The organism is Spongiactinospora rosea (assembly GCF_003315795.1).
GTDB lineage: Bacteria > Actinomycetota > Actinomycetes > Streptosporangiales > Streptosporangiaceae > Spongiactinospora > Spongiactinospora rosea.
In genome coordinates this window covers 1-57,671 of sequence record NZ_QMEY01000012.1, presented here as the reverse complement: position 1 = coordinate 57,671, position 57,671 = coordinate 1, and the positions used below count along the sequence as shown (strand labels likewise).

Annotated in this window: 43 protein-coding genes (1 of these 43 running past the window's edge); 10 read left to right on the top strand and 33 right to left on the bottom strand. The window is 70.1% G+C overall.

From position 1 onward, the window contains the following. Together DP939_RS25215 and DP939_RS25210 are read left to right on the top strand one after the other, a co-directional pair. Nucleotides 1-1,365: the 3' portion of a tyrosine-type recombinase/integrase gene (locus DP939_RS25215; RefSeq protein ID WP_113983258.1), read on the top strand. 162 nt of this gene lie to the left of the window's left edge; only the last 1,365 of its 1,527 coding nucleotides appear in the window; its start codon lies off the left edge, out of view; it ends in the stop codon at nucleotides 1,363-1,365. Next, nucleotides 1,362-1,763, top strand: coding sequence for a hypothetical protein (locus tag DP939_RS25210; RefSeq protein WP_147268128.1), 402 nt, complete (start codon nucleotides 1,362-1,364; stop codon nucleotides 1,761-1,763). Before DP939_RS25215 ends, DP939_RS25210 begins: the two co-directional genes overlap by 4 nt. A gap of 239 nt (nucleotides 1,764-2,002) precedes the next feature. Here the strand turns inward: DP939_RS25210 and DP939_RS25205 are convergent, their stop codons facing one another. Then, nucleotides 2,003-5,227, bottom strand: a complete 3,225-nt coding sequence (locus tag DP939_RS25205; RefSeq protein ID WP_147268127.1) for a hypothetical protein — start codon at nucleotides 5,225-5,227, stop codon at nucleotides 2,003-2,005. Between the two features lie 432 nt (nucleotides 5,228-5,659). Here DP939_RS25205 and DP939_RS25200 point away from each other — a divergent pair, with 432 nt between their 5' ends. Further along, nucleotides 5,660-6,688: a LysR family transcriptional regulator gene (locus tag DP939_RS25200; protein ID WP_158578686.1), complete on the top strand. Its 1,029-nt coding sequence runs from the start codon at nucleotides 5,660-5,662 to the stop codon at nucleotides 6,686-6,688. Between the two features lie 14 nt (nucleotides 6,689-6,702). Next, nucleotides 6,703-7,833: an ICP22 family protein gene (locus tag DP939_RS25195; RefSeq protein ID WP_113983254.1), complete on the top strand. Its 1,131-nt coding sequence runs from the start codon at nucleotides 6,703-6,705 to the stop codon at nucleotides 7,831-7,833. A 187-nt stretch (nucleotides 7,834-8,020) separates the two neighbouring features. Here the strand turns inward: DP939_RS25195 and DP939_RS25190 are convergent, their stop codons facing one another. The 6 genes from DP939_RS25190 to DP939_RS46305 all read right to left on the bottom strand — a co-directional run bounded on the left by DP939_RS25190 (nucleotide 8,021) and on the right by DP939_RS46305 (nucleotide 18,523). Continuing rightward, on the bottom strand, nucleotides 8,021-8,542 hold the full coding sequence (locus DP939_RS25190; protein ID WP_113983253.1) for a helix-turn-helix domain-containing protein: 522 nt from the start codon (nucleotides 8,540-8,542) through the stop codon (nucleotides 8,021-8,023). An 84-nt stretch (nucleotides 8,543-8,626) separates the two neighbouring features. Next, nucleotides 8,627-9,880, bottom strand: coding sequence for a hypothetical protein (locus tag DP939_RS25185; RefSeq protein ID WP_147268126.1), 1,254 nt, complete (start codon nucleotides 9,878-9,880; stop codon nucleotides 8,627-8,629). Nucleotides 9,881-10,618: 738 nt separating this feature from the next. Continuing rightward, complete coding sequence (locus DP939_RS25180) at nucleotides 10,619-12,682, bottom strand: vWA domain-containing protein (protein WP_113983251.1); 2,064 nt, start codon at nucleotides 12,680-12,682, stop codon at nucleotides 10,619-10,621. 89 nt (nucleotides 12,683-12,771) lie between these two features. After that, a complete protein-coding gene (locus DP939_RS25175; protein WP_113983250.1) occupies nucleotides 12,772-13,962 on the bottom strand; it encodes an AAA family ATPase in 1,191 nt (396 codons plus the stop codon). An 857-nt stretch (nucleotides 13,963-14,819) separates the two neighbouring features. Further along, complete coding sequence (locus tag DP939_RS25170) at nucleotides 14,820-17,909, bottom strand: LysM peptidoglycan-binding domain-containing protein (RefSeq protein WP_113983249.1); 3,090 nt, start codon at nucleotides 17,907-17,909, stop codon at nucleotides 14,820-14,822. 188 nt (nucleotides 17,910-18,097) lie between these two features. Next, entirely contained in the window at nucleotides 18,098-18,523 is a 426-nt protein-coding gene (locus DP939_RS46305) for an ATP-binding protein (RefSeq protein WP_158578685.1), read from the bottom strand. Between the two features lie 345 nt (nucleotides 18,524-18,868). Here DP939_RS46305 and DP939_RS25160 point away from each other — a divergent pair, with 345 nt between their 5' ends. After that, nucleotides 18,869-19,792: a phosphotransferase family protein gene (locus tag DP939_RS25160; RefSeq protein ID WP_113983247.1), complete on the top strand. Its 924-nt coding sequence runs from the start codon at nucleotides 18,869-18,871 to the stop codon at nucleotides 19,790-19,792. Between the two features lie 235 nt (nucleotides 19,793-20,027). Here DP939_RS25160 and DP939_RS25155 read toward each other — a convergent pair whose 3' ends face one another. From DP939_RS25155 to DP939_RS25100, 12 genes are all read right to left on the bottom strand, one after another. Further along, nucleotides 20,028-20,522, bottom strand: coding sequence for an AAA family ATPase (locus DP939_RS25155; RefSeq protein WP_113983246.1), 495 nt, complete (start codon nucleotides 20,520-20,522; stop codon nucleotides 20,028-20,030). A 397-nt stretch (nucleotides 20,523-20,919) separates the two neighbouring features. Next, entirely contained in the window at nucleotides 20,920-23,412 is a 2,493-nt protein-coding gene (locus DP939_RS25150; protein WP_113983245.1) for a bacterial transcriptional activator domain-containing protein, read from the bottom strand. Beyond that, nucleotides 23,409-23,792 (bottom strand): pilus assembly protein TadG-related protein, encoded by a 384-nt coding sequence (locus DP939_RS25145; protein ID WP_113983244.1) that lies wholly within the window; start codon nucleotides 23,790-23,792, stop codon nucleotides 23,409-23,411. Before DP939_RS25145 ends, DP939_RS25150 begins: the two co-directional genes overlap by 4 nt. 206 nt (nucleotides 23,793-23,998) lie before the next feature. Further along, a complete protein-coding gene (locus DP939_RS25140; RefSeq protein ID WP_113983243.1) occupies nucleotides 23,999-24,493 on the bottom strand; it encodes a TadE/TadG family type IV pilus assembly protein in 495 nt (164 codons plus the stop codon). Continuing rightward, nucleotides 24,490-24,963: a pilus assembly protein gene (locus DP939_RS25135; protein WP_147268124.1), complete on the bottom strand. Its 474-nt coding sequence runs from the start codon at nucleotides 24,961-24,963 to the stop codon at nucleotides 24,490-24,492. Before DP939_RS25135 ends, DP939_RS25140 begins: the two co-directional genes overlap by 4 nt. 53 nt (nucleotides 24,964-25,016) lie before the next feature. Continuing rightward, nucleotides 25,017-25,211, bottom strand: a complete 195-nt coding sequence (locus DP939_RS25130; RefSeq protein ID WP_113983241.1) for a hypothetical protein — start codon at nucleotides 25,209-25,211, stop codon at nucleotides 25,017-25,019. Nucleotides 25,212-25,316: 105 nt separating this feature from the next. Beyond that, on the bottom strand, nucleotides 25,317-26,213 hold the full coding sequence (locus tag DP939_RS25125; RefSeq protein ID WP_113983240.1) for a type II secretion system F family protein: 897 nt from the start codon (nucleotides 26,211-26,213) through the stop codon (nucleotides 25,317-25,319). Nucleotides 26,214-26,320: 107 nt separating this feature from the next. Next, entirely contained in the window at nucleotides 26,321-27,247 is a 927-nt protein-coding gene (locus DP939_RS25120; RefSeq protein WP_147268123.1) for a type II secretion system F family protein, read from the bottom strand. A 2-nt stretch (nucleotides 27,248-27,249) separates the two neighbouring features. Continuing rightward, a complete protein-coding gene (locus tag DP939_RS25115; RefSeq protein ID WP_113983238.1) occupies nucleotides 27,250-28,680 on the bottom strand; it encodes a CpaF family protein in 1,431 nt (476 codons plus the stop codon). Further along, nucleotides 28,677-29,579 (bottom strand): hypothetical protein, encoded by a 903-nt coding sequence (locus DP939_RS25110; protein ID WP_113983237.1) that lies wholly within the window; start codon nucleotides 29,577-29,579, stop codon nucleotides 28,677-28,679. The genes DP939_RS25115 and DP939_RS25110 overlap by 4 nt, the downstream gene beginning before the upstream one ends. Nucleotides 29,580-29,669: 90 nt before the next feature. Beyond that, nucleotides 29,670-30,296, bottom strand: coding sequence for an SAF domain-containing protein (locus DP939_RS25105; protein WP_113983236.1), 627 nt, complete (start codon nucleotides 30,294-30,296; stop codon nucleotides 29,670-29,672). A gap of 129 nt (nucleotides 30,297-30,425) precedes the next feature. Beyond that, nucleotides 30,426-30,737, bottom strand: a complete 312-nt coding sequence (locus DP939_RS25100; protein ID WP_147268122.1) for a hypothetical protein — start codon at nucleotides 30,735-30,737, stop codon at nucleotides 30,426-30,428. Between the two features lie 1,698 nt (nucleotides 30,738-32,435). On the opposite strand from DP939_RS25100, the gene DP939_RS25095 reads away from it, so the two are divergent. Further along, nucleotides 32,436-32,957, top strand: a complete 522-nt coding sequence (locus DP939_RS25095) for a sensor domain-containing protein (protein WP_113983234.1) — start codon at nucleotides 32,436-32,438, stop codon at nucleotides 32,955-32,957. A gap of 259 nt (nucleotides 32,958-33,216) precedes the next feature. On the opposite strand, the gene DP939_RS25090 is transcribed toward DP939_RS25095, so the two are convergent. The 6 genes from DP939_RS25090 to fxlM all read right to left on the bottom strand — a co-directional run bounded on the left by DP939_RS25090 (nucleotide 33,217) and on the right by fxlM (nucleotide 41,235). Then, the gene (locus DP939_RS25090; RefSeq protein WP_113983233.1) at nucleotides 33,217-34,353 is read right to left on the bottom strand and encodes a hypothetical protein; all 1,137 of its coding nucleotides are present in this window, start codon (nucleotides 34,351-34,353) and stop codon (nucleotides 33,217-33,219) included. A 3-nt stretch (nucleotides 34,354-34,356) separates the two neighbouring features. After that, the gene (locus tag DP939_RS25085; RefSeq protein WP_113983232.1) at nucleotides 34,357-35,292 is read right to left on the bottom strand and encodes a thiopeptide-type bacteriocin biosynthesis protein; all 936 of its coding nucleotides are present in this window, start codon (nucleotides 35,290-35,292) and stop codon (nucleotides 34,357-34,359) included. A 15-nt stretch (nucleotides 35,293-35,307) separates the two neighbouring features. Next, nucleotides 35,308-36,555: a lanthionine synthetase C family protein gene (locus DP939_RS25080; protein ID WP_113983231.1), complete on the bottom strand. Its 1,248-nt coding sequence runs from the start codon at nucleotides 36,553-36,555 to the stop codon at nucleotides 35,308-35,310. Beyond that, the gene (locus DP939_RS25075; protein ID WP_199565402.1) at nucleotides 36,552-39,551 is read right to left on the bottom strand and encodes a lantibiotic dehydratase; all 3,000 of its coding nucleotides are present in this window, start codon (nucleotides 39,549-39,551) and stop codon (nucleotides 36,552-36,554) included. Before DP939_RS25075 ends, DP939_RS25080 begins: the two co-directional genes overlap by 4 nt. A gap of 185 nt (nucleotides 39,552-39,736) precedes the next feature. Continuing rightward, on the bottom strand, nucleotides 39,737-39,949 hold the full coding sequence (locus DP939_RS25070) for an FxLD family lanthipeptide (protein WP_113983229.1): 213 nt from the start codon (nucleotides 39,947-39,949) through the stop codon (nucleotides 39,737-39,739). A gap of 32 nt (nucleotides 39,950-39,981) precedes the next feature. After that, nucleotides 39,982-41,235 (bottom strand): methyltransferase, FxLD system, encoded by a 1,254-nt coding sequence (fxlM, locus tag DP939_RS25065; protein WP_113983228.1) that lies wholly within the window; start codon nucleotides 41,233-41,235, stop codon nucleotides 39,982-39,984. A gap of 166 nt (nucleotides 41,236-41,401) precedes the next feature. Here fxlM and DP939_RS25060 point away from each other — a divergent pair, with 166 nt between their 5' ends. Then, nucleotides 41,402-42,910 carry a helix-turn-helix domain-containing protein gene (locus tag DP939_RS25060; RefSeq protein WP_113983227.1) on the top strand — a complete coding sequence of 503 codons (1,509 nt, stop codon included), beginning with the start codon at nucleotides 41,402-41,404 and terminating at the stop codon, nucleotides 42,908-42,910. 201 nt (nucleotides 42,911-43,111) lie between these two features. Here the strand turns inward: DP939_RS25060 and DP939_RS25055 are convergent, their stop codons facing one another. Then, nucleotides 43,112-43,519: a DUF6461 domain-containing protein gene (locus tag DP939_RS25055; RefSeq protein WP_113983226.1), complete on the bottom strand. Its 408-nt coding sequence runs from the start codon at nucleotides 43,517-43,519 to the stop codon at nucleotides 43,112-43,114. Nucleotides 43,520-43,955: 436 nt separating this feature from the next. On the opposite strand from DP939_RS25055, the gene DP939_RS25050 reads away from it, so the two are divergent. Further along, the gene (locus DP939_RS25050; RefSeq protein ID WP_113983225.1) at nucleotides 43,956-44,456 is read left to right on the top strand and encodes a hypothetical protein; all 501 of its coding nucleotides are present in this window, start codon (nucleotides 43,956-43,958) and stop codon (nucleotides 44,454-44,456) included. Nucleotides 44,457-44,733: 277 nt separating this feature from the next. Here DP939_RS25050 and DP939_RS25045 read toward each other — a convergent pair whose 3' ends face one another. Then, complete coding sequence (locus tag DP939_RS25045; RefSeq protein WP_199565401.1) at nucleotides 44,734-44,919, bottom strand: helix-turn-helix domain-containing protein; 186 nt, start codon at nucleotides 44,917-44,919, stop codon at nucleotides 44,734-44,736. A 579-nt stretch (nucleotides 44,920-45,498) separates the two neighbouring features. Between DP939_RS25045 and DP939_RS25040 the strand changes: the two genes are divergently transcribed. After that, nucleotides 45,499-45,987: a zinc-binding dehydrogenase gene (locus DP939_RS25040; RefSeq protein ID WP_199565400.1), complete on the top strand. Its 489-nt coding sequence runs from the start codon at nucleotides 45,499-45,501 to the stop codon at nucleotides 45,985-45,987. A 192-nt stretch (nucleotides 45,988-46,179) separates the two neighbouring features. Here DP939_RS25040 and DP939_RS25035 read toward each other — a convergent pair whose 3' ends face one another. The 6 genes from DP939_RS25035 to DP939_RS25010 all read right to left on the bottom strand — a co-directional run bounded on the left by DP939_RS25035 (nucleotide 46,180) and on the right by DP939_RS25010 (nucleotide 55,899). Next, nucleotides 46,180-46,545 (bottom strand): hypothetical protein, encoded by a 366-nt coding sequence (locus DP939_RS25035; protein WP_113983223.1) that lies wholly within the window; start codon nucleotides 46,543-46,545, stop codon nucleotides 46,180-46,182. Nucleotides 46,546-46,724: 179 nt separating this feature from the next. Continuing rightward, nucleotides 46,725-47,408, bottom strand: coding sequence for a polymorphic toxin-type HINT domain-containing protein (locus DP939_RS25030; RefSeq protein WP_199565399.1), 684 nt, complete (start codon nucleotides 47,406-47,408; stop codon nucleotides 46,725-46,727). Next, nucleotides 47,405-49,663 carry an RHS repeat domain-containing protein gene (locus DP939_RS25025; RefSeq protein ID WP_113983222.1) on the bottom strand — a complete coding sequence of 753 codons (2,259 nt, stop codon included), beginning with the start codon at nucleotides 49,661-49,663 and terminating at the stop codon, nucleotides 47,405-47,407. Before DP939_RS25025 ends, DP939_RS25030 begins: the two co-directional genes overlap by 4 nt. Beyond that, nucleotides 49,621-54,516, bottom strand: coding sequence for a toxin TcdB middle/N-terminal domain-containing protein (locus DP939_RS25020; RefSeq protein WP_113983221.1), 4,896 nt, complete (start codon nucleotides 54,514-54,516; stop codon nucleotides 49,621-49,623). The genes DP939_RS25025 and DP939_RS25020 overlap by 43 nt, the downstream gene beginning before the upstream one ends. Continuing rightward, nucleotides 54,513-55,349 (bottom strand): SpvB/TcaC N-terminal domain-containing protein, encoded by an 837-nt coding sequence (locus DP939_RS25015; protein ID WP_158578683.1) that lies wholly within the window; start codon nucleotides 55,347-55,349, stop codon nucleotides 54,513-54,515. Before DP939_RS25015 ends, DP939_RS25020 begins: the two co-directional genes overlap by 4 nt. A gap of 1 nt (nucleotide 55,350) precedes the next feature. Continuing rightward, entirely contained in the window at nucleotides 55,351-55,899 is a 549-nt protein-coding gene (locus DP939_RS25010) for a hypothetical protein (RefSeq protein WP_147268121.1), read from the bottom strand. 1,208 nt (nucleotides 55,900-57,107) lie between these two features. Here DP939_RS25010 and DP939_RS25005 point away from each other — a divergent pair. After that, the coding region (locus tag DP939_RS25005; RefSeq protein ID WP_450097544.1) for a TerC family protein at nucleotides 57,108-57,671 on the top strand (564 nt) is incomplete at its 3' end.

Sequence of the window (57,671 nt, the reverse complement as noted above, 5' to 3'; positions counted from 1 at the left end):
AGGCGCAACCCGCTGCGCCGCGGCGGATTCGACTCCAAGACCGACGCCGAGGACGAGATGGGCAAGGCCCGGGAACTGCTGGCCATCCCCGCGCCCGACGACGATTCGGCCCGACAGGCCATGACCGACTTGATCACCGCCACCATCCGGGAGACCCGTGCACTGCCGGACGTCGAGACGGTGCGGCGCAAGGTCCGCACCGGCCAGGACCTGGCCCGGCGGATGTTGGTCGGCGAGTGGCTGGCCGAGTTCCTCAAACGCAAGAAAGGGCTCGCGCCGAACACCTGGCGCAGCTACGAAAGCCACATCCGGTTGTACTTCACCCCCTATCTGGGGCAGATCCCGCTGGATCGGCTGCGCCCGGGTCACATCGCGGACATGTTCGAGGCGATCGAAGAGACCAACGAGATCATCCGTGAGGCCCGCGCCAGCGGTGAACTGCGGGCGAAAGTGAAAGGGCAGCGAATCTCCGGTCCGTCCTCGCAGCGGCGATATCTGGCCACGCTGCGGCACGCGCTCAACATCGTCATGAAGCACGAACGGCTGATCGACTTCAACCCGGCCGCCGCTATCGAACTCCCGTCCGGTGACCGACCGAAACCGCTGGTCTGGACCGACGAGCGCGTCAAAGCCTGGACCACGGCGCACCAGGAACGGGTCGCAGCAGAGCGGGAACGGCGCGGCGGCAAGCGGATCGACGTCATCGGTGTGTATGTGGCGGTACCGCGCCCGTCGCCGGTGATGGTGTGGACCCCCGCTCAGACCAGCGCGTTTCTCGCCTATGCACACACCCACCACCGGCTCTTTGCGCTTTACCGGCTGATCGCGCTGCGCGGCCTGCGCCGCGGGGAGGCGTGCGGCCTGCGCTGGAGCGAACTCGACCGCACCACCGCAACGCTTGGGGTGAACTGGCAGATCACCCAGCTCGGCTGGGAAACCGCACAGGCGGCACCGAAGACTCAGGCCAGTGACCGGACCGTCGCCCTGGACGCCGAGACCATGGCCATGCTGCACGGCCACCTCCTCCGCCAGCGCAAGGAGCGCCTGGCCGCCGGGCCGGATTGGCAGGAGTCGGGGTTCATTTTCACCACTGAGGCCGGGGCACCGCTGCATCCGGCGTTCGTGACCAAGCAGTTCCACTGGCTGACCCATCAGGCCGGGTTGCCGCCGATCCGATTGCACGACCTGCGGCATGGGGCGGCCTCGCTGATGCTGGCCGCCGGGGTGGAGATGAAGGTGGTGGCCGAAACGCTCGGTCACACCTCCACGACATTCACCCGGGACACCTACACCGCCGTCTTCCCGCAGGTGGCGGCTGCCGCTGCCGAGTCCACGGCTGCGTTGCTGCCCAAGGCGAGCCGATGACGGGCAGGGACGGGGTCATTCGAGCGGTGCGCGGAGTGCTGCTGTCCGGGGCGAACATCATCGACGCCGGTTTCGGCCGGCTCACCATGGAATTCCTGCAAGCGGAGGCCGGCACGTGCTGCGCCGTCCACGGCCTGCCCACCGGCGAAGCGACGCCGATAGCGCGCGAGGCGGCGTTCCACCTGGCGTGCGCCTTGGGTACCCCGCCGCGTGACCCGGACGACCCGCTGACCGACGCCGCGATCGACATTCTGTCCGGCTACCCGTATGCCGCCCAGGTCTGGCTCATGCGCGCCGCGGTCCGGCGACTGCCACCTCTTCGTGACCATTGGCCCGCCTGCTTGCCGCCCAGGTACCACCGTTTCCGGCGCTATCGGCCCGGCGACGCCCGCCAATAGCCCATACAGCCCTCACCCGCATAGGCCGGGTCGAGAGCGCCGGACCTGTGCTGAGCGCCGTGACCGTCGCCTGTATCTGCGGTTGCGGCGCTCGCGTCACGTGCTTTCCCGCGTTCCGCCGCCGACAGGGTGTGCGCCACCTCTCAAAGGCTAGGAGCGTCGCGCTCTCCGTGGTTTGGTGCCGCTGGTTATCGCTGCGGGGCCGTACTCCACGGCACCCTGCCTTACCGCGCCCGAGATCACGGACGGGTTCCCGGTCGCTCCAGGTCCTCCCACCCCCAGGCGGGAGCAGCGCTTTTATCGGGTTCCCGCCCGAATCTGAACCGCTTCCGGTGATCGCCGATGTCGAGGAACTCGGCGAATAGCCCCGCGGCAGGAAGCCGCTCGGCCAGGGCGACCTGGTCTTCGGCCCCGGCCATCCGTACCTCGTCCAGTAGGCGGGCCACCGCACTTGGGTTGTCGGGGGTGGCGTGTGCGGCGGCGCGTTTGGCCAGCGTGGTGACTTGGTCTTCGGCTCGGGCCTCCCGCAACCCTTCCAGTAGGCGGGCCACCGCGCCTGGGTTGTCGAGGGGGGCGTGTGCGGCGGCGCGCCTGGCCAGGACGGTGACTTGGTCTTCGGCTCCGACCTCCCGCAGCTCTTCCAATAGGCGGGCCACCATGTACGGGTTGTCGAGGGCGACGTGCGCGGCGGGATTACGATCGAGCAGCGTGGTGACCTGGTCTTCGGCCCCGGACTCCCGCAGCCTACTGAGCAGGTGGGCCACCGGGAACGGGTTGTCGAGGGCGACATGCGTAGCGGCGCGTTTGGCCAGCGTGGTGAATTGGTCTTCGGCTCCGGCCTCCCGTAACCGGCCGAGCAGGTGGGCCACCGCGCCCGGGTCGTGGAGGGCGACATGCGTAGCGGCGCGTTTGGCCAGCGTGGTGAATTGGTCTTCGGCTCCGGCCTCCCGCAGCTCTTCCAGTAGGTGGGCCACCATGTACGGGTTGTCGAGGGTGGCGTGCGCGGCGGGATTACGATTGAGCAGCGTGGTGACCTGGTCTTCGGCTCCGGCCATCCGTACCCCGTCCAGGAGGCGAGCCACTGCGCCTGGGTTGTCGAGGGGGGCGTGTGCGGCGGCGCGTTTGGCCAGCGTGGTGAATTGGTCTTCGGCTCCGGCCTCCCGCAGCCTGCTGATCAGGTAGGCCACCCCGTCCGAGTCGTGGAGGGGGGCGTGTGCGGCGGCGCGTTTGGCCAGCGTGGTGACTTGGTCTTCGGCTCCGGCTTCCCGTAACCGGCCGAGCAGGTGGGCCACCGCGTCCGGGTCGTGGAGGGCGACATGCGTAGCGGCGCGTTTGGCCAGCGTGGTGACTTGGTCTTCGGCTCCGGCCTCCCGCAGCCTGCTGATCAGGTAGGCCATCATGTACGGGTCATTGAGGATGGCGTGCGCGGCGGGATTACGATCGAGCAGCGTGGTGACCTGGTCTTCGGCTCCGGCTTCCCGTAACCGGCCGAGCAGGTGGGCCACCGCGTCCGGGTTGTCGAGGGTGGCGTGCGCGGCGGGATTACGATCGAGCAGCGTGGTGACCTGGTCTTCGGCTCCGGCTTCCCGTAACCGGCCGAGCAGGTGGGCCACTGCGCCTGGGTTGTCGAGGGTGGCGTGTGCGGCGGCGCGTTTGGCCAGCGTGGTGACTTGGTCTTCGGCTCCGGCCTCCCGCAGCTCTTCCAGTAGGTGGGCCACCATGTACGGGTTGTCGAGGGTGGCGTGCGCGGCGGGATTACGATCGAGCAGTGTGGTGACCTGGTCTTCGGCTCCGGCTTCCCGTAACCGGCCGAGCAGGTGGGCCACCGCGTCCGGGTTGTCGAGGGCGACATGCGCGGCGGCCCAGGCAGCGGGGCGATAATCGCCGGGGTGCAGGGGGCGCAGGTGCTCGACGAGGGCGACCGCGGCAACAGAGTCGCCGTGGGCGGTGGCGTGTTTGAACAGCCGGGAGGCGGCGAGATAGAGGCCGCGTGCCCAGGCCGCGTCGCCGAGTGTTGTCAGGTCAGCGGGGTGGGCATGGGCGTCGGCTGCGTCCCAGAACTCGAGCGGGGGAATCTGGCCGACGCGATAGCGGCGGCCGTGCTGGTCGAGATAGTCGGCCAGCCGGTACAACGGCCCGCTCTTCGCCCGGGGTGCGCCGCCGCCCCCGAGGTCGGTGCGCAGGTCGCGGCTGGTGCGTGGTTTGACGCAGGTGAGGATGCCCGGAATGCCGTTGCACGGAGTGGCAACGTAGTCCAGGGCGCGTTGCAGCCACGCCTCGCCCTGGCCAGTCTGGTCCCATTCCGCGTCGGTTAGGTAACCGGGAGCGGCCTGGGCCAGCCACGCCAAGGGCAGGTGCGGCCCGGCGCCCAGGCGGCGGGCGTCCATCGCGGCGTCGATCACCGCGCGGGTCGGGGGCGGTGCGTGTGCGTAGCGGTCCAGCAGGACCGGCACCCCAGCCAGGTACTGGGTGATCCGGCCGTCTACGGCGTGGCCGGCGGCCTGGTTCAGGCGGGGATCGGTGGCGGCGCGTTCGGCCAGCTCGGTCAGATCATCACCGGTGAACGCCTCCGGTACCGCGATGTCATGGCCGTCCAGCAGCTCTCGGGCCTGGGCATGGAGGTCAGGCCCGGCGGCGGGGCGGGCGGTCAGAGCGTCCCACTCGCCGGGCCACAAGGTGGCCAGCACCAGCACCGGCCCCCTGCGCTCATCGCGCAGCAGTTCGCGCAGCCCGGCGGCGACCTGCTCGCCGACCGTGTCGGGCCGCAGGTAGAACTGGGCCTCGTTCAGCCAGACGACCGTATACGGCGCGATGCCGTGCAAGTCGGCGAGGGCGGCCTCGGGGCGGGTCGGATCGATCGGATGCCAGACCCGCCACGGCAACTCCCGACCCCGAAGCGGGGCCAGGGCCTCCCAGCAGGCGCGGGTCTTACCGGTCGATGACCCACCGACAAGTACCGCGATGCCGCTGGCCCCGGCGGCGGCCCGCGCTACTACCTCGCCCAGCGCCCGGTCATGTGCGCGCGGTACATACACCGGCAGCGGCGGCGCATCAGGGAGGGGGGAGTCGATGGCGTGGTGCACCTCCAGGCCGAAGTGGAACGGGTCGCGCACCTGCTCCAATGGCCAGCCCGGCTCTGGTCGTTCCGGTTCCGCTGATCCTTGAGCGGCCGGAGCGGGCCCAGCGCCGCTCGGCGGTGGAGCGCGGCGTAGCGTGATGATCGCCACCCATAGTGCGGCCAGGCCGGAGCCGCCGCCGAGCACGCCGAACAGCTGGTCCAGGCTGCTCAGCGTCGGATCATCGGGGCCGGGCGGGTAGATGAGGAACCACACCAGCCCGCCCAGCGCCACCTCCACGACCACGAGCCCGGCCAGCACGCGCAGCACGCGCAGCACCCGCCAGCGGGTACTCGCGCGGCGCAACGCGCGCCCGTTCTCCGGGCTGGGGGCGGATGACAACGGCACCTTCCCAGCCTGCTACGACACCGGCCGGTCCGCTGGTGACCATACCGGGCTGCAATGCACCCGTGACACCTGAAGCAGGCACCGCCCAGGACACGCGAGACCCTGGGTAAAAGAGAAGCAGACACCACCGCCCCGCCTTGGGCATCGAGGCGAGGGCATCGCCCGGCCTTCCTTGACGCCTGCCATCGCGCCCGGCGGACGGGCGGTGATCTCGATGGGCGGAGGGTCGAGGGCAGCCCCGAGAGCACAAGCCGCACCATCATCCCGACATCGGCTGTTCAGGGGGCCATTCCAGGGCCTGGCCGAGATCTCAAATCCCAACTGACGCCGCCCTAGCCAGTGGTCCGTGCAATGGTTCGTGCAATCTCCGCCCGGTGCACTCGGCGACGTGAACCTCGACCGGCTCGCCCCTTTGCGATGAGGAGGGCATCGATGAACGCCAGCGATCACGCCCCGGACCTAGCCTCCTTGCGTGGTTTCCTCGCCTTGGCCCAGGAGTTGCATTTCACTCGAACGGCCCAGCAGCTCGGCATCTCCCGGGTCCGTCTGTCCCAGCTCATCCGGCGTCTGGAAAGCCAGGTCGGGACGCCGCTGTTCCGCCGGACCAGCCGTAGCGTCACCTTGACCGCGGCCGGGCATCGCCTGTGCGGCCTCATCACCTCGCCATATGAGCAGCTTCTGGCGGGCATCGAAGAGGTACGCACCGCCCCCAGCCGTATCACAGGCCGGATCCGCCTCGGTCTGGCTGAACCCGCCCTCGGTGAAGTGAGCGGCCCAGTTCTGCAGGCGATCGCCCACGAACACCCCGGCTGCACCATCGAGATCCACACCGGCCCCCTCGACAACGCCGCCGAGACCTCCCGGTCGCTGCGCGACGGGCTGGTAGACGCCCTCCTGGCCCGGCTACCGGTCGATGATCCCGACCTGGTCACCGGACCGGTCCTGGCCGCCGAACCCTGGAGCCTGGCCGTGGCCCGCTCCCACCGGCTCGCCCACCAGCCCACGGTCAGTGCGGCGGATCTCACCAAGCTACAAGATCGCCCCCTGCTGCATCTGCCCACCACCCACCCGGCCTGCCGCGCCACGTTCAGTGGCCCGTTCCCCGCCCCGCCCGGCCCGGCTGTGCGGGCCGGGAAGGCCGACACGGCGCACCACCGCCCGGGACGTCCCGTGGCCGGATTGCGGGACCTGCGCGCCCACGTGGCCGCCGGGCACGGCATCGCCATCTGCGTCCCTTCCTTGCACCGTCACTTCTTCGGAGCCGATGTGGTCTTCCCCACGGTGGTGGACCTGCCCGCGACCCAGGTCGCGCTCATCTGGCACCGCTCCGGCCCGGATGAGCGGGTGCTGGCTTTGGCCGAAGCCGTCACCGAGCACCGGCTCAGGCGCCGGGAAGAGACCAAGAAGCCCGGGGAAGCGAGGCGGACAGCGGGGCAGACCACGCCGGCGGAGGCGCGGTGAAACGCGACTGGATTTTGATCGTCACCGTCAGTCTGGTCGCGGCCTCGACCATCATCGCGTCCTTCACCGCCCAAGCCGGTCTCGGCTTCCTCGCCGGCTGGACCGCTTCCATCCGCATCGCCGACGCCGACCTCCATCTCGCCTGGCTGCTCCCGCTCACCGTCGACGCCTACGGGGTGGGAGCCACCCGGATCGCCACCAACCAACGCGCCTACTCCGCCCCAGTGCGCCGCCAAGCGTTCCGCCACGCCCTGGCGGCGGTGAGCGCCTCGGTCCTGGCCAACGCGGTGTACCACCTCATCGAGGCCGGCGTGCTGAGCCTGGGGCGCTCGACGTGGATCCTGGTGGTAGCGGTCAGCATCGTCCCGCCGGTCGCGCTGGGTGGCCTGGCCCATCTGCTCAGCATCGCCACTCGCGACCAGCAGCAGTCTCCGGTCGGCGCCATCATCCAGGCCGGGCAGGTCACCGACCCGGCTGCCTCACCCGCCCCGGCCGAGCCGGTCAACGCACCGCCAGGCACCACGGCCTCGGCCGGCTGGTCCACGCGCCATCCGATGGCCGGGCAGGGGGCGGCGACCGCGCCCGCCACACCGCCTGCGAGGTTCGCCCAGGACGGAGACCGGCCGGCGCATCTTCCCGACCCATCTGGCGTGAAAGGCGGAGTACCTGATCCCCGCGCCGATGTTCCTCACCCGCCGACACACCGCCCGGCCGCCCTCGCGGTGCGGTGGCCCCCACAGGGGCCGTCCGCGCGGCCCGCACCGGGCGGCGAAACAGCAGAGCCGCACCAGGATCGGCCCGATTCGGACCAGGAGGAACCGGCGCGGCGCGTGGCATCGGGGCGCGATGAGGTGGCATCACAGACGGCCGAGGCCGGAGATGCGTCCTGGCCAGAAGCCGGCCTGCCAGGACGGTCGCCTGAGACCTTTGGCGCAGATTTCGACGTATCCGGTGATAGGAAGGGCCTGCCCGAGGTCGAGGCGAACGCCCGCGCTCCGGATGACCTGCTTCACCATGCGGCCGGCCGATTCATCACCGAGGTGGCCACGGGAGAACTGCCCAGCATCCTGAAGGCCGAACTGGGCATCGGCCACGAGCGAGATCAAGCCGTCCGCGACTTCCTCGCCCGACGGGCGGGTCTTTAGCCGTGGTGTGGTGTCTGTGTTTGCGTCATCGATACCTGCTGGAGGGTTCGCGGGCCCTCTTCGAGGAACGGGGCGCAGGTAGGCAGAACGTTGGGCCTGTGCGTTGCAGTCGCGTGCCCGGGCTGCCCGATGACGTCCGGGGCGGGCGGGCAGCCCGGGGCGGTGGCGGATGCGTCCGCGGCGTTCGTCACGGGTCGTCGTGCCGCCGGGTACCCGGCCCGCTTCCGGAACTCGTGTCGGTTGCCGGAGCTCCCATGGGCGGGGAGGGATTGAGGTAGCGATACACCGCGCTGGGACTGACGCCCAGGTGAGCGGCAATGGCGGCCATCGTCCAGCCATCGGTTCTGAGCTTGACCGCTTGTTCGCGGCGGGCGGTGGCGCGGTGCCGCCGCTGGAAGCCGCCGTTCATGCCGATTTCCCGCGTAGCGGGGGGCCGGTAGGACTCGTCCGCGACGAGCTGCGGGATCAGCCCGACCCCGCGTGCGTAGGCGATCAGTGAGGCGAGGGTGAACGACAGTTGCTCGCTGCCGTACGGGGCGCGGCGGGCACGGGATTCCATGCCGGTGATCGCCCCCTTGGGGAGCTGGGCGAGGGCGGCCACCTGCCGGGCGGACAGCCGCAGGTCACGGCGGCGGGCTTCGCAGGCGAGGACCAGCCGCCGCTGGACTTCCAGGTCATCAGGGATCAGCGGGGCGCGTTTCCTGGTCACGGCGTTCGCTCTCCTTCAGATGCGTCGCATGCAGGGCGGGGGCGGGTGCCCGGCACGCCGACGTGCCGGGCATCCGCGATCAGGTCAGGAGGTGTGGTGGGCGAAGCGGCGGGGCCGGTCACAGACCTGGGCGGCCTGGCCGAGAGCCACCAGCCGGTCCAGCGCGACGGTGACCGCGCCGGAGGAGTGCCCGAGCGCCTTGCCGAGCTCGTAGGGGGTGAACTCGGCGTCGGGGTGAGCGGCCAGGTGCGTGGCGATCTTGGTCCGTAGTGTGCCGGGACGGCTGACGGCTCGGCCACGCGCCTGCGCGGCCTTATTGGCTAGTGCCGATTTGACGGCGCGGCGGATGCGGGCGGCGTCGGTGTATATCTGCTCGACCAGGTCGGTCAGACCGGCCTCGCCATCCTCGATCGTCCCGCGCGCCGCCGTCACGGCTTCGCTGGCGCGGGCGACCAGCTCGGCGAAGCGCCGCAGTTCCTGGTCGGCTTCGGCCAGTTCGTCGGCTGTGCCCTCCATTGTCGCTGTGGTCTCCTTGGGCGCCGCCTCCGCCTCGCCCGGGGCGGTAGGGGCGGGATCGGCCGCTTCCTGGGCAGCGTCGGCTTCGGCCACCGGCGACACCTGACCGATGTCGTGGTCCTCGGAGTCGGAGTTCGGCGTCGCGTCGGGTGTGAGGACGGCCGGTTCCCCGGAGGAGGAAGCGACGTCGGCGTCTTGCTGGGCGGTGGGGACCGCGCCTGCGGCGCGCTGGGCGTCGGCGTTCTCGGTGGCCTCGTGCGCGGGGGTCTCGGGGCGAGCCCCGGCCGCTACGGTTGTTCCGGCCTTCGGAACGTCGCCGGGGGCATCAGTCGTGCGGTCCTGCGGCTCGCCGGGACCGGCCGCCTTGGGCGGGCCGTCGCAGGCGGGTACGGACGGGGCCAGGTCGGTCTCCTGCGGTCCGATCCCCGCGTCGGCGGGGGCGGGGTCGCCATCGTCGATGCTGGTCTCGCCCTCAGCGGAGGCGTCGGCAGACGGGTTGGGGATGACCGGGAACCAGGTGTCGGCGGTGCGGGTGCCGGTCGTGTCGGGACGGGTGCGGCGGGCGCGGCCCTGGCGCTCCAGGTCGATGAGGGACTTGCGGGCGGTGGTCGCGGCAACGGCGGCGGTGCGGGCGATTTGGGCGGCGGTGGCCCCCTGGGGGGCGGCCACCAGCGCCGCCCAAATCGTGTCTGCGGCCCCCGCGCGGTTGTCGGCGGGCTGGGTGCCCGGGGCCGGGGGAGCGGGGGCGTCGGGGGGAATGTCGGCCGCCCCGGACGGGGTGGTCCCGCCCGCTCGGGTGGGTGTACGGGGTTTGCGGGCCATGTTTGTTAATCCTCTCGGAATGGTGAAATCCGGACTGCCGGGTCTACGGCGGAATCCGGGGGGTCCCGGCTCGGAGACGACCATCGCTCGATAATCAAGGACCTTCAAGCCCAGCTGGAAAGAAATAGTGTCACGGGAAGGGCTGGAGACGGTTACCGGCATAACCAGTGCTATTCTCCTGGCGGTATTTCCTCTCGCGAGAATGGCCGTGGGAGGAGAAGCGCGGTGCGGGAGAGGCGGTCCGGCGCTCGCAGCCGTCGGAGGGTGCGGTTGGCCCTCCGCGGTCAGCGCCCCTCGCAGAGGAAGTCGGGCACGAGCGCGCGTCTGCGAGTCAGGTGCATGACGTAGCGGTGGCCGCTGTGATCGCATTGCCGGCACCAGGCGTAGCCCTGCGTCGGCGCCTCGCGGGGAAATCGTATCCCTGCCCTTAATCGATGCGCTCATGAACTATCCCGCCATCACGGTCGTGGCGTATTGACGCGGGCAATACCGTCCGGCAAGCGTGCGGAATGCCTCGTATAATCCAGGGTGTGGGTCGGGCGTGACCTGGATCGGAGGCGGTCTACTCCATGTTTCACCGTCTCGATTGTCATTCCGCCGCTATCGTTCGCGTCGGATTTTCGTACTACATGCCCGCATGTGTGCTGTGGTCGGTGACGGTGCGCTGATGGGTCTGAGGATGTTTTCGGCCTCCGAGGCGGGGTGGCGCCAGCCACCCCGCCCCGGAGAGCGGGACGGTTAGAGATGTGTGAGGGCGCGGACGGCGGCCTTGCCGATCACGGTGGCCGCGTCCGTGGGATCGGACAGCACGGCTACCTCGCTCCCGGGGAGGGGACGGGTGTCGCCGAAGGCGAGCCACAAGATGCCGCATCCGGTCGCCTTGAGACGGGCGATGCGGCAGGTGCCACCGGAGATCTCCCCAGGGGCGACGAAGACACCGTCAGACACGACGACCAGCAGGCGGGCGGCACCAGGCTGGGACAGCCCGAGGGCAGCGTCAAGGGCGTCGACGGCGTCGCAGAACTCCTCGGTGCCATCGAGAGCGGGGAAGGTGGTCACCGAGGCGGGGGCGCGGCCGGGGCGGGTGATCACGCGAACGCGGTCGCCGAATATGACGGTCGCGCTGGTCGCCTCGGGTAGGTGGCCGGTTGCGCGGGCCAGGATCCAGGCGGCCGAGGCGATCGGGTCGGCGAGTGCGTACATGGATCCGGACACGTCGCACGCAATGCCCACGCGTAGCGGCGGTACGGGGGTGGGGCGGCGGTGGGTCTGGGTGAAGGGTTCGGCGGTGGGGACCGCGCCTGCGGCGCGCTGGGCGTCGGCGGCCAGGGCGGCGCGCATCCGCAACCGGCCGGGCGGGGCGGCCGAGGTGGTGGTCGTCGTGACGGGTTCGCGGTAGGTGGCGGCGCGCAGGTGCCGGGCGAGCTTTCGGGCGGCGGCCTGCTCGGTGGGGGTGGGCGGGCGCTCGCCTCCGATCGCGGTCTTTCCCACGCCGGACTTGGGCGCTCGGCCGCGCGGGTCGAAGACGCGCCGGGCGGTAGCGGCGGCGCGCTTGCGGTGTGCGCGCTCCACGTCACGCTTGGCGTCTCCGGGGAGCGGGATCGCGTCGTCGCCGGCGTCGGTGGCGGTGATCGCCTCCAGGGTGGCGCTGACGGCGGCGGGAACACCGCTCCCGTCGCTCGCGTCGTCGCCGGTGCCGGGGGCGGGCGGCGGCGGTTGGTCGGGGTCGACGCCGATCGTCTCGCACCAGCGGCGGCCGAGGTCGGTCATGGCCTTCGAGTCGTCGTCGGGCGTGGTGTGGGCGGCCTTCCAGATGGCGGCGAGCTTGTCGAGGGTGTCGGTGCCCAGGGTCGTGGTCACGGCGGTGGTGAGCGGGGCGGTTTCGTCGCGGTCGAGGATGCCGGTGTCGACGCGGGCCAGGATGAGCCCGGCGGCGTAGGCGGCCTGCCAGGGCGTCATCGGCTCCTTGTCAGCCGCAGGTGTCTTTTCCTCCGGGGGCGCTGCGGGCGGGGCGGGGGCCGGGCCGGAGGGGGGTGCCGTTGAAGGTGTGGGCGGTGAGGTGGGGCTCGGCGCAGGCTTGCTGGGCTCGGACGCGGCGGGCGATGCCGGGGTGGGCGTGCCGCCCGGTGAGGCGGGGGAGGCTCCGGTGCCGCCGGTGCCGCCGGTGCCGCTGCTGGTCGGGCTGTCGCCGTCGGGGGAGGCGGGTGGGGTGGTGCGGTACTCGGCCATAACGAGGTCGCTGATGCAGGCGCGGAGCCACCGCTGATCGCCAGGGCGGCGGCTGATCTGGGCGGCCTCGATGCGGGATTCCTCCAAAAGCGTGGCGGCAAGGTAGGCCGAGCTCGACGTGGAGGCACTCATGTGAGATGTCGTGTCCCGGTCGCCCGCGCCGTGCGCAGTTACGGAGACGCCGGGCGCGCCGGTGCCGGTGCCGGTCGTCGCCTCCTCACCTTCGGCGTCCGTGGGCTGATAGGTCCAGCGGCTGTGGCGGGCGTGCGCGGCCTCGTGGATGAGCGCGCCCCAAAGGGCGGGGTAGCGTTCCCGGTCCGAAGGGCGGCGCGGGTCGCAGGTGGCGGGATCGCAGCCGAGGTGGTCGCCGTCGATCTCGATGGCGGCCCTGGCGGGGATGAAACACGCCGGGGAGCCGTGGCCGTTGCCGGGGGCGCAGAACACGGTGAGGTCGTCGCGGCCGGCGAGGTCGGTGACCTCTTGGGTCAAGGCGGCCGAGAAGGTGAGCCAGGCGTCGGGAAGCATACGGGGGGCGGGTGCCTCGGGGTCGGGGATGATGTGGGCGGGGGACATGTCGGCCTCTCTGTGGTGATCGTCTTGCAGGGTTCGGGTGTACGTCTCGGTGCGAGGGGGCGGGGCGTGGGAGCCCCGCCCCATAGGGGCTAGAGCTGGCGGCCCAGGGCCAGGGGTGTGAGGCGGCGGCCGTGAACGGTGGCGACCACGCCGGCGACCAGGTCGCGATCCTCTTCGGGGGCGATGCCGATCAGGTTGGCCATCGCGGCGTCGGTCCCCAGAACATCGGCGATCTTCTGGAAGGCGATCAGTTCGCGGAGCTGGGGTGCCCAGCCGATGTCGCCGGACTCGACGCGTTTGGCGAGGTTGCGGGCGATCTTCGTGGCGCGGGGGTCGATCTTCAGGGTGCGGGCCAGGTCGTAGTCGCTGGACACATGGACCTGTGCGGAAAACCGTGAGGCGAGGGCCTGGGTGAGCACTGCGCCATGGACGCCGGGGTTGTGCCCGGCGATCACGTAGAAGCCGGGGGCGGCGGTGATGGTCTCGCCCTTGTGGGCTTTGACGGTGATCTGCCCGCGCCCGTCCATCGCCGGATAGACCACCGCGAGCACGCGGGGGGAGATCAGGGTGGCGTCGTCGATGAACAGGCATCGGCCCTCGGTCATCGCGGTGACCAGCGGCCCGTGGGCGAACTCGTACCCGCCGTCGGGGTTTTGGGTGTACTCGCCGATGAAATCGGCGACCGTGGTGTCGCCGTCCCCGGCGACCGTGATCAGGTCCGGATGGGCGGCCTCGACCAGGGAGGTCTTTCCGGTGCCGGGCGGGCCGTACAGCAGGACCGGGATGCCCGCCTCACGGAGTTTGCGCAGGGCGGTGACGTCGGGCAGGTCGGCGAGTTGCCGGGGGTGGTAGGGCCGCCCGTCGGGGCGGGCGACCACCGTTGTGCGCTCGCCTCGGGCGGGTGCGGGCGAAGGCGCGCCGGGCGACCTGGTGGGGGTCACGGCCGACGATCCGGCGGGGGTTCTGGAGGCGGGCGTGGTGGGGCGTGCCGGGGGCGGGCTCCCGGTCGCCAGGGTTGCGGCGGCTGCGGTGTTGCCGTTGGCGGCGTACCGGCGGGGGTGGGTGTCGGTCCGGGTGGCCTGGCCGTCTTCGACGAGGCGGTCCAGGGCGTTGCTGACCGCGCCCGCCGAACGGTCCAGTTCGCGGGCGACGTGCCCGGGAGTGTGGCTGCCAGAGTGGGCGTCGAGGTAGGCGGCGACCCGGCGGCGCAGTTCGCCTTGTCCAAGGCGGCCGGACCGTGGTGCGGGCGGGGGTGCGGGGGGCGGGGGGGATGTGGTCATGGCAGCACAACTCCAGGCGAGATCACAGGGTGTTGTTTCACGAGACGCAATCGTCGGAGAAAACTCACGGCCCCCGGGTGGGGTAATGGAAAGCTTTTCGGGAAGGCCCCGGATTAATTCTTGTGGCCGGTTCTCCGACTTTCCTGTTTTATGTTCTTCGCGTTTTCGTCTAATACGACACTAACTCTGCATGGGGCGGTAATTCAACCCGAATGACCAGCCCTATAGGGCTGAAGAGGCTAACCCGTCGGGCTGGCTGGCGTCGCCTGCCATTCCCGTGAAACCCGGCACCTCGTTCCGGTCATTCTAAAAAGTCCGGAAAATTGTAATTGCGCCGTTTGTTCGGGCGGATTCGACTCGCCCGCCCGCCGGGCGCCGCGCATTCTCTGCCGCCGTACCCCCAGGCCCCCGCCGGCCCCCGCACGGATCGCCGGCCGTCGCATCGTGCCGCCCGCGTGAGGCGCGTCCCGTTCTCGCCCGCGAGCGGGGGACTCGGCGGCGCCAGGAGTGGCCAACGCACAGGTGACCAGCGGGATCAACTGATTGCGGGGCCTGGAAAACCGTTTGTGAGCCGGTCACCCCTGAGACCGGTCCTTCCTTCAGCGGCCCGCCCCGCCCGCAGACCACGACATCGCTATCGTGCCCCTTTATGTCGGGAGGGAGACAGGAAGCCCCGCCACCCCTGTCTGCCTGGGCGGCAAGCCGGCCCAGGGGGTTCCCGTCTGGCAGGTAGCCCAATTGGCGGGGGCACAGGTAGGGCCCATGTCTCCTTCGGTGAGCTGGGCACGCCGCTTAGCGACCGCCTCGGGCCGGTCATTTCCCGGGGGTGTCTGCGACGCATGACCGGTCAGGACTGGTCATGGCTTATCGGAAGGCCGCTCATCCAGTAGCCGATGCAGCAGTGCCCGGCTGGACGGCGACGCGGAGCAGTCCAGTTCGGCCATCGCGGCGGTGAGCCGTTCGAAGGTGCGATGAACCGCTTCGGGCCGCCCGAGCATGGCCTGGAGCTTCATGACCTCGTTGAACAGGCTCTCATTGTAGGGGTCGACTTTCAGGGCGCGATCGAACCATTCCAGCGCTCTCTGGTATGGCGCCGTGGTGTGCGAAGGGGGAGTGCTGGCTGTTTTCTCGGTGTCTTTTCCCTGGCCGGTGACGCCGTGGCTTTCGGAGTAGTGGCGTGCCAGATCGCTGAAAATGTCGGCGGCCTGCCTCCGGGTCGCCTCGCGGGTGGTTTCGGCCCATTCTTCGATGCTGTCGGCGGCCAGATCACCGGTGTATAGGCTCGCCGCCTTTTCCAGCAGCCGGATCCGTTCCGGCTCGCTCTTTGCGTGTGCGGCGGTGGTGGCGATGTCGGTGAACGCCCACCAGTCGCAGCTGATGGTGGCCGGATCGAGCCGGTAATGGTCGCCGTGGTGGATGATGAACACCTCACGGGTGCGGGTCACCTTCCGCAGCGCGGTACGGCCTTTGTTGGCCGCGGTGTAGAGCAGCTGGATGTCATCGCCGGTCGGGTCGGCCGATGGCCACAGCGCGTCAAAGATGGCCGTCACGGACAGCCCGGCGGGGTGCAGGGCGAGCAGGGCAAGGAGGCGCCGGGTGTCGGTACGCAGCCCCGTGAGCACCTCTTGACCGTGCGCCAGTACCCGTGCCGTCCCGAACAAGCGCAGCTCCAGCGGCCGGTCGGCACGGGAGGCCGGCGATCCGGGGTCCTTGCGGGCCTCGGCCGATCGCTCATCGCGGGGGTGCGCGGGCATTTGCTCCTGTCCCTTGTGATGGGGCGCTTGGCTGGACTGGCCGGTGAGGGAGCTGGTGGCACGGGGGGATGCCGAGGGCACCACGGGGTGATCTGCCGGGGGCGTGGCGGGCTGAGCCGGCTGTTTCGCAGGGTGGTGCATCTCGGGCCCGTTGGAGCCGTCGTTGAGGTCCGGGCGGGGTTCGGCCGGACGCGCATGCGGCTTCTCCGGGCGGGAGTCCGCTGGCGATGCGGCGGCGCGCAGGGCGGCGAGCAGCGGCCCGGCGTGGTGGTGCGGCAGGTGGAACATCTGTGCCTCGCGCAGGGGCGAGCGGCGGCCCGCGCCGATGTCGTTGATGTAGGTGACGTCGGCCACGACGGCATCGGGGTCCACGGTGAGCGTGGCGGCGGCGGGCCAGGCGTCCAAGATGAGTGCGGCTATGTCGTAGCGCCTGCCGCGGGTCAGCAGGGCCTCCAGGCGCGCCCGCGCCGCCCCGTCCAAAGCGCCGAGGATGACCACCAGGGATGGCACGGGCAGGTGCGGATGCTTGCGGCGCAGGGTGACGATGTCGGCGGCGTCGTGGTCGGTGAGCAGCCGTAGCCGCCAGGCCGCCTCGACTTCCAGTGTGGCCAGGGCGTCCTCGACGGTCGCGGTGAAGGTCAATCCGGGCAGCTCGTCCGGTCGCACGGGGAGCGAGGCGTCGCCCAGCAGGTGCTCGGCCAAGCCGGTCGTGGTGATGATCGTGGTCTGCTCGTGAGGGTCGTCCAGCAACAGGCCCAGCAGCACCGCGCGGGCGATGTCACCGGCGGCGGGACCGACCAGTCCCATGCCATCGGCGAGGTCGACGCGCAGTTCTCCCTGCGGGGTGGCGGCCATGATGATCTGGGCTGGTGGGATGAGGACCGGCCGTGGCGCGCGGGCGCGCATCTGCTGCCGGTCGGCCTGCGGTGATGGAGGGGCGGTGCGGGCGCGAAAGCCCCGTTCCGTGGGCCCGTCGGGGCGGGGGGCGGGATCGGGTCCGGACGGCGTAGGGAGCCCCTGCCGGGGTCCCTGTGGGGGCCGCTGTCGGCCGCGTGTGGCGGGCCGGGCAGCGGGAACGGGGGCAGCGGTCTCGGGCGGTTCGGGCGGCCACACCCGCCGCTCGCCCGGGGCGGCGCGGCGCCCGGCCCCGCGCGGCGGAGCAGACGGGCGGGCCCGGGCGCGGCTGCGGGCGATGACCCACACGGCGGCTGCGGCGAAGGACACGCCGACCACGGCTCCGGCCGCCCAGTCTGCCACTCCGGGGCCTTTCCTTTGCTCTTCGTCTGAGCCGGTGTGGTCCTCGCCGGCCTCCGGGGCTGATGAGATCGATTCCTCCGGCGGGGTGGGCTGGCCGGGAACGGGTGCCGGGCTCGGCCAGAACGGCGATCGCACGCTCGGTGTCGTGCTCGGGCTTGGAGTGAGAGCGGGAATTAGCGGCGTCGGCGTGACGGGCGGTCGTTTCCCGTCGTGCTCGTGCTGCGTCTCATCGGGGCCTTGTTCGGGTTCTGCATCGGGTACCGCGGGGAGGCGGAGGATCCAGCCGGAATGGATCAGGTCCGGATCGCGGAACCTCACTCCGTCGGCCTGCTCATGGTGGGCGTTCACCTGCCAGATCTGCGGCCAGTGATACGGGGAACCGAGTTCGTCCTTGGCGATGTCCCACAAGGTGTCGCCTGGGCGGACCCGGTAGGTCCGTTCCTCCTCCTGGACCGTTGCGGCGGTCTGGGGGAGACGTTCGGCATGGCCGAGTGGAGCTGCCGCGGTGACGGCGGCCACCGGCCGGCCCGGGGGCGGCGCATTGCGGGTGGATGTGGCGGTGACGGCGATCAGGGTCAGCCCGAGCAGCAGGGGTCGCAGCGCTCGGCGGACCGGATTGCGGCCCCCCGCCCTCGGGTCGCGGTGGCGGATGCCATCGACGGCCTCGGCGGCGGTCTGATAGAGCAGGCTCACCCAGGCCGCCCACCCCGCGTACTTCAACACCCCGAGCAGCAGAGTGCCGTCATCGCGTGCCCACAGCACCCGGCGAACGTCCTCGACGGTCGGCCAGTCGGCAGGCACAGGCGGCCCGGCCATGATCCACAACGCTACGGGCAGCCCGCCCAGGACGGCCGCCAAAGCGGCGAGCGACCCGGCGAAGACGGCGGCGCGCCACGCCCACGACCGGCTCGTCAGCTGGCGGCGGTGGGTGCTCATGGCCGGTGGTTCTCCCTCGGCGACACTGGGACGGGGGCCGGTGTTCGCCCTCGCGCCCCACCCCGGAGGTGCGGGACGATTGGAGCCGGTGAAGCTACCGTCGTGCGGGTGTATTGCACGAACCGTTGCACCCTCCGCCGAGCGAGTGGGGGAAACGGGAGAGTGGAGCGGCTCGTCACCGGCTACCGTCAGGTGGCCGGGATGAGCGGGAGGGTGACGTAGACGCGCTTGCCCCAGCGGGTGTGCTCCCAGCCCCAGCCGCTGGCCAGGGCCTGGACGATGATCAGCCCGCGGCCCGACTCCCACGCCGCGCGGTCCCCGTCGTAGGTGCCTGAGGTAATGGGGTCGGGCAATCGGTGCGGCCGGGGCGGGACGGGGGAGGGGTCGTGGACCGTGACGCGGAGCCGGTCGGTCTCCCAGGCCAGTACCAGCCATACCACCCCTCCGGCGGGTGTGGCGTGGCGGGTGGCGTTGGTGACCAGTTCGCTGGTCACCAACGCCAGGCAGTACTCATCGACGGGCAGGCCCCAGCGCCTGGCGGTACGGCCGCTCAGGCGGCGCGCCCGGGAGGGGGCGTGGTCATCGGCAGCGAGGCGAAAGCGGCGGACGGCCAAGGGGAGGGGGTCTTCCCCTGGCGAAGGGAAGATGACTTCATTGGGCGGCGGCGTGGTTGTGGCGGCGTCGGCATGGCTATGAGGGTCGGATGTGGTCACGGCGGTACCCCGTTCAATGGCGGAACGTACGGGCCATCGGGCCCGGGCCCGAACACAAGGGGGTCGACCATGATCCGACTGGAGCGACGCGGTCAAGTCCACGCCCGTGTCCGCCATCCTCACGACCGGGGTCGCGTTGCTTCGGCCCCCTGGCCAGTGGCCGTTCGCTGGCGTGGCGGTGATCGTGAGCGTGCGTCGCGGGAAAGTCCGGTGCGTCGATGAACTGCCGGCCCCTACCATGCGCGGGTGGACCTTTCGCATCTCGGAGCGCCGGTCGGGCCGATGATCCGTGTCAACGGCGGGTTCGCCAACCGGATGTACCGGCTCGACACCGACCAAGGGTCGTTCGCGGTGAAGGAGTTGAACCTCCTCGACCGCCGCCGGCCCTATCGCGCGGAGGAGGTGTTCAGGTTCGAGCGGGCGGCGTTCGCCGCCGGCGTCCCGATGCCGGAGCCGATCTCGGCCGGTCACGGCACGCTCGTGCACCGGTGGGTGGAGGGGGAGAAGGTGCCCGAGGCGCCGGTGCCGGCGGCGTACGCGTTCGAGGTCGGGGAGATCCTCGCGCGGGTCCACGCGCTCGACGTCGCGTGGACCCGTGTGCCGATCGAGGAGCCGGTGTCACGGGACTGGCCTGAGCTCGCCGCGCGGGCGGCGGCGACCGGGCAGCCGTGGGCCGGTGAGCTCGCCTCTCGGGTCGAGACATTCCTGGCGATCGCCCACTTCGTGGACACCTGCGAACGACCGGGTCCCGTGGTGCTGACCCATGGAGACGTCCAGCCGTGGAACCTGCTCGCCCGGCAGGGCCGGCCGGTGGTGCTGGACTGGGAGCTGTCGGGGATGCTCGACCTGTCCGGTGAGCTCGGCTCGACCGCGCTGAGCCTCGCGAAGGGACCCGGCTTCGACGACATCGAGCCGGCCGTCTTCCGCTCGGTTCTCGACGGCTATGTCGCGGGGGGCGGGGCGCTGCCGCCGCCGGGTCCGGGCTGGTTCGTTTTCATGATCGGTGGCTGGCTGGGGCACACGCGGTGGAACATCCTGCGGTGCCTGGCCGGCGCGGAGACGGGTACCGGCCCTGACCTGGCGCTGTCGCAGGAGTCCGTGCGCGACGGCGTGCGCGGTCTGCCCGAGTTGTTCGGCCGGCTTGCGGAGTTTGAGGCGCTGCTCGCGTGATGGTGCTCGGTAGGCGGCGTAAGGCGCGCTTCGGGGCCTGCTCATCGAGGAGGCGGGTATAGATGCGTTTGACCGCATGCCGCTGACCTCCGTCCGCACCACTCCGTGGACGAACGACTTGAACGGATCCACCGTCGCACTCCGGGGCGGCAAGGGCCTGCGGCCACGGCGAGGCCACCGCCTTCACGACCGTCCGGCGACCGACCCCCGTAGTCACGTTCCACCGCCCGAGCCGTCATCCATGTCGGCGCGCAGGCGGTTCGTCGAAAAGGCCGAGCTCGTCATCGTCGGGAGTCTGGAAGAGCTTCGCGTACTCCTCAAGCGCCTCGCGGCTGACCGGGACCGCCCCCGGCTGCCTGTCCCGGTCGCGGGCTTCGAGGCGGTGGCGGAGCTCATCGATCGACGCGGCAAGGTAGTGCAGTTCGACGGGAACGGCGAGGGCACGCGCGCTCAAGCGCTTTTCATCGCGTTCGGCCTGCGTCCAGAAGCCGAACTCCAAGATCACGCTCTGGCCGAGCCTCAGCAGGTCCTGGGCATGCTTGGAGAACCGCCGCTCAAGCCGGTCGCGCGCTGGTTCGTCGAACGGGTCGATGCCCAGATCCGCCATCCATTCGTCCGGGCACAGCCGCACTGCGGGGATCTCCCGGGCCAGGCGCTTGGCCAGTGTCGTCTTTCCTGAGCCGGGCAGCCCGCACAGCAAGATCAGTTTGGGGCCGGGGTTCGCATTCATCGGGAGCCTCCACGGCGTCGCGGCAACGTCACTCCGGCATGCTCGCGCAACGGTCTTGGTCGGCGGAAATGGTTTCCCGTCTGGGCTAGCCCCCGGCAGGGTAGAGGTAGATCCGCTTCTGGACCGGTAAGCCGGCCGTGTCGATTGTTATGGGGCGTTCACGAGTGTGGTTGAGCAGGGGCGGCGATGCCTTAGCGAAGATCGCTTCCCAGGATGGTCGTGATCGTTGCCGTACGCCCCTAACGAGCCTACGCGCTGGGCCGGGGCGTGATCCGCGTCCTGCTCCGCGGCTACCGATCAGGACGAACCCGATTCGTAAACCCCTGAAACGACGAGATCCCGCCTGATCGATGACCAGACGGGATCTCGTCAGCCATTCCAAGAACGGCCCCTTGTGTTACGAGCGCCGGGGGGTTCTGGCCGCAGAGGGAGAGGTGAGCCGGCGGTAGAGCCGGGTGGTGGCCGGGTGGGGCTCGCCATCCATGGCGATGTCGGCGATTTGGGCGAGGCAGGACTGCCAGGCGTGATGGACGGCGGTGATGTTCCCGGCGGCGTGTTCGGCGCTCATCAACACCCGCCACAGCTGTTCGGCGGTGGGGTCGGTCGCCAGTCCTCGGCGGGCGGTTGTGGCCGCGGCGCCTGGTTCGGCCGCCTCCAGATGGAGAGTGGCCAGTTGGTGGGCCGTATCGATGATGGCGGCGGTCATGGTCTCGGTGATCTGGGGATCCAGCCACCAGTAGTCCCGGTCGGCGATGGGCCGGCCGCGTACCAGGTTCAAGGCTGCGGTGAGGTCGTCGACGGCCGTGGCGTCGCGGCGGCGGGTGGTGGCGAGGTGCTGGAAGTGGTCCCAGTCCACCTCGATCTCATCCAGGCGGTAGATGCTGTGCCCGTCGTGCAAGATGCGGTCCGTGCCGTCGGGGGTGGGGCCGAGTTGTCCGCGGGTGCGGCTGATCAGCTGCCGGACCTGGTCTGCGGGTTTGGGGTGATCAGGGTCGGGGCCGAGGAAGGTGCGCAGTTGGTCGCGGTGGAGTTTGCCATGGACAGCCAGGAGAACGACGAGTTCCAGGTGCTTGGGGCGCAGCGGGGAGGCGGTGCCGTGGAGTTCGACCGGCCCGAGCAGGCACAGCCGTACCGTGCCCGCCGGGCCGTGCTGCCGGTGGGGCTCGGCAGCGGAGCGGGCGGAGGCCGGCGGGCTTGCGGACCGTGTACCTCGCTGTGCGCGATGGCCGTTGTGAGCTGGGCTGAGAGCAGCTGGCGGCGGGTCGGCGGGGGTGCTGGCCAGGTCGGTTGCGGTGGCCAGCAGGGTGGTGATGGCGGTGATCTGGCCGGTGGTGAGCCGTTGGGGATGCAGGGTGATGCCGTAGGTGTGAAGGCGGAGCTGGAATTCTCCGGCGGGTGTGATGGCGACGGTTTCCAGCCGCGCCCGCTGCGGGTGGAGGGGGATGGCCGGGTCGGGCAGGCGGGCGGAAGGGCTGTGGTCCGCGCCGATTGACGGGGGACAGGGGATGAGGGCGGCGAGGCCCGGGCTGGTGGTGATGGCGGCCAGGCGCTGTTCTTCGTCGGGGGTGGGCGGGATGGTGCTGATCAGCAGGGTGAAGGCGGGGCAGGCGAGAGGGGCGTGAGCGCGGCGGGTGCGCAGGTCGTCGGTGTGGATCTGGTGGATCTCCTCGCGGCGGCGGGTCAGCGCTTCCAGGGCGGCGTCCAGACTCGGCAGGTGCCGGGCGGCTTCGGGCAGGGCAGGGGGGGCCAAGGCTGTCAGGTGGGGGAATCCCACCAGGAGTACCTCGCGGGATCCGGTGGTCGCGGCCTCGATCGCGGCGGCGTGCAGGACTTCGTTGATCAGGTCGGCGGGGCCGTGGCAGGTGATCAGGCCGAGGGTTTCGGTGTCGATGAGCAGGTGACCGCCGTGGTGGGTGCGGCCGATGGTCAGCAGCCCGGGCAGCGGCGTGAGCCCTGGCCGCCCGGTGGAGACAGCGGCATCGGGCTGGGGCAGTCGCCATCGCACGATCGCGTCAGCCTGGGAACCGTGGCCGAGGCTGGCGACAGCGACGAAGGGCGAGGGTGCGGGGGCGGGCGGGGGGAGCCAGAGTTCGGCGGCGTCGGCGGTCACGTGCAGGGCGAGAACGTCGGGGACGGGCCGACCAGCGGCGTGAAGCGCGGTGGCGAAGGTGTTCAGGGCCTGGTGGATGCGGGGTGGCACGGTGTCGGCGGCCAGGCGGTGGAGCCGTCGTTCCTCACGCACGGCCTCGGGGGCGGCGGGCAGCGCGATGCGGTGACCCGGTTGGCGATGCTGGCGTTGCCGATGCCGGAGCCGGGTGAGGGTGGCCAGGATGCCACCGGCGAGCATGCCTCCGGCGAAAGTGATCGACAGGACCGGTACCGTCGCCGGTGCGGAGCCGGACGACGGCGGTTGCGTGGGCGCGGATGCCGGCGCGGGCGGGGGAGAGCCGAGATAGGTACTGGCGGCGACCGGTAGCGCGTTCCCGCTCGTGGCCGGAGTCAGGTGCGCCGAGGTGATCAGCAGGGAGATCGAGGTCAGCAGCCGGGTGGCGAGGCGTTGTATGCCGGAGATGCCGGGCAGCAGCGGGGCGGGGCGGCGGAGGAGGCGGGCGGCCAACTCCAATATGACCGAACCGGCGAAGCACAGCCAGGAGAGCCATCCGATGTATTTGATGACGCCGAGCAGCAGGCTTCCATCGTCGGGACGCAGCAGTGCGGCGTGGACATCCGGCCAGGCGGGCAGGCGCTGGGGGATGGGGCTGCCCGCCATCCACAGCAGCGTCAGCGGGAGCCCGAGCAGCACCGCGGCAAGAAGCACCGCCGAGCCGGCCGCGCGGAGCGCGACTCGGTCGGGGCCGGGGCCGGGGCCAAGCTGCCGGCGGGAGGTCATGGGGGCGGGCCGGGGACCAGTTCGGCTTCAGCGTTGCCGGTGACGGTGAAGTCGGAGATGCCGATCAATGAGAGCAGCACGGTGGGCTCGCGGACGGTAACCGACACGCGTAGACGGCGGGAGCCGACGGTGGTCACCGTTCCGGCGTGCCCGGTTCGGGTCAGGTAGGTGCGGGCTGCGCGGGCGGCGGCGGCCGGATCGACCGCGGCCTCACCGCGGGTGTAGGCGCGGCCGAGGTCGACCATTCCGGCGCCAGCGCGGGCCGCTTCTTCGGCGATCGCGGTGGCGCGGCGTCCAGCGGTCATCTTGGCTCCGCCGTCGGCCGTGAGTCCGACCAGCAGCAGAAGGATCAGGGCGAACACGATGACGAACAGCGTCATCGACCCCCGCTCGCCTCCCTCGGCGTCGCTATGCCGGTCATGGGTCCACCCGCGCCGCGCTTCCCTGGCGCGGGTGGGTGTCTCTTTCCGGCGGGCCCGCCAGCGAGGGTGACGCGGGTGAGGATGATGCGGGTAGGCGCGTCGCCACCACGCCCGGTCACACTCAGGTTGCCCGGGCCGGGAGCGTAACGTCGGTGAACGGGCCATCACCTGCCTCCACGGTCCAACGCGGGCACCTCGGGGATCCGTGTGACGAGCCCAAGGGCCCGGGAGCGGTACGGGTCCAAGGGCGAGTCGAAACGCGCGTCAAGGGTGATGGAACCAGGCAGCACGATGATGGAGAGCACAGCCGGCGACACCGTGCATTGCACCCGGGCCGACACCTGCGCGGGCTGCCCGAGCGGGCGGTGAAACCCGCCGACCTCGACGGTGACGTTGACGTTGTGGCAGGTCAGCCCCTCTTGAGTCAGGGTGGCGGTGACACTGCTGATCGCCACCGCGCGGGCGTGGGCAGGAGAGCGGGCCAGCGAGGCTTGGCGGGCGGCATCCCGGGCTGCGGCTTCGACCGCGCCGTACGACAAGCGCACGCTGCCGAACGCGATGGCCAGCGCGATCAACGCCAGCAGCACCGGGACCAGCACGACGAACTCCACGACGGCGCTGCCGCGCTCACCACGCCGGCCCTGGACGGTCATGGTCATGGCGCGCCTGCCCTCGCGTGCAGACCGGCGTCGACCATGGGTGGGGACGTGCTTGACGTAGCTGGGGAACCGGCCTGCGCAGCGGCGCCGGTTCCGGAGCGGATATCGGGCGCCGACGGATACTCCATCGGGCCGCGCGCTGTTTGCCGCACCGTGGTGTCCAGCCCGGGAACCAGCGACAGGCCACGCCCACTGACCTGCACCTCTACCGTCCCCCCGCCTTCGGCTTGGCCGGCGCTGGTGCGGGTGACGGAGACCGTCACATCGGTGAGCAGACCGGAGCTGAAGGAGGCGGCGTAGCGGCGGGCGGCCTGCTCACCGGCACCGGCGGGGGCGTTGTAGGCGCGGGCGGCGCGGACGCCCTCTTGGGCCGATGCCAGGGCGGCGTGCCGGGACAGGTACCACAGGGCGGCGTGGGTGCCGAGGTAGATGAGGGTGAGCAGGGTGGGGAGCAGCACCACGTACTGCAAGCTGGCGCTCCCCCGCTCACCCTCACCCCGCCGGGTGGCACGAGCGGGCAGTGTCATCGGATCATTCCGGCGTAGTGGTTGATCACCGCGACCACGCCGGCGACGACACCGACCGCCGTGGTGAACAGCAACGCGGCCCAGACGATCTTCTCCAGGCTGGCGCTGCCTCGTTCGGCTTCGGCGCGAGCCCGCCTGACCCGGTCGCGGACCGCGCGGGCCAGGGCGTACCGCCAAGATGAACCGTTCACAACAGAACCTCCACAGGCTCAGTACGACAAGGCGGACGGTGACCTTTCGGGCGTTGATCACCTCCCTCTCTGAAGGCGGGAGCCGGTCGTTCGGCGCAGGGGATGTCAGGTGGTGAGGAGGCGGAACATCAGCGGATACATCAAAAGGATCACGAAGCCGAGGCCGAGCACGGCCATGGGAACGACCATGGTGGTGGTGCGGGCGTTGGCGTCTTCGCGGGCGTGGGCTTGAGCGGCGGTACGCATGGATTCCGCACGGGCCATCACGGTGTCCAGCACGCCGGCGCCTTCGGCGGCGGCGGTATGGGTGATCTCGGCCAGATCGGAAAGCTCACGCACTCCGACGTCGTCGCCGAGGCGGGCCAGCGCGGCCCACGGCGGTTGCTGCGCGCGGCGGGCCTGGCGCAGCGCCGTGGCGATGCGGGCGAACACCCAGCCGGGGCCCACGCCTGCGGCGGCGCTCAGGGCCTCGTTGACGCCCGCGCCCGTCGGCAGCAGCAGGCTGACCAGGTCCAGGTAGGTGGAGATACCGATACGGAACTCTCGGCGGCGCGCGGCTGCATCGATCCGCACCGCCCAGTCAGGGGCGAAGAACAGCGCGGCGGCGGCGACCAGCGCCGCCCCGGCGGGCACCTGCCAGGGCAAGGCGACACCCAGCACGATGAGGAGGGCGGTGAGCACGGTGGGCAACAGCAGGCCGAGGGCGGCGGCCAGGAGTTTGTGGGTGAAGAACTGGGCAGGAGTCTCTCCGAGCAGAGCCAGATCACGGCCGGGGATGGGCAGGCCGAGGCGCTCGGCGCGCAGCAGCAGCCACCGCCCGGCCCCGTACCGGCGCTCGCCATCACCGTCTGGGTATGTGGCGGTTCCAGGCCGTGCGCTGCGGGAGGCGGCCAGGCGGGCAAGGGTGGCTCGTAGATGCACCGGCGCCGGCCGCAGGGCAAGAACGATCAACATGACTCCCAGCCCGGCGAGGCCGCCCGCAAGCACGATCAGCGCGGTCACCTCACCTCACCTCCGTCGCATCGGTCGTGGCCAACGCGATCTGGCTCAGCCCCGCCTCGCAACGTGACAAACCTGCTCCGGATGAACGTGACCCGGATAGGTGGACCTCATCCATCACCACTCACCACCCGCGGGTCCGCGCCGGATGAAGCCGTGGAGGCTTCCGCCCCATCGCCGCCGCTGAGGAAGCGCCCGGCGGGAGCGGCGGCGGCCAGGCGATGCATCCACCACAACCCGGCCGCGTACAAGGCGGCGACCATGGCGAGCACCGCCTGTCCGGGCAAGGTGTCATAAGGGGCGGCGTAGGAGTCCTGGAGGGCGGCGAAGACGGTGTAGCCGATCAGGAACGCGGCCAGCCAGCGCAGCGTGACGCGGTGGGTGGCGCGTTCGGCTTCGATCTCCCGGCGCGCGGCCACGTCCTGGGCGACCATGGCCGCCAGGTTCGTCAGCACCGGACGCAGGCCACGCCCACGACGGGAGGCGGCCAGGACCAGGGCGGCGGCGATCCGGTCGCCCACCGGGTCGTCCAAGTCGTGAGCGAAGGCCAGCAGTGCCTGGTCGGCGGGCATCCGCACGCTCAATCGCCGCGCCAGCGCCTGCACCGGGGCGGCGATCGGCTCGGGGGCGGAGGCGGTGCTGTGAATGAGGGCGTCCTCCAGGCCGCGGGAGGCGCCCAGCACATCGGCCAGACGGCGGGTCCAGCTCTCCAGGGCCTCCAGGCGGGCGATGCGCTGCCGGGCGGGGCGGCCGGTGACCAGGCGAGGCAGCCAGCAGATCGCCGCCCCCGCGGACACGGCGGCGACCGGCCACCCGGTCAGGGCAAGCATCATCACCCCGCCCCCGGCGGCGGTCAGGAGACGACGGCGCAGACGCGGGTTCCGCAGCCGGCCGAGGTGTCGGCGGATGCGCGAGTCGGGCCGTGCGGGCATGGCAGGACGTCCGCGTACACCGGCGATCAGGCACCAGACGGTGATCGGCGCGGCGGCCCCGAGGAGCACCGCGAGCACCGGTGTCGGCACCGGTAGCGCGGGCATGGTCACGGCCTCCTCCACAGGCCGTCGGGGAAGTCCAGCAGGGAGGCGTCGAACCCGGCCCGCGTGAGTTCTGGCAGGCACGCCGGGGTGGTCGCGGGCACGGCGCGACCGTCGGTGCCGGGGCGCCACAGGTAGTTGTGCGCGGGCAGGTCGCCGTCGGCGGGCGGGGCGATCTCCATCACCTCATCGACGAACCGGGCGTGGGTGGCAGGAGAACGGCGCAGATGCACTACCAGGTCGATCGACATACCGATCAGCCGGTAGATCGCGCGTTCGTTGCTGGTGATCCCCGACAACAGGCACAAGATGAGCAGCCGGTCGAACACCGCGGTACCGGCGTAGGCGTGCAGGGTGCACAGGCTGCCTTCCTGACCGGAATGCATGGCCTGAAGCATGGGCACCACCTCGTGGCTGCGGACCTCGCCGACCAGGATGCGCGCCACGTGCATGCGCAGCAGGCCGGGGAAGGCATCGGCCAGCGTGATGGCGCCGGCGCCTTCGGTGTTGGCCTGGCGTTCTTCGACCGGTACGACGTCGCGGTGGTGCTCCAGCGCGTGCAGGAACAGTTCGTATTCGGTTTCCAGGGTGGCGATGCGCTCATCGGAGTCGATCTCGCGGGCCAGTGCGCGCAGGAACGTGGTCTTGCCCGCCCCGATCGCTCCGGTGACGACGATGTTCTTGCGTGCCCGCACCGCCGCGGCCAGGAAGGAAGCCAGGGCCTGATCGATCGTGCCCAGCTTCACCAGATCGGTCAACGTGACGTCGGTGATGCGGTGCCGCCGCAGCGAGATACAGGGATAGGGGGTGATGGCCATCATCCCGGACAGGCGCACGCCGCTGGCCAGCGCGGTCTGGATGATCGGGGTGGCGGCGGAGAACTCCCGCGGGGTCTGCCCTTCGTGGATGCCTTGCAGGCGGATCTTGTCGATCAGCTGCTCGTCACTGCCGGCCACGGCCGGGCCGCGGACTTTGGTGCCGTCCCGGTAGGTGATGAACACCTCCGCGGCGCCGTTGATGTCGATGTCCTCGACGTCGTCATCGGCGAGGTAGGGCTGCAAGGGGCCCCAGCCGAACAACTCGTCGTACACGCCCGCCGCCAGGCGCTGGCGGTCGGCTGGGGAAGGCACGAGGCCTCCGGCGACCATCTGGTCCTGCGCCCAGACCTGCACCCGATGGGCGATCAACCCCATCCGCGCCTGATCGTCCTCGGCCTCGGACAGGTCCTCCACCAGTGTGGCGTCGGCGGTGATCGCTGCGACCGCCGCCGACAGCGCCTGCTCACCGAACCCAGGTGCTCCGCCCGCCGCCTCGTGCTCCGGCAGGGGAGAGGGGAAGGCGGCGCCATTGACAGCGCTGGTGACGTCGTCGCCTGGGCGGCGGGACTGCCAGGCGGGATCGCCGGGATACCCCTGCGACCACGGGGAGCGGGTCATCGCGTCTCCCTCCGTCCCGAAGAGGTGTAGGGCCGCAGCCGCGCCTTCGCCGTGGTCGTCTCCGACCGGCCGGCTCGGTTCGTCATCCGCCCCGAGGCCGGCCCCGGCGAGGGCCCGCCATCGGCGGAGGCCGCTTGGAGTGTGCGGCCCGAGCCCGGCGTCTTCAACGCAAGGGCGGGGGCGGTTCGTGCGCTGGGTGGCGGCCCGGCGAACGACGTCGATGGCGTGGCGGGGACCGTGCGGCGGCGGATCGCCTTGCCGAGACGGTGTGCGCCCTGCCGGAGCGGCGCGTTACGGTACCACCGCCCTGCCGGTGCGCCTTCCGACAGCACCCGCGCTGTCCGCGGATCCTCCGGCACCACGCCCAGGACCTCGCATTCCAGCACTCGGGCGATATGCCGGTGAGAGTAGGAGCCATAGCCGATCACAGCGACCGCGATGGGCAACTGGTCCCCGATCGAGCGGCGCACGACCTCCAGCCGCGGCAACGCGGCGGCGACCTGCCGCAACGTGGGACGCATCACCAGCACCAGCAGATCGGCCGCCGCCAGCAGGGGATAGGCGACATCCCGTCCACCGATCCGGCCCAGATCGGCGACCACGTCGAGCCCGCATTCCGCCAGAGCCTGCCCGATCGGCCCCCAGGCGGCGTCCATGCCCACGGCGAAGCGCGGGTCAGGCAGGCCGGGCAGCACCAGCCAGTGCCCGGCCGCGCCGTCCACCGCCACCGCCTGCTCGCCGACGCTTCCCGGATCAGCTGCGAGGTCGGCGATATTGGCGGTGTCTGGCACGTTCCCGCCGAGCATGCCGGGCACGATCGTGCCACCGGCGGGGTCACATTCGGCCACGAGCGCCTCGGTCGGCCACAGCGAGGCCACCGCCAGCACGGTCGTGGTCACCCCAGGGCTACCCCCAGCGGAGGCCATCGCGATCAACGCCATCGTTCATCGCACCCTTTCCATTCGATAGGCATTAAGTAAGAAGTGCATTCAGCGCTGTTGCGGAGAGGTGAGCACCACGGCGATTCGCCCGGTGGACGCCTGGCGCGCGACTCGCGGACCGGAGGCGGCAACGATGAGGACGTCCACCGTTACCAGCCCATCGGCGTCGGGACCTTTGACCTGGTCCACCGCAGCCGGGACCTGCCACTCCGCTCCGTCGCCCGCGGCACCTTCCTCGCCCTGCTCGGCATCGCCGCTGGAAGGCGGCGGCGCCGCGGCGGAACCGTCGGGGGTGGAGACGATCAGTACCTGGTCTCCTGGGGCCAGCCCGCGAGCGGGGATCTGGCTCGGCTTGAGCGCCACCGCGACCAGTTGCAGGCCGGCCGCAGGGCTGACCGCGTTGGTCACAGCCGAGGGGGCCAGCAGCATCCCCGCCCGCACCGCGACGGCGGCGCGCATTCCGACCACCTGTCCGGCCTGGGAGGCAGGGATCGTGGCCACCTGCGCGGCATCGACCGCGACCTGTACGGTGGCGAGGTCCGCGGCCTCGATCACTTGGCCCACTGCCACATCCCGGGCGGTGGCCAGCACAGGCACGCGCGTGTTGAACGCCTGATGCAGCAGGTAACCGCCGTAGGCCATCACCACCACCAGCGCCACACCGAGCGCGAGCATCCCGGTACGCCGCTGACGCGGTAGCCCGACCGATGCCACATCCCGGCCCCGGGCAGATGAGTCGGGGGAGGCCGGCCGAGTCGAGACCTGGGGCGAGGGGGTTGCTGCCCGTTTAGTCCTCAAGGGTGCTCACCCCTTCTCCGGAACGACCAGGCTGTGGCCTTCGATGATCTCCAGCCCGAATGAGGTGGATCGAGTGATCGGTTCCAGGGGACCGCCTGAGCCGTCCGAGCCACGCCAGGTAGCGGTCCACACCACCGCTGCCCGCACGCGGAACCCGCCACTGTGCGCGGCGGATGGACGCCGGTAGGTGTGGCTGCACGCGCTGCGCTGGCCCGCGGCGGGCTTGCCGGGGTCGTAGGCTGTGCCGGGTCCGGTGCAACCGAAGGCGGCCAGGCCGCGCCCGGGGGTGATCTGTAGCCGCCTCGGGGTGGCGGTCACCTCCACCCATACCGGTCCTATCGAGACACGGCGGCTGATCGGCCGCCATTGGGCTCGAGAGACCCAGAACCACTGTGGTACCCCGACCCAGCCCGGGCGCCCTCTGGGCGGTGCGGTCTTGACCGACGGCACCGGCAGCCACAGCGCATCCATCGCCTGCTGCAACAGCATCCGTGGCGTGATCACCGGCGCAGGATTCTCTGTCCCGGTCGGCGTGGGTTGAGGAGTGCGCTGGAAGAACATCTCGCAATCCCGGCCGGCGAACGGGTCACACGGCGGGAGATCGGGTTGATCACGCGGACCATTCTCATGAGGGGCACGCGGTGGAGGCGCTGACCGCCAGCCGCGAGGGCGCTGCTCCTTTCGATCAACACGCCGCTCAACCTGAATTTGCCATCCCTCCGGATAGCGACGGATCTTCTTGGTGTCCTCGGGCGGCGGATCCAGCGACGTTGCGGGTGACCAGATTAGCGTTGCGAGGGTAATGAGGGTGATGGCACTCTGCATGGTTCATCCAGTTGCTGAAAGGAGGTGAGTCGCCAGCGGCCGTCGCTGCCTCGCTTCAGCTCGGCTACCAGATTGGTGTTCTTGCTTCCTCTTGTTTTGGGGATAAGCCGGTGTGTTGTGCTGTCCGCCAATCCCCGTTGACTCGCATCATGGCAGTCCTGCAGGCGGGCGGTCGAGCCCGAGACGCCAACCGAGATGATGTGGAGGATGGGTTGCCCCCACGGTTCACGCTTTTGTGACTGCTGATGTCTGATGCCATCGACCTGAGCGTCAAGAATGCTTGGTGAGACATAGGGGGCTAGTAGTTCACGGGCCTGATGCGGCGGGCTTACGGCGGCTTTGGCCCCTACCTTGTGAAAGTTGGTATAGGCGTCGATCACTGCTTTTCGGGGTGTGATCGCCGATGGCCGCGGCGACAACGGCTTCCCGGGATCCGCCTGAGAAGGAACCGCTGGAACTGGAGAGCTGGGTAAAGCCGCGGGCTGCTGACCAGCACAGGCACTTGTGATAAGTATCACCAACGGCATTACACTCGTTGTGAGCAGCCTCGAATACAGGTACGGGATTTTAGGAGTGGTCACGTCGCCCTCGCAGCCGGCATATCGCTCCGTCTGAGTACATGCGAGATTACGACCAGCCCGCAAAGAAGGCAAGGAGACGCTACTAACAAAAATCTGCATTACCAGAAATTATCATTAGTGGCACCTATAATCTAAGATAAGGTTGTCCGTAATCTGAACAGAGAGGCCTCGTATGAAGGCTCTCTCTATGTGCTCGCCTCACGCTGACATCGCATCACAAGGGTGTTGCACAATGCATTGCACGCCCGAGCGGGCTTGCTACCTGCTTCTATGCCCATCCTTTATGGTAAGTTGTATCATGGACGCCTGGTTCGGAGTGCGCGCATGCAAGCTCCCGGTCTAATGTCGCAGAAGCCCTTACGGATGGCGCGATGCAGTGCATCTATAGAGAGATTGGACATCGAGTCAGCAATATCTGATGTGCTTCAGGTATATCGGTGAGTACGCCTACGTCGATCCAGCTTGGTTCCACGAGAGGCGAGAAGCATAGCTAGCGCTGCGTGTACTTGTGGGAGTCGTGATCTCGCCTCAGTATTCACGACCAGTGAGCCCTTTTCGCCGTGGCGCCGCAGGTCACAGGCTCGCCACAGATGTTGGCTCTTGATCCACCATGCAGATAGCCCCTGGTGGAAGGATGTCGACCAAGATCAACCAGTACAACCAAGGGCCTGAGCGCTGTTCTACCAGTGAGACTGGTGCTATCGGGAACGACACGACGCTGAACGTGTTGACCGGGGCGAGCGAGCCGGCGCCCCCGCTGTTGGCGGATCCGCCCGACTGCTCGGTGGCCGTCGGCCCGGCCACCATGGTGGTCTACCAGCGCGGCTGGACGGCGTTCGTGTCGGTGGCGCAGCAGGACGCCGCCGATTCGGTCGACCATGCCGTCACCCAGATCGTCGGCCGGTACGCCTCCCCCGATCGGGCCGCAGAAGTGTTCGCCACTCTCGCCGCTGGCCTTGAGGCCTGCCCCAGTGCCGTCCGGGACACCTCCGGCGCGGGCGCATCGCACTGGACGTACCGGGTGGACAGCGCCACGGACACCGCACTGACCCGGACGGCCGTCCAAGACCAGGGCGACGGCTGGGCCTGCTACCGAGAGGCCCGGCTGCCCGGCCGCCCATGCCATCCCTGACCGGATGGCGGAGCGTGCCCGGTGACCGCCCCGGCGCGGCGTTGGGCGGGCCGCATAGCGCGATCTCATCGACCAACCGGTCGGGAACCGCCGAACGGGATCAGGAGCGAGCGGGAATCGACCTCAGGCTGGCGGCCTGGGACGTGGCAGCTTGTCGGAGTTGGTGGTTCTCGACGGCCAGCACGTTGACCACCCGCGAGAACTCCTCGTGCGGCAGCCCGAGCGGCATCGCGTCGCACCGGCCATCCCGCTTTGGCGGTCACCGTGCCGGGCGTAGCCGGGAACCGAAGTGCGCTGCGATCCGTGTCGCGCTCAGTCCCACCGCGGCGTGAAGGTCACCGATGAGCGGCTCGGGGATGACGCCGGTGCCCAGGCCGGCCGTCTCGACGATTGCGCTGAGCGTGTTCTGCTGGGCTGGAGTGAGCGCTGCGCGGCATGCTTGATGGGCGAGCAGGTCCCGCGCCGCGTAGCCGTCACCGGCCGCCAAGACGGTGTCGATGAGCCGGGCGATGATCGACGCCCTCTCACCGAGGCCCTCTATGAGGTCGATCATGGTCAGTCCGAGGCGGGTATGGAAGACGATCAGTCCGGCCGCGGGCTGGAGGGTGGAATGCTGCCGGAGCATGGTCGTGATCTCGACGTCGGCCGGTAGCCCGCCCGAACGGCGGCACAGGACGCCGAGCAGCGTCGCGACCACGTGCTCCCACGGGTCGGTGCAGGCGGTGTCGTTCAGGAGCGTGGTCGCGGCGTCGTGGTATTCGGCCAGGCAATGAGCCACGATGGTGATCTGGCGCCCGTCCAGGAGCCGCCGGCCGACGCCGCGATGGCGTTGAGCGTGTCGAGCCGCTTGCTGCCACCGGCCGGCGCTGATCAATGCTCTGACGCCTTCGGCCAGGACGACGCCCCACAGCCATTGGACCACGTCGTGGTGTGCAACGGTGCTGGTGGCCAGGTCGTGGAAGGACACGGGGTGACCGCCGATCACGGTCTCCTCGCGGCCGGCGACGGCGCGGTAGAGGTCTTCCAGTTGGTGGCGGGCGGTGTCAGCGTCGCCGGCGCGGATGGACAGCCGGGCGAGGTTGACGGCGGGCTCAAGGGCGTAGCGTGCCTCCGTCGCATCCAGTGGCCGGGCGAGCAGGAATAGGCGGAACTGCCGCACGCACCATGCTCGGGCCAGGCCGGGCAGCCCGCAGTCACTGGCGATCAACGCTGCCTTGTTCATCGCCTGTACGGCCTGGGCCAGCAGAATGGAGCCACCGCCACCGCCGGGGCTGGCGGTGCGGGCGAGGGTGCGCACCTCCTCGATGCGGTCCGGCAGGGGCAGGCAGGCGGGCCTGGGGCGGGGGATCAGCGGGAATCGCCGCGCGATCCGGGCAAGGTCGAATGCGGGGTCCACCGGTCACATCCGGTCGATCACAAGCCGGGCCGGGACAGATGCCGCCGTGGCGGCGCCGGGTGGGGCGGGGGCGTGAGCTGGGAGAGTGTGCGAGGGGGTGGTGCGGGCCTGATCGGCGTCGTTTCGACGGTGTGGCGGCGCATCGTGCGCGGGGTGGTCGTCGAATACGACGGTGGCGGCGCTGGAGGCCAGCGCGGCTTGAACCGCGTGGGGCAGGCCGTGCCGGTTCCAGGTGAAGATGACGTGGTGGGCCAGGACGGCACGTAACCCGCGCTCAAGACGCCCGGTGCGGGCCAGCTCGGCGAGACGCCGGCCGCCGGAGGTGAAAGATCGCGCCCATTCGGCGTGATCGGCCACGCCCGCCCCCGGGCGGCACGCAACGGTGAGGTCAGTGCTCATCAGCCGGCGTAGTTTGCCGAGCTGATCAAGGCGAGGTGGCGCCGGGGTGCGGTGGGCGGCGACCCGCGCCCAGACGTCGCCTTCCTCGTACCAGTCCAGGCCCGCGGCGCGCATGAGCGCGACGCACAGCAGGATGGCCAGTTCGTAGCGGTGCGCGGCGGCGGGGCGGTGGCGGGTCAGGGCGAGGTGGCCGAGCAGATGCCGGGTGTCGTCGTGGAAGAGCCGGTGGGCACAGTCCATGGCCTCGGCGCCGCCGAAGGCCCCGACTTCGGGCTCGTAGATGACCGTCGTCGCGCTGAGGATGTGCCCGGCGTCGGCCAGTGCGGCCAACCGGCCGTGCAGGGGCTCGTGCGCCGCGGCGGCACCGGTATCGCGGTTGAGGTAGCGGATACGCCAGCATGGCCTTTTGCGGATGAACCACCACCGGGTGATCGGGCCATGGGGGGGCGTGAGCAGCGGGAGGAGGTGCCTCAGGGCGACAGTCTCGGCGTCGTCCCAGGCGGGGAAGGCGATGTCGATCTGCTGGTAGTGACTGTTCATGGCCGCGCCTTCGGTTCAGGCGAGCGCGAGGACGCTGTCCCAGCGGGAAGCGGGGGCCGCGCCGGTGCCGATGGTGTGCAAGGCGAGCGCGGCCCCGGCGGCGCCGTCGAGGAGCTCGAAGTCGTCTGCTGGCCGTGCCAGGTCTTCGGCGAGGGCGTCGGCCAGCGATCCCAGTTCGCTCGCGATGTGCGGGGTGCGCGCGTCGGCGGCCATCCGCCAGGCGGATTGCAGCAGGCCCGCCTTGCCGTGGCACAGTCCGATCCCGTCCAGCAGTTCGACCTGGGCGGGATCGCGCAGCACGGCCAGCATCGCCTCTTCGGCGGCCTGCACGCGGCCGGCATCGCCGAGGGCCAGGCCGGCGAGTTGCTGGGCGCGTGCGGTTCCCGCGATGCCGTAACACCATGAGGGCCGGGGCCGACGGTGGGGGGCGATCGCCTCGGCGCGGGCCTGAGCGGCGCAGATGAGGCCCGGCCACCAGGTGCCGCTCTGGCCGGGCTGGCGCCAGCGGTCGATCCAGGCGCAGATACGTCCGGCGGCCTCGTCGGCGCCGGGAACATGGACGCCGCGCCGGATCGCCAGGCAGAGCACGGCCAAGGCGGAGCCGATGCCGTGCGATAGGCCGAGGTTGCCATGCCCTTGCGGGTAGGCGTCCGGGTCGGGTTCGCCGGTCGGTGCCAGGCCGGTCCACCACGGAGGGAACACATCGCCTCCCTTCAGTGGGGTGGTGAGCCGCACCAGGTAGCTCAGCGTGGCGGTGGTGAGGGGATGGCCCGGGTGGAAGGCCAGGTGATAGGCGCTCAAGCCGGCCAGCCCGCGGATCAGGTCGAACTCCTTGAGCGCGGGCCGCTCGCCGCGGTCGATGCGGGCGTGCGCGGCTCGCAGGCGCGTGGTGGTGATGGCGCAGGTGGCGGCGTGCAGGCGGGCGCGTGCCTCCCGGTAGTGCCGTTCGCCGCTGCAGGCGGCGTGAACGGCGAACGCCAGGCAGGGGGCGCCGTAGAACAGGCCGGCGTTGCCGGCCGTGCTCAGCGGCGCTTGGACAGCGGCGGTCAGCCACGCGTGGGCGGTCCGGTCCTCGCCGTGGCCGCTGCGGGCCCGTTCGATGTGCAGCAGGGCGATGCCTGCGGCGCCGCCCGCCAGTGACTGTGGCCAGGGGCGGCCGCCGCGGTGCGCGGCGGCCGCGCGGTGTGGGTCGGCCAGCGTCGCGGCGATCCGGCCGACCACGGTCACAGCCGCGGCCGCGGCACCGGTTCGCGGGGCGATCATGGGCTTCTCCTCGGTGTTCTGGCCGCGATCCAGCGCACGGCGGTGGCCCGCGCCAGGTGCAGGCAGGCCCGCTCGCCGGCCGGGGAGGTGCCGGCCATCCGCACGTGGTTCAGATGCAGCAGGTCGGGCAGCAGATCCGGGGCGCTGACCTCGGCATGCCGCAGGGCACGGCGGTAGGCGGCCGCGGCGGTTCGCCGCTGTTGCCAGCCGGTGAGAACGGGATGCCAGCCGGGATCGGCGGCCAGGTCGTGGCGGTGGTCCGGATCGGCCAGCGCCAGGGCCTGGTCGTACAGGGCGCGGTCGGGGGCGTGGGAATCGGGCCGGGTGTGGTCGATGAGCCAGCGCATCGCCTCGGCGGTGTCGCCGATCAGGGCGATGGCCAGGTCGAGGAGGCCTGCGGCGGTCAGGGCACGCGCATCAGGCCGTTTTGGTGCCGTGGTGCAGGCCGCCAGCTGGGCGAGCACGGCGGCGGAGTCCGCGGCGAAGTAGGCCTCGGCTGCCTCCATCGCGGCCACGCCGCCGAACCGGGCGGTTTCGGGGTAGTAGGTGTCCCATTGCAGCCGGCCGAGCAGTCCGCGACGGCGTAGCTGATCGGACCAGGTGGTGATGGCATGGCTGGCGGCGGCCAGGGCGTGCGGTGGCACGGTCATGCGGATGCGTAGGTGAGCGTCGGGGTCGTGGTAGCGCAGGAACCACCACGCGAGCGGGCCGGTGCTGGGGTGCAGCCGTTGGGTCAGGTGAGGCAGGTGCCGCAGCAGGATCGCGGTCTGCCGGTCGGGATGCCCGTACAGCTTCAGGTACAGGTGCCCGCCCTGCCCGGGCAGGTGCCCGTGGCTGCGGCCGTCGATGTCGCGGGTGCGGCCGGGCGGGCTGGTCGGCTCAGCGGTCGATTTCAGCGGCAGCACCAGTTCGTGGGCGTGGCCGGCGATCCATCCGGCGGCATCCGGCGCGGGCGCGGGTACCAGCGCGGCAGGGTCGCAGGTGCGCAGGTGGGCGCGCAGCAGCGCCCGGTGGGAGGGCTCGCCGAGGTCGAGGATGATGCGGCGGTCGCCTTGGCCGAGGTAGACGCGTGTGGGCATGCCGGTCTTGGCCCGCCAGGCGGCCAGGGCGTTGTCCCAGTCCGGCCACAACGCGTGCGGGCCGGGCAGGTCGGCGGCGGTCAGGTGCCAGCGCGCCGGGCAGATGATCGTGCGGCCGTGGCGCAGCGCGGGCAGGAACGGCAGCGCGGCGGCCGGTCCCCAGTCGAAGCCGGTGCATGGGGTGGCGAGCGCGGCCGGTGCCTCCATGAGGAAGCGCACCAGCGGGTGGAGGCCGGCCGGGTTGACGGCGTTGAGGACCAGCGGTTCCACCACGCGGCCCAGCGTGCGGGACAGGAGGTACAGGCGGTGCTTGTCAGCGGTGATGGCCAGGTCGGCCACGGTGAGCATCTGGTCGCCGCCGTGGTGTTCCCCGATCGGCAGGAGATGCCGACACGCCTGCGGGGCGCAGGCGACGTCGCCGCTGCTGGTGTGCAGCGGCGACGCGGAGATCTGAACCGTCAGGGCGTCGCGGGTCACCGTCGGCGCGTCCGCGCACAGCCTCGCCGCCTGCCGCAGGTCCTCGCCCTCCAGCAGCCGCAGGAAGCGGCCGATCGTCGTCGCGGCGTGGCGGGAGACGGCCAGGACCGTCAGCGTGTAGTCGCCAGCGGCGACCACTTGGGCGCTGGGGGCGTCCAGGCGGATGGTCAAGGCGGTGCTCGGCTGGTAGGGCGCATGAGGCCCGGTGGTGGACAGGCGGTCGATGAGTTCATCGTCCAAGGCGATCTCGTGGCGGCCGTCCAGCACGGCCCGCTGCGCCAGGGCGAGCAGGGCGATGTCGCGGTCGGTCGGCGCGGCTCGCCGGGGGGCGGGCGCGCCGAGGTATCCGGCCGGGTAGCCGAGACCGACGTCGGCGTCGACGGCGTCGTGGACGCCGACCAGTGCGTGCGGACCGTAGCGTTCCAGGAAACGCTCGTGCCAGTCGATCCAGCCGCTGCTGAGGGCGGAGCGGCCGGCCAGGCGAACGAGCACGCCCGCGGCGGCGGCTGCTTCCCGCGCCACGGCCGCGGGCAGGGCCACATCGGCGTCCAGGCGGGTGTCGAGGGCGAGCGGCGGGGTGCCCGGGTAGAGGGCGCGCATCGGGGTGGCCGCTGGTGTCATCGCCTGCTGCAGGCCGGCCGGGTGCGCCGCCGGCAGCGGATCGCAGAGCCGGTCGGCGACCTCACGCAGCCGGTTGATCGTTGCGGCGGCTTCGCGCACGGTGCCGGCGTTGACGGCGTCCAACTCGGCCAGGACATGGCCGAGGGGGTCGGTCGCCGTCGAGGGCGGGCGCAGGCTCGTGAGCAGGATCCGCTCGCCTACCAGGCGGGCCAGCAGCGTGTCGATGACGGAACCGGCCGCGGTGGGGAAGCGGGCGGCGAGCCGGTCGAGCAGATGCGCGGCCGGGACGGGACGGCGGGCCAGGTGCAGCACCGCCCGCACCGGGTCGGTGGCGCGCACGCTGAGGTGGGCGGGTGCGCCGTCCGGATCGCTGTGGGAGCGGTGCTCCAGCACGATCTGGCCATCGCGCTCGAACAACAGGTCGGCTGCCACCACAGGCAGGCGCCGCAGCAGGGCCGGGGTGCCTTCCAACTGATCGATGACGGCCGACAGCCAGGCGGTGCGCACGCGCGGCACCACCTGGTGGGCTGCACCGATCCGTGCGCATGGCCCACGCGCCGGAGTGATCCGCGCCGGGGCGATACCGGCGAACAGGCCGAACGGGGTCGCCCGGGTCTGAGCACGCAGCAGGTAGCGCAGGGTCGACAGCATCACCCGGCGCGCGTCGGCGTCACTGAGCGGGCGGCCCTCCAGCATGACGCCGATCCGCTGCGCCAGATGAGGACTGGCCTGCTGAAGTGCGGCGGCGAACGCGGGGATGCGCCAGATGCGGCCCAGCCAGCCGGCCCAGGAGGCCTGATCGGCTGATGGGCCGGTCACATCCGGCCATGGGGGGAGTGAGCGGTAGGGTGGCCATGTCGCCGCGCGGAGCAGTACGGCTTGGGCATGTTCGTACATCGCCGTCCTGAACGAGGGGCCTCCCCGGCGAGTCGAAGACCGGCCGAGGAGGAGGCGTTTTCAGGGATCGGGCGCCCACTCCTGACGCGGACGCAGGGGGTGCCCGCTTACGGGCAGGTGCTGGAGCAGGCGCTCTGGCAGGTCTTGCCGCAGCCGTCGTCGGTCATCCGGATCAGCCGGTCGGCCTGCGGGCCGGACTCGACGAACGTGATGTCCAGTTCGAAGTCCGGCTCGAGGCCCGGCCCGGCGTCCGGCTCGACCTCCGATCCGGGCCCGGGGGCAGGAGATGCGGGAGGTGTTTCGGCCAGTCGGATGGACATATCGCCTCCTTATGGTGGGTTGTGCGATGCGATCAGGCGGAGATACCCCCTGGGGGGTGGGGGTTCTCGGGCCAGGCCACGACGACGCTTCCATGCCGCTTGCGCACGACCCCGCCGGGGTTCGCCTCCTGCGGAATGGGCGTCTGTGCGGGCAGGTAGCGGATGCGGGCGGCGCCGCGGCGGCGGAAACGACCCGCCCAGCGGCACAGCAGGTCCCCATACCGTGCCGCGACGTCCGCAGCGCTGGGGCCGTGCGCGATGACACCGCACTCGAAGGCGTCACCGCCCTGTCGGGCGGCGCGTTTGATGCGATAGGCGAAGCTGCCGTCCCCGGCGATCAGGGCGGGCACGCCAAGACCTGCCGAGGCGTTCAGCAGCCCCTCCTTGATGCGGGTCTGGCTCGCGTGCAGCAGCGCCATCCGGGGCGAGCCGGTCAGCAGGAACAATTCCAGCTCATCGGGCAGATCGAAGGCGGCGCCAGGCCAGCTCCGCGTGGCGGGCCGGCGCAAGGCCCGCTGCAGCGCGGCCACCTCGAAACCGGCCTCCTCGCCGTCCTCAACGCTCAGATAGACCTCCGTATCCAGCGTGAGACGCCGTGGGGCGTGGGCCCCGTCGCCCTGCGCGGGAACGAAGCGGCACAGACGGTAGTCGCGGCTGATCAGGCCGTCGCCGTCACGGTCGAAGGCGATGGATCGGGTGACGCCTTTCATCCGCAAGGGGACCACGATACGGCCGTCACCGGCGAGCTGCTCCAGCCACGCGGGCGGAATGTCCGGGCTGTCGAAGGTGACGATGATCCGGTCGTAGGGGGCTGCGGCGGGCACGCCGTACTCGGCGTCGGCGAGCACCACCTCGACGCGGTCATAACCGGCTCGCGCGAGGCCGGCGCGTGCCCGCTCAACGATGTCGGGATCGATGTCCACGGAGGTGACGTGCCCGGCCGGGCCGACAAGCTCGGCCAGGAGGGCGGCGTTGTACCCCATGGAGCCGATCTCCAGCACCGACATGCCGGGCCCGATGGCGGCCTGCTCCAGCATGGTGGCCTGAAGGTGCGCGGCTGACAACGAGCTGAGCGTCAGGCCGTCGCGGTCGCGTTTGACCGGCACCGCGGTGTTGGACTCGTACACCTCCTTCAGGGAGGTCTGCGGCGCGAACAGGTGCCGGGGCACCACGCCCATGGCATCGGCCACGGCGGTCGAGGTGATGGGGTCGCCACGAAGCTCATCCACCATCGCGGCGCGAAGCCGGGCGGCGTCATCACCATCATCATGTCGAACGGTAGCCATGTGATCACCGTATTGGGTTGCCGGGCAGATCATTACCACGCGGATTCACGGGCACGTCGCGCGCGTTCGCCCCTGCACCGCCCACCGACGCCGACGCAGGCGGCACACGCCGCGGCGAACCTAAGTGAGCAGTGCTCTGGGCAGAGCAGGACCGTGTGGCCACGGGGTGACGGTACTGGACGACCATGCTGCGTTCCCGCCCTTCCAGGGCTACGCTCCGATGTACCTCCTGCAACGCATCGTCATGCACTTCGGAACGGTCGCCAAGAGAATCCCTGGGGCATGCCCCAAGACTCGACGGCAAAGGGAGCAGATCGCCGTGTCTGAACAGGTGGATGAGCGGCGCGCCTGCACGGCGCACCTGATGGGGCTGGTGCTGCGGCAGCTACGGACCAATGCGCACCTGACGCAGCGCCAGGCCGCAGAACTCGCCCGCTACGACCGGGGCTGGCTCGGCCGGGCCGAACGCGGCCAATATCTCCTTCCTGAGCATCAGGCCGCGGCCCTGGACGAGGCGTTCGACGCCAGGGGGCTGCTGGTGGAGTTACGGCGGACGGCCGATCGGGCGCATTCATCGCATTTGTCGGCGAGGCTGGCTGGCGCAGGCGAGGGCGGTCAGGTGATGCTGGTGTTCCAGGCGCAGGGAAGGAGTGTGCAGGTGACTCTTTCGCGACGGGATCTTGCCCGCATGCTCGCCGCCGGCGTGCTCTCCTCGGCGATGCCAGGGCTGGACAACGCCGATCAGGCACAACGGGTGGCCGAAGCGATCGACACCCCGGCACGCGTCGACACCGAAGTGATCGGCTACTTCCGGCGCGTCCTGACCGAGCACTACTCGGCCGACAAGATGCTCGGCCCGCGCAGCCTGCTCAAGCCCGTTCTCGCGCAGATCGGTGTGCTGGAGGATCTGCGCCGCGGTGCCGCACCCGCCCACGTAGAGCCGCTGCTGCAGGTACTGAGCCACTACGCCGAGATGGCCGGATGGCTACATCAAGACCTGGGGCGGTTGGCAGACGCCGAACGATGGACCCGCCGGGCGGCGGAATGGGCCCGGGTAGCCGGCGATGACAACATGGCGGCTTATGCATTGATTCGCCTGGCCAACATCGCCGCACTGGCCGAGGACCACGCCCGCGTGGTGCAGCTGGCGGCCGCCGCCCGCCGGCATCCGGGGCCCTTGGAGCCGAAGCTGGCGGCGCTGGCCGCCCAGCAGCAGGCGCGCGGCCTGGTGATGCTCGGCGAGGCCGACGAATGCTTCGCACTACTGGACGGCGCCGCGGAAACGTTGACCGGCCACCCACGAGTGAGTCGGCCGGACGTGCCCGTGTATCTGCATCGCTACGACTTCGCCGCGTTTCGGGAGCAGTCCGCGGCCTGCTACCGGGCCGTCGGCCAGATCGACGCGGCGGCCACGATCTTACAGGAGCAGATCGTCGCGACTCCGGGCAACCTCATGCGTGATCGGGGGCACCTCACGGCAAAGCTGGCCGTGGTCATCGCCGGTGCCGACCCGACGCGGGCGGCCAGCCTCGGGATGAAGACGATCACGATCGCCCGGCAGACCGGCTCGGCGCGGATCGAACGGGAACTACGCATCCTGGACAGCGAACTCGGCCGCCGGTGGCCGGGACACACCGGCGCTGCGACGTTCCATGATGCTCTTCTCGCCGTGTGAGGCTGCCCGCCGCCGTGGACCAGGTACTCGACACCCCAGTCGCGACCGGCCCGCTCCGGCAGTGGAGGCCGGGGCATCTACGAGCCCGGAATCGGCCGAGTGGGGGCGTTCACGAGTGTGGTTGAGCAGCGACGATGACGCCCTGACAAAGATCGCTTCCCAAGGTGCCTGAGATCGTTTCCCAGCCGAGCGCTCAGGAGTTCAGTGTGCCGCGTCGGGCATGCGGACCGTGATGTACGGGTGTGGTCGCTTCAGCCACTCGCCGGTCAGTCTTGCCCCTGTGGTCTGGTCGATGACCGCGAGCATGGCCGCCTGCCAGTCGTAGTGCTGGTCGCGTTCCTCGAAGTCGACGAAGAAGTCCGTCATCGCCTGCAGTTCAGGCCATTGGTCGATGCCGGCATGATCTTCCGGGCGGCCGGGGCCGAAGGCGTCGATCGTCAGGATGAGCTCGTTTCCGGCTGCGAAGCTCAGTCGGTTGTGGGCGTTGACGTTCCACCAGGCGCTGTATGCCCGGGCTCCCTGACTGAGTCGCTGCAGTACGGCGGGGGTTGATCCGAGGTAGTCCTGCTCCAGGAGCATGGTGGCGGGATCGCACCAATCGACGAGCACGGATAGCCGGTGTCGTAGGGGAGCATGACGGCACGGGGTAGTGCCGGCTCGTGGAGCTGGTGTGGCGTGTCCCCGCCGAGCCGGGCGGCGATCTGGTCCAGGCTGAATGCTCGTCCGCTGTCCGGGACCACTACCGTCCAGCACATGGCCACGTCCAGCCATAAGTGGCTGGAGTGGAGTCGCCGGTAGTGCTCATGCAGTTCGGGCATGGGCGGCTGTCCGATTCTCACGCATCGCTCCTTCGCATTGACGGGAACAGATTTTCGAGATTCTCGCAGAGCTGGCGTGGGGGCTGGTCAGCTGTCGGCGCCGCTGCTCAGGCCCGGAAGGGATCTTGCGGTATTCGGGGTCAGCGATGCCATCGCCGCCTACAGTGTGGAGTTGCAGCTATGCATTGGGTGATGGCAGTGGTCGGGGGACGGCCGCGAGGGGGGCGATGGTGACGTCGCTGCTGGCGAAACTGGGGCGGGCCGAGGAGTCCGCGCGGCAGGAATGCGCTGAGCTGGCCAGGCAAATGGAGCAGTTGCAGGAGCGGATGGCCGCGGCACGGCGTCGCCTGGAACGACTGTCCATCGCACGTGAGGAGCTGACCGCGCTGGAGGCGGACGGCGAGCCGGTCGGCCCGGAGGCCGGCAAGCCCGCCGGCAGCGGCTCGGAGACCGCCGGGCAGGCGGAGGTTCATCAGGAGCGTCCGGTCCTGCGGGGGTTGCGCAAGGACGCGGTGGTCTTGCTGGCCAGTTCCGAGGAGCCGTTGCGGGCGCGGGACGTGGTGCGGGCGCTGGGGCAGCGGGACGCCCGCGGTCAGGTGGAGGGGATGCGTGCGCGGCTCAAGAGGCTGGTGGCCGATGGCTGGCTCATCGAGCGGGAGCAGGGCTTGTTCGCGGTCGCGTCCGGGGTGAACGGGTTCGCCGGCGAAGGGGGCGCCGCTACGAGTTGAGCAGTGCTGCCGGTCCACTGACCGGACGAAGAGTGGTGCCGCCGAGTTCACAGCCCGACGGCACCAGATTGCGTGAGCACCCCACAGGACTAACTGTTTGAAGGCTCGCGCTTTCCGAGCGTAACGCGATAGGCGGCCGCTTGGAGGGCATCGAGCCAAATGACGGCTGCTTCCTGCCCGGATGTCCGGGTTTCGGGGCGGCGGAAAGAAGGGCTCGGCCATGCCGTCGATGTCATCACGGCGTTCGTTTCGGGGTTCGGCACGAGGCTCGGTGTCGTCATCGGGGGGCCGGGGTGCCCTCCGGCCACAGCCGGACCGCGAGCGCGGCCTCCAAGAGCACGATGGTGGCCACGTCCGGCCAGGACCTTCCGGCCAGCAGGTCGGCGATGGACTGACGGTTGACGCCGGAGGTGGCGGCCAGGCCGCGCAGGCTCAGGCGGCGTTCGGCCAGGATGCCGGCCAAAGTGGCGGCGATCTTCTGGACGACGGCGGCGGCGGGATGACCGGTCAGTTCCGCGTGGGGCCAGGCCTGCGGGTCTTCGGCCAGGTCCCGGGGGGCGGCCGATCGCGCGCGTTCCCCGCTGGGTGATCATCTGCCAGGCGGTGTAGAGGACCTGCGTCCACTTCTGGGTGGTGTCGCCGTGTGGCTTGGCGGGCAGGGGAGCGCCGAACGCCAGGATCGTCTCGTTGTCCCACAGCAGCGGCCCGCCGGGAACCTGCGGGTGCAGTTGGGCGAGCATCCCGGTGGTGATGACGCGGCCGGTGGCGGTATCTCGGGCGGCGGGGGTGGCGGGCGCGAAGGCGGCCCAGCGATTTTCGGCGGGCGTGTAGAACGTCAATGCCACGCCGTGGAAATCGTCGGCGATCTGCGTGAGCCGTCCCCGGTCGACTTGCGCCAGCCAGCGCACCGCGCGGTCCTCGTCGATGGTGATGCTGCCCGCCCGCACCCTGGCCGCGGCACCGCTCAACGCGAGCCTGATCGAGGCGGCCACCCTGCCACTGCCCGGGCCTCACCGCCGGCCAGACCCTCGGCTGGCTCGGCGTGTCCGGCGAGCAGCGGCTGCTTGTCACCGGGGCCGTGGGCGCGGTCGGCGGGCTGGCCGTGCAACTGGCGCGGGCGCGGGGTGTCGCCGTTGATGCCCTGGTGTCCCGCCCGGCCCAGGTGGAGGCGGCCCGCGAACTGGGCGCGGGGAAGGTCGTCGCGGATGCGGCGCTACTCGAACCGCGGCACTACGACGCGGTGTTCGACACGTGCGGCGCCCCGGTCGGCGACTACGTCGCCGACGGCGGTCGCTATGCCACGATCGCCAGCGAGCACGGTGATCCCCCCGACCTCGGCCACCGTGGTGTCACGACGACACTGCACCAGGTCAAGGAGGACGGTGTGGGCCTGGCCGAGCTGGTCAAGCGGGTCGAGGCCGGCGAGCTGCGGCTGCGTGTCGATTCGAGTTTCCCGATCGCCGAGATTCGCCAGGCGTACGAACGCCTCGCGGCACGTGGGCTGACCGGCAAGGTCGCCTTGGCGTTCTGATGCCACCCGCACCATGGTGCTTCTTCGGTATGTCTCCGACGCCACGCTACGGGAGAACATCACCCGGGCCACCAACATGGTCGAGCATGCCTTCTCGCCTGGCTGTAACCCCTTTCGGCGGAGAGGTGAGGCGGATGGAATCGGCCCGTTGGCCTGTGGCGTCCGGTCAGTGGCGGTCGCTGCGGCCGGCGGTCACCATTGACGCCATCTATCGGTGATCGCGTACCGGCGCATGCCGTGGCGGGCGGCGACCTCGCCGACATCGACGCCGCTCCTGGTCAGCACCTCGTCGATGTAAAGGCAGAGCTGCTCTCGTTCGTCGGTGTCGATGGTGCCACCCTCCGAGTCCTCCATCGCTTCGTTGAGAGCCAGTACGACCCGCTCGATCACGGCGAAGACCTGCTCATCCGACGGTGCCACGAGTGCCTGTGCTTCGGCTTCGAAGCCCGCCAGGGCGGCATCGACCGTCCTCAGAAAGCCTGCTGAATACGCGCCCGGGAGGGGCGCGCATTCGGGACTCGTCGTGCCGTCGGCGACCGCACGGGCCGCGCGTTCCATCTGATCTCGCCAGTATCGAGATGGCCTGACGTACACAGGGAGAAGCCTACGGCCTCCACCCCGCCGATGAGCCGTTGTCGAAGTTCAAGCTCCTGCTCAGCGACGGTGAACGAGGTGCCATACCCGGCCGGGGCCGATGGAGGCCCTCCGGCCGGGTATGGGCGTCCGGCTGGAAAGGGTCAATCCTCGGCGACCGCGTTCATCCGGTTGAGCAGCTTCCCCCCTCCGACGCCTCCGTAATAGTCGATCATCATTTGCTCGTACTTCTTGATTTCGTCCTTGGCTTCGCCGGGCATTTCGAACCAGTCGAGCTGCTGGACGTCCTTGGCCTTGTATCCGGAGTTCCCCACTGCGTGGTCCTTCGCGGTGAAAGCCGCATGGATCCTCGCGTGGATGGTGTTCCCCTTCGTCGCCGAGCCCACGTAAATCTTCCCGTCGTTCAGCATGATGATGTAGACGCCTTGGGTTTCCGGGATGTCGATGCCGAACGTCCGGCAGCCGGCATTGTGGGTGAGGACCGGAACGTCGCCGGAGACCACGTAGTAGGTATGAACGTCTCCGATGGTCAGGTTGTGGACCCGCTGCTGCGCGGTCCACTTGCTGATCTTTTCGACCTGGACGTGCGTACCGGCGGATGTGCGGAGCAACATGCCGGATTCGAGGTCTTCGGCGTTGACCCAGCGGTCCGCGCCTTCGACCCAGAAAGGATGCTCGTCGGTCGCGGTGATGGGGGCGGTCTTGTCGCCCTGGTCGCCGTCGATATCGACGGAGATCTTGACGAGGTCCTTCTCGCCTTCGCCGACGATGAGGGCGGTGACGGGCTTGGACTCGGTGCGGTCGGTTTCCGGGTCGGTGGCGGTCACCGAGCTCGACCTCGTCGATCGGTTTGGTGGTGCCGTCGGCCATCAGAACTTCGGTGCCGGGAATGAAGCTGTTGTCGCAGCGGATCCCGCGCATCCGCTGCGCGAGATCGTCTCCGAACTTCTGCGTCAGCGCGTTCACCTTGTCGCTCGCCCAGCCGGTGACGCGCTTGCCGACTTGGGTGCCGACGGCCCAGCCGGCGGTGCGTTCGACGTATTTCAGCCGGCCGAGGGCCGCTTCGCCCAGGGCCCAGCCGGCTTCTGTGGCGCCCTCCTGCAAGGTCTTGCGGCCCTCGGCGACGTCGGTGACCGTGTTGACCACCGTTCTGGCGCCCTGGTAGGCGCTGTAGGCGGTCATGCCCCACATGACGCCCTTGCCGACCAGGATGGCGGCGGGGATGAGGAAGACGAGGTTGCCGTCGGGGTCGGTGTTCTGGACGGGGTTGTTGTAGCCGTAAACCGTAGAGATTGAGGTTGCCGGGGTTGTAGACGCCGTCGTTGCCCTCGCAGTTGAGATAGTCGTCGATGACGGGGTCGGCGGACTTCCACAGGCCCATGCGCGGGTCGTAGTAGCGGGCTCCGTGGTAGTAGTAGCCGGTCTCCTGATCGAGTTCTTTACCGGTGAACTGGTACGGGCCGGTGTTGCCAGGGCCTTCCGCGACCCAGGTCTCACCGCTGGGGAAGTAGTTGAGGTGTTCGGCGAGCCGGCCGTTGCCGTCGGTGCCGAAGCTGGTGGAACCGATCTGGTCGCCGTGGTAGAAGATCTGGTCCTTCTCGAAGACGGGGGTCGGCCTGGAGGTCTTCGATGCGATACGGGTGGTGCCGACGAAGACATGTTTGTACTCGGCCTGGCTACGGGACGTGTAATTCTGGTTCGGGTACAGGGTGGTCTGGTAGCCGTCCTTGACGACCCGCTGGCCCTGGTCGTCGTAGGTGAAGCGGACCGTCGGCGGCGTGAGGAAGTCATCGCAGGCGGAGGGGTGCTGCGGCTGGGTGACGAACTTGGCGGTGTCGTGCACGCAGGCCAGGCGGTTGTCCTCATCCCAGATCAACTGCCGGCGGGGGCTGCCCGGCAGGGTGAGGTCCTGGTCGATGAGGTTGCCGTTGTCGTCGTACCGCATGTCGTGCGGGCCGGCCGCGGCGGGCGCGTGCGGGCGGGAGCCGAAGCGGTAGACGTGGGTGTAGGTGGTGTCCTGCTGCACGTGCTCGCCGCCGTTGGCGGCGACGATGGCATGGCGCTGGTGCTTGCCGACGATGTTGTGGATGGTGTCGTAGGTGGTGCGGAACGCGTAGGTGTCGGTCTTGTGGACGTCCGGCGTGTACTGGCCACTGGCCTGGGTCAGCCGGTACAGGTTGTCGTGGATGAAGGTCTGTGCGGAGGGCCCGCCGAGCTTGGGCGTCGTGGACGCGTCCGGAATGTTCGTGTCGTTCTGGACTCGGGTGATGTTCCCGACGTCGTCGTAGCCATAGCGGAGGTGCTGAAACTCATACCCGGTGGGCAGCGTCGATCTGAGCAGCGCGAGGCTGCGGTCGGCAGCGTCGTAGCTGAACGTGGTGGTGGTGCCGTTGCCCAGCGATACGCGGGTCCGCTGCTCGAACTTGTCGTACTGCATGTCGCGCAGATACGGGTAGGTATGGCCGCCCTTGACGCCGATGGCCGAGATCACTTGCCCGCCGGAGTCGTAGCCGTAGCTCAGCACCTCTCCGTCGGGATAGACGAGTTGGAGGACCCGGCCGAAGTTGTCGTAGCGGTAGTCCGTGGTGAAGGTCTTGGTGTAGGGACCGAACCACGGCAACGTCTTGGTCTCCGAGACGATCTCACCGAGCGGCCCGTACTGCCGGGTGGTCACGCCTCCGGCGTCCTTGATCTTGGCCGGCCGGCCCGCGGCGTTGTGCTGCGCGCCGGGCTCACCGTAGGTGTAGCGGACATCGTTGTTCTTGAAGGTCGGATGGTCGATCGAGACCAGCCGGTTGAAGTCGTAGCCGTAACCGATCTTCTGGTTGCGGCTCGCCAGGTTGGCGGTGGCCTTGCTGATCATGTTGCCGGCGAGGTCATAGCCGGTGGTGGTTCGGCCGGAGTCGGGGCTGGTCACCGTCGTGCGGCGGCCGAAGTCGTCGTACGCGCTGGTGGTGTGGTTGTTCTTGTCATCGGTGACCCTGATGAGCTGGCCGAGCGGGTCGTAGGTGTGGCTCGTCCAGATCGGCGGGCCGCCGTTCACCGCGCTCGGCTCGCGTACGGATGTGATCTGCTCTCGCACGTCGGTGTAGGTGGTCTTGGTGTTGCCCTCCGCGTGAGCGCGGCCGAGAACTGTCGCGTGCCGGAACGGCCGGCGCCGAAGCCGTAGGCCATCGTGCTGCCCGTGCCATCCGGCAGGATGGTCTGTACCTGCCTGTCCAGTACGTCGTGGTCGTGCACGGCTGGGCGCACCCTGTCGAAGGCGGGGTTGAACGCGATGTTGCCCGCGCCCTTCGGCTCGCTGACCGGGTAGTACCGCTCGGCCGTGCGGCCGAACTCGTCGAAGACCATCCGGCCGGAGACCGTCATCGCGTCGGCCCCGCCGATCCTGGCGTCCTTCTTGGTCTGCACGATCCGGGCCAGGCCATCGGTGAAGGTGACGGTGTCGATGGTGTCCGCTTTGACCGATCCGTCGGCGACCCGGTCCAGATGGCGGGTGGTGGCGTAAGGAACCGCCGCTTCGGGGTGGTACTCGAAGGCGATGGTCGGCCTGCCGGCCCCATGATCATGCGGGCCGGTCACGGTGGCGATCCGGCCGGCGTCGTCGTATGTGTAGATCAGTCGCTGGTCGTTGATGTCGGCGGAGACCTCGGTCTCGCCGAACTTGAGGTCGTAGGTGGCCGAGGACTCATAGCCGTGGCTGTCCCGGGTTGAGGTGACGTATGTGCCGGTCACCTCGTCATAGCCGTAGGTCAGCGTGTAGCGCTGTCCTCGGTGGTTGGCCGGACCGGTCAGCGTCGCCAGGGTGCCACCGGGGTTGTAGGTCGCGTCGGTCACCGCGACCGGCCCGTTGTCGTCCAGCTTGGCCCGATGCCGGGTCAGATTACCGGTGGCGCAGTCGATGTCGGCCTCGCTGCGCCGCATCACCGTGCCACCGCCGCGTACTTCGGACTTGTTGGCGACGCCGACGATGTAGGTGTCGGCGCAGCGGGAGTAGCCGGTGGTGGTGACCCGGTCGTCGGTGGTGCCGCTCTCACCGTGGTCGGTGGTCTTGACGAGGTTGCCGAGGTCGTCGTAGACCATCTCGGTGCGGGCCTGTTTGCCGGGCTCGCCCTGACCCTCGTACCAGCGCTGATCCGTGCGGACGAGCATGGGGAAGATCGCCGCGGTGGTGCTGTCGCCGTCGCCGGTTCCACCGGTGGCCACATCACGTAGCTCGTATGTGTGCAGCGTCTCGGTGAACGGCCTGCCCTGGCCGTCGGCGGTGAGCGTACGGGTGAGCAGACCGCGCATGTAGTGGCCGCCGGTGCCGTACTCGGAGGTGGTGGTCCGGTAGACGCCGCCGTTCCGGTCGTGAGTCTGCGCCGTCACCGTGCCGTACCCGAGGAACTCGCGCTCCAGCCGGTCGTACACGCCGCCCGCGTAGCCGAAGGTGGTGTGCTGGACATCGGGCCCGTCCCCGGCCAGGCCGTCGTGGGTCTTGACCGAGCTGAGCACGAACCGCGAGCCCGGCTGGTCATAGGTGTTGCCGTCGCGGGTGTAGTCCAGTTCGACGGTCGAGCCCAGCGGCCGCTTGACCGATTTGAGCAGGTTGGTCCTGCCGGTCTGGTTGGCCGCCACCGTGAGCCGGTCATCCGCGCCGGAGGCCAGATGGTCGGCGAATCCGTCGCCGTTGATGTCGCGGATCATCTGCGCGGCGCGGGAGGCCCCGGTAGAGGTGTCGGCACCGGGGTTGATGATGATGAACCCGCCGACCCCGAACGCGATCGGGATCGAGATGGTGAAGTAGGCCCCGGCGCCCAGCCTGGCGTTGACATCGCCGTTCAGCCCGGACAGGCTGCCGGCGAACTCGACGGGCGCGGCGAACCCGCCGCCGATGTTGATCGCCACCCTGATCGGCGAGCCCGCGAAGACCCGGTCGGCCAGGCCGTCGCCGTTGACGTCGGCGAGGGCGGCCGAGCTGGAGCTGTCGCCCTGGTTGAGCGACGCGCCGCCGGCGAAGCCGTAGAAGTCGGTGTTGAAGCCGATGTTCACCCCGGCGTTGTCGCTGCCGCCGTCGTTCAGCGGCCCGCCCGGCCAGGGCTCCGGCGCGGCGAACCGGTAACCAAGGTTCAGTGCCGCGCGCCCGTCCTCATGCACCCGGTCGGGCAGTCCGTCACCGTTGATGTCCAGCAGGTCGGTCTCGGCGTCCGAGGTCGCCGAGCCCAGGTTCCCGCCGATGCCCAGCGGAGGCATGTCGTTGCCGGTGGAGGAGGTGTTGGCGGAGTTCGTCCCGCCGGGCGCCGCGTCCCCCCGCCCCGTGGTGATCGTCCGGGCCGCGCTGCCCGCGCCGGCGTTGCCCGACACGTTCCTTGACGATCGCACGGCCTTGCCCGGCGTTTCGCCGCGCGTCTGGCCGAGCACTCCGGTCGGGTCGGTGTACTGGATGCCGCCCGCGCCCACCACATCGGGGAACTGGTCGGCGTTCATGTCGAGGTAGTCCAGCTCCCCGCGGGATCTGCCGGTGGCGATGCTGCCACCGGCGGTGCCCACTCCTCCGCCGACGCCGCCGGTCACCGAGATCTGCTGCGAGCGGGACATCCTCGGTACGGACCGCGGTCCGGAGACGTTCGAGGCGGTGGGCAGCCCGATCACCTGCCCGCCCAGTCGCGAACTGGCCACCGTGTCGCCCGAGACCCACAGGTCCTCACCCGAAGCCCAGCGATTGCGGTCCGGCCGCGGTACGAAGAGGATCGCCTTCGGTGGGGACACCCGCGGGTCCTTCTCGAACTTCTCCCGGTCCCGCTCCGGGTCGACGCTCTCGGGCAGTTGCGTCTGGACGTCCTCCACCTTCGCCAGGTCGCCCTGCCGGATCGGCTGCGTGGCACGGTCGCCGTTGCCGTTGTAACCGGCGTACGCCCAGCCGCGGTAGGGCCGCCCGTACACGCCCTCGGCGACCGGGCTGTGCACCGTCGCCGCCGCCTCGACGCCGTCGACCAGCACCGACGCCGCGGTGAGCACCTCCGGCGCCGTCGTGGTGAAGTCGAAGAACAACTGATCGCCGGCGACGGCCTGGACCTGGAGGGGGATCGGCTCGGCGCCCAGGGTGACGGCCTGCTTGGCCAGCAGCGCGCCCCGCTTCTTGACCGTGAAGATCACCTGGCCGGTGGCGCCGTCCGCTGCGGCCGGCCGCGGCGTGACGGTGAGGGGCCCATCGGCGGCTACGGCATGCGGCCGCGCCGGCGCGGACCCGCCGGCGACCGCGTAGGTGGAGATGTCGTACGGCGCGCTGAACTCCTGGGCGAACTCGTCCGGTACCGGTGAGGCCTCCGCGTAGGCGGCCGTGGGCGTCCATGACAGGGCGGTCACGTCGATCGGCGAGTCCGTCGTGACCCGCCATGCCAGCGCCTGGCCCTTGGTGACCGGTACCGTCGCGGCCACCGGCACCTGGCCGGTGAACGCGGCCTCCACCCGCTTCTCGAACACGGTCTCACCCGCCCGGGTGATGCGGATGGTGAGGTCATCGGTGGTGACCGCGGTCTTGGCGAGCGCGCCGCCCAAGGTCAAAGTGCCGTCCCTCGGCACCGTCACCGTGGCGGCCCGCCCGGCCTGCGTGAAGTCCTCCGACGCGGTGTACGTGGTCAGCGACAGGCCGTTCGCGTCGGTCGTCTCCGGCAGGTCGGTGTAGCTGATCTTCGGGTTCCATGTCACCCGGTCGGCGCTGCCGTCCATGACCGAGCCGACCCGGAAGTACAGGTGCTCGCCCTTCTTCACCTTGATGGCGTCCACCCCTTGCGGGGCGTGCTCGCCGTTGCCGGTGATCCGGGCGGACCACAGCTCGGAGTCCTCGTGCTGGACGGCCACCCGCACTCCGTCGAGCGCGGCGAACGCCGGCGTTCGGCCCTCGGTTGTGGCCTGCTCGGTTGTGGCCTGCTCGACCTCGCCGGTGACCTGGACCGTGCCGTCGTACGGCGCGGTCCACCGGCGCAAGGTGTCCACCAGCGGGAAGGACTCTTTGCGTCGTTCGATGTCGGCGGAGTAGTCCGGCAGCAAACCCTCGGCCTCGACCTTGCTGGACCCGATCGGCACCGGCGTCTCCGACACCGCCCCGAACACCGGCACGCCGTCCGCGCCGACCCGCCCGAACAGCACGTCCTGGCCGTTGACCAGGTCCACGATGCCGTCGGCGTTGACGTCGCTGAAGTACCGGTCCGTCGTGCTGATCGTGTCGACGTGGTCGAGTTGCACCGCGCCGGTGCCCGGGTACGCCTCCGTGCCGACCGTACGCGAGCTGGAGCTCTGCCCGAAGATCCCCGGCAGGTTCCGCAGCGGCGTGGTCTGCGCGGCGAAGCGGGGTTCGCCGCCCGGGCGCGACAGATTCTTGCGGAAGACGTACCCGCCGCCGCCCTTGAAGACCTTGTCCGGCAGGGCGTCGCCGTCCACGTCCGCCAGCGCCAGCAGCCCCTCGTCCGACCCGCGGCTGAAGCCGGTCTTCACACCGATCGAATTCGCCTTGCCGCGCGACACCCCCCAGCCGACGTACAAGTGGCCGCCCGCGCTGGTGGAGGTGTTGCCGTTGAGCGCGCCCGCCTCGCCCGCGCCGGGCCGCACCCTGTTGACCGCTCCGTTGGCCAGGCCGTCGTCCGGCGAGGTCCAGTCCACCCGCCGGAAGGCCGTGTACTTACCCGCGGCGTCGCGGATGTCGTCGAAGTAGCCCAGCTCATGGGTGTTGAACAGCTTCCCTGCGGCGTCGTACTGCTGGATCGTCTTCAGCAGCGTCTTGTGGAACGCCCCCTGGGTGTAGCCGAAGTCGTACCGGCGGATCGGCTCATCGCCCAGCCGTACCTCGATCCGGCGCAGCAGATCGGCCACCACGTGCTTGAAACCGCCCAGCCCGTCGATCGACACATCCGATCGGCGCGCCTCGGCCAGCTCGCGGTCCCGCACGAACGTCACCGAATACGGACCGTCGGTGTCCCGCGCCCGGTGTAGGTGATCTTCTTCGGGTAGAGCGCGCGGCCGGCCACCGATCCGTTGGCCACCCCGGTGTCCTCGACGGCCGCATGCTGGTAGCGAATCGTGTTGCCGTTGGGGTCGCGCACCTCGCGTAGCGCCCATGAGAAGACGTTGCCGGCGTCATCGGCGAGCACGGCCCCCTCGCCGCCGTACAGCCATCGTGTACCGGACTTCTCGGTCACTTCCCAGGTGTAGGTCTTCGGAGAATCCCCCTTGCGCACGAAACGCGCGAACCGGCCCTCAACCCGCTGGTGGAACACCTTGTCGGCCGTGCGGGGCCGCGCCGCTTCCCGGTGCGCCACCGGGGTCAACTGCTCCCCGCCGAGCCTGTAGGTCTCGGTCTCGTTCTTGGCGTCATAACGCGGCACACCCCACCGCGTGTCGATCGAAATCGACGGCACCGACAGGTTCCAGCCCACACCCATCCAGCCGTTGGCGGCCCCCGACGAGTAGTCCACGGTCAGCGGCGGCTCCATGCCCGCCCGGCCCGCGGGCAGTTCGATCGGGTACGACAGCCGGGCCTCGCCGTGATCGCCGGCCGTCGGCGCAGCGATCTGGTTCACCTTCGCCGAGGGATCGGCGGCCTGGATACCGGTGATCTGCGTCGGGTCGAAAGACGCCTGGTCCGGTCCTTCCGGAGCGTTCACCGTGGCGTTCACCATGTCGGTGAAGTGATCGGTCTTGGAGACGATGAGCCGGCGCTCGATGTCGACCTTGACCCGTACCAGCGCCCGCCAGCAGCCGCCTTGCTCGTCGAAGAAGAAGGTCCGCACGTCATGCGTGCGGGGTCTGCCCGGCCGCCTCCAGCTTCGTCGCGTCATACGGCAGGCTGATCGTGATGTCCCGCTCGAACTCGAACGGCGTTGGCGTGAACCGGTACCCCGCCCGCGGCCCCTCGGTCACGTTCTCCATGCCGGCGCCCAGCACCGGCAACTGCCTCTCGGTCAGAGGGATGATCTCGATCTCGGTCCGCTCGCCCAGTGCTTCGGCACCGATGTCCAGCCGGACATCGTCGTACGTGATCGTCTTAGCCGTCTCGCCGTCGGCGGTGGCCCGGAAAGCCGGCCGGACGGCCTCGCGTCCGGTATTCGGCAGGGGCGCCGGGACCTGACTCGGCAGGGCCTGACTCGACGGGGCCTGACTCGACGGGGCCTGACTCGACGGGCTTGGCGGGCTTGGCGCCGCCGGGGGCGCGCCGGGGATGCAGTCGGACGAGGCGGACCGAGCCGAGGCGCTTTCCGTCGCCGGCGCGAGCCCGGCAGCCAGCACTGCCAGACATGTGACCACGCATAAAGCGCGTGAATGCATGCTGATCACGTTCACCACTCCAAGCTGGGGACAGTGCGCTGAGGGGGGTGCGGTGCAGGAGTCGGCATTGGCACGGCATAAAGGTGATCAGAGCCGCGCCCATCGATAACACCGAGGATTACCGGGAGTCCAGTGACGTGATTGCTCGCACCTCGACACTCAGTGCGACGACGACTCACCGGACCAGCCACATCACTGGAGACGCTCAGTCACACGCGTTGCACAAGTGTCCGTAAATTGCCACGCCCCAGAGCCCGGCAGGCCGAACTTCGCGGCCAATACGCCGGCGCAGCAGGCAGAACGATCTCTGCCCGCGTGCGATCATCGCCCAAGGCATCGGCGGTGAGGGCGCCAGAACGCGTTCCGTGCCCGGCCGAGCGAATCGGTGTCGTCGCGAGCCTGGCAGGGGCCGACTTAGGCCGTCGCATCGATCGGACTCGTGCCGTTCGATGCCTCTCTATAACACGGGGGGAATTTCCAGCCGATTTGCTTGACCTGCCGGCCGCACGGGAGCAGGCGGCCGATACGGCGCTCCCTCAATCCTCTTTCCAGCCCGTGACGTCAGAGCGGGAGGTCTCGCGCTGCCAGTGCGGGTGATTCACCGTCGCGCTCATGTGGAAAATGTCCTGCGACGCGCACAACGGCGTGGGCATGAGCGACGCCCACCGGCCGCTTTCGCGGCGATATCGACCACTGGAGTTGGCCACGCAGAACCGGCCGTGGGCCGGTCGAGGTGCGGCTCAGCGCCGGGTGTGGGAGCCCGGCGGGCCGGGCCACAAGACGGCCATCGCCACGATGGCGGACAGCACCAGCAGTACGTCGAAGAGCCAATCCAGGAGGAACAACGTGACCATCCCTTCGTCTCATCAAGGCATGCGCCCATGTGGACGAAGGTCTTCCCGCACCCTCCCGTCGCGGGCGGGAGGGCCACCCCGCCGGGTCCGCCTGCGGTGCGGGCCGTGATGACGATCAGGGTGTCGGGCGGCGGGTACTCCCCTCCGCTTTCTCCCACTATCGGTGTGCAGATGGCTCAGGTCAATGGAACCACGTCGTTGCCATGAGGAGATGGAGTGATGTCCGGGATTGTTCTACTCTGGCCTGGCGAGGGGAGTACTTCCCAAGCGCCGATCCGGTCAGTACGGGCGTGCCGCACGCCCCCGGACGGCCGCCCGCACCCCGGGTGAAGGAGACCTCGAACGGCCCAGCGCGTTCGAGGAGGTCTCATGTCCCCGGGGACGATTTCGGCTGCGTCCGGACAGGCCGGTATCGCGTCGATGGCGTTGTGGTCGATCACCGTGGCCGCCCTGGTCCTGTTGCTGGCCATCGACATCGTGCTCACCCGGCGCCCGCACGAGGTGGGCATGCGCGAGGCGGTGGGGTGGTCGGTGTTCTACCTGGCGTTGCCGGTCGCCTTCGGCGTCTACCTCTGGGCCGTCTTCGGCAGTACGACGGCGGTGGAGTTCTTCACCGGGTACGTGGTGGAGAAGTCGCTGTCGGTGGACAACCTGTTCGTGTTCATGCTGCTGCTGGCGGCCTTTGCGGTGCCGTCGGAGCTGGTCCAGCGGGTGCTGCTGTACGGGATCGTCGGGGCGCTGGTGCTGCGGGCGGTCTTCATCGCGCTGGGGGCGGCCGCGCTGCAGAGCGGGACGTGGGCGTTCCTGCTGTTCGGGGCGATCCTCATCGTGACCGCCGGCAAGGTCTTGGCCGAGGCGCGCAAGGGGAAAGGGCCCACGGTCGACATCGACGCCATGCGCAGTGTCCGGCTGCTGCGCCGTTTCGTCCCGGTG

Coding starts and splice junctions, on each gene's coding strand:
- DP939_RS25070 (WP_113983229.1), bottom strand. CDS start 39,949: ATGTCCATCCGACTGGCCGAAACACCTCCCGCATCTCCTGCCCCCGGG.
- DP939_RS25210 (WP_147268128.1), top strand. CDS start 1,362: ATGACGGGCAGGGACGGGGTCATTCGAGCGGTGCGCGGAGTGCTGCTG.
- DP939_RS25080 (WP_113983231.1), bottom strand. CDS start 36,555: ATGATCGCCCCGCGAACCGGTGCCGCGGCCGCGGCTGTGACCGTGGTC.
- fxlM (WP_113983228.1), bottom strand. CDS start 41,235: ATGGCTACCGTTCGACATGATGATGGTGATGACGCCGCCCGGCTTCGC.
- DP939_RS25150 (WP_113983245.1), bottom strand. CDS start 23,412: ATGACCTCCCGCCGGCAGCTTGGCCCCGGCCCCGGCCCCGACCGAGTC.
- DP939_RS25035 (WP_113983223.1), bottom strand. CDS start 46,545: ATGGAACGCGCGGCCCGTGCGGTCGCCGACGGCACGACGAGTCCCGAA.
- DP939_RS25170 (WP_113983249.1), bottom strand. CDS start 17,909: ATGAGCACCCACCGCCGCCAGCTGACGAGCCGGTCGTGGGCGTGGCGC.
- DP939_RS25140 (WP_113983243.1), bottom strand. CDS start 24,493: ATGACCATGACCGTCCAGGGCCGGCGTGGTGAGCGCGGCAGCGCCGTC.
- DP939_RS25095 (WP_113983234.1), top strand. CDS start 32,436: ATGCAGATAGCCCCTGGTGGAAGGATGTCGACCAAGATCAACCAGTAC.
- DP939_RS25050 (WP_113983225.1), top strand. CDS start 43,956: ATGGTGACGTCGCTGCTGGCGAAACTGGGGCGGGCCGAGGAGTCCGCG.
- DP939_RS25120 (WP_147268123.1), bottom strand. CDS start 27,247: ATGCCCGCGCTACCGGTGCCGACACCGGTGCTCGCGGTGCTCCTCGGG.
- DP939_RS25085 (WP_113983232.1), bottom strand. CDS start 35,292: ATGAACAGTCACTACCAGCAGATCGACATCGCCTTCCCCGCCTGGGAC.
- DP939_RS25175 (WP_113983250.1), bottom strand. CDS start 13,962: ATGACCACATCCCCCCCGCCCCCCGCACCCCCGCCCGCACCACGGTCC.
- DP939_RS25105 (WP_113983236.1), bottom strand. CDS start 30,296: ATGCTCGCGCTCGGTGTGGCGCTGGTGGTGGTGATGGCCTACGGCGGT.
- DP939_RS25200 (WP_158578686.1), top strand. CDS start 5,660: ATGAACGCCAGCGATCACGCCCCGGACCTAGCCTCCTTGCGTGGTTTC.
- DP939_RS25185 (WP_147268126.1), bottom strand. CDS start 9,880: ATGGCCCGCAAACCCCGTACACCCACCCGAGCGGGCGGGACCACCCCG.
- DP939_RS25155 (WP_113983246.1), bottom strand. CDS start 20,522: ATGAATGCGAACCCCGGCCCCAAACTGATCTTGCTGTGCGGGCTGCCC.
- DP939_RS25145 (WP_113983244.1), bottom strand. CDS start 23,792: ATGACGCTGTTCGTCATCGTGTTCGCCCTGATCCTTCTGCTGCTGGTC.
- DP939_RS25115 (WP_113983238.1), bottom strand. CDS start 28,680: ATGACCCGCTCCCCGTGGTCGCAGGGGTATCCCGGCGATCCCGCCTGG.
- DP939_RS25180 (WP_113983251.1), bottom strand. CDS start 12,682: ATGTCCCCCGCCCACATCATCCCCGACCCCGAGGCACCCGCCCCCCGT.